Genomic DNA, 57,671 nt, shown 5'->3' with positions numbered 1-57,671 from the left:
AAGCCGTGCCCTTCGGTTGGAAGTGAGTAAGGTGAATCAGTATATGGCCTTGAACGCTGCAGGCATCAAGACACCTAAAACCATTGCGGCCGTTGGAAAAGAGCAAATAATCGAAGCGGCTGAAAAGCTTGATAAACCATCCTTTATCACCAAGCATAATCGTGCTGGAAAAGGATTGGGAGTTCAGCTGTTTCATTCAGTTGATGCTTTGAAAAACTATGTATCCAGCGATACGTTTGAAGAACCGTTAGACGGAACGACGCTTATCCAGGAATACATCGAAGCACCAGACGCTTCGATTACACGGTGTGAGTTCATTGGCGGCAAATTCATTTATGCTGTGAAGGTGGATACGTCAAAAGGATTTGAACTATGTCCGGCTGATGTCTGTCAGGTCGATGATTTATTCTGTCCAGTGGGGGAGCAAGAGGAGAAGCCTAAGTTCCAAATCAGGGAAAACTTTTCCCATGAAATCCTTTCAACCTACGAAGCATTCTTAAAAGGAAACCGGATTGATGTAGCCGGGATAGAATTCATTCAAGACAAAGAAGGCACCATCTACACGTATGATGTGAACACCAATACAAATTACAACAAGGATGCCGAGTCGAAGTACGGACAATACGGGATGCTTGAGCTGGCAAAATATCTTGGTGAACAATTAAAAACTGTGTAAGTTGATAACTCTCCTGTACAGTTACAGGAGAGTTGTCTTATGTAAATGCAAGATTACACATATAATTGTAACGATTCTCGTAGTAGTATGGTAGAATTTCTATGAAGTAGACAATATCTTTGAAAGGTCAAAGGGTAAGTATGATTATCTTTAATCAGGATGTTATTAATAATTTCTTTTATATCATTTTGAGTATTTTTTTAATTTTTTTCCTTGTTGAAAGAAAAATGATACAGGGCTGGTATACAAGGTTTGCAACCCTTATTTCTTTGAGTGTGGCCATTATCCTGTGCATGCTTTCCCCTATCTATCAAAATCCTTACTGCGTTCATGATTTACGGATGATCCCTTTTGTACTCGGGGTTATGTATGGAGGACCCTATACGGGGATTGCACTTTTAGCTGTCTTATTGGTTTCCAGGACAATGATATATGGGTGGAGTATAGTGGCTTTTGTGATTTATGTGGTGATTTACATCTTGACGGTTATCGGGATGAAGTGGTTCGATTTCGACGGGTTAACCAGTCGGAAGAAGATCATTTTCTCAGTGATGCTCTTTACCGTCCATTCCATAGTAGCAGCCCTTATTGCCAATGCCATGACCGTGTTCGTGATTGATGAAAGCTATTTGATTAATTTCATCTTACTCCCTTCATTGGGAATGCTTATCCTGACATACATATGTGAGACATTGCTGAAACAGATCCAAATTAAACAAGCACTCGTGAAAATAGAAAAAATGGAAGTACTGTCTCAGTTGGCAGCCAGCATCTCACATGAGGTGAAGAATCCCTTAACCGTTATTAAAGGGTTTCTGAGACTGCTCAATCAAGAAAATCTTCCGGTAGGTAAAAAAGAACAATACTTAGCGATCGCATCCTCAGAACTGAAACGGGCAGAAGAAATCATCAACGACTATCTTACATTTGCTAAGCCAGACCCTGATCATGTGGAGAACATCTCCATTTCTGAGCAACTCAATAAGCTCGTCGATATGGTCGAACCACTGAGCAACCAGCAGTCGGTGGTAGTGCATAATAGCATCAGCGACGCCACCATCGTCGGCAATACACGAAGCTTTCAGCAAGCATTTCTCAACATCATCAAAAATGCGATTGAATCCATGCCAAAGGGGGGGACCCTCACGATACTTTCGAAGGTTCAAAAGGGGAACGTCAGTATCTCCATTACTGACACTGGAGTCGGAATGACCCCTGAACAACAAGCCAGGCTGGGTGAACCTTATTTTTCTACGAAAGAGAAAGGAACGGGTCTTGGGCTTATGGTTTCCTATCGTATCATTGAAGCGATGAGAGGCGTCATTACAGTTGAAAGTAGAGTCGGCAAGGGGACGAGTTTTCAGATTGTGTTTCCCGTGGATCGTATGAAAGGCCCTTCATCTTTATAGGTAACGGGTTCCGTTTAGGGAGGGAACACCTAAAACACAATCAAATTAGCATCAGAAATAACAGTGTAAATAACATGCAATTAACAGTAAAAACCCAGACCCCTAAATGGTTCTGGGTTTTTTGCGTTTTTATCAACTTCTTATTCAGTAAAAGCACCCTTTTGTTGAATAAGTTCACCATCTTTACTTCATTAACTGTCCCTACTTCTTAAATATCTTCAACCAATTGAATACTTATATCGGTTTTTTTGGGACTGGATATAATTATTTATATTCTTATTAATACTTAGTCCGAAAGAATTACCTCCATCCTAATATCATTAGTCAATTTCCCTCTTTACTTTTTCTTTTTTCTTTTTCCGATGATTACAACAGTTATTAACACAATCATTAGTAAAAACATACCTTCAGCCATACATTTCGCCTCCTAAAATTTTTATATATTCAACAGAATGACTTCAGTGGTCGGTCTCCATTTTAAGATTTCCTTCTCTAAATACATACGAAAAGAAAGATGATTAGTTTCAAAATACAGAAAATTCACACGATGAATCATGTTCAATTTGTTAAGCTAAGCCTTATGCTTGTCGCCGCCTCCGCTTTTCTCTATGTCCAGCTCCAGGGGCTTGGGGCTCGAGGTCATAAGACGAGTAACCCAAAAAGGCAAAGAACGCCTTTCCGGGTTACTCGTCTTATGCTTGTCGCCCCAGGGCAAGCCCCTTCCGCTTTTCTCTATTGAACTTTCCCTAATTATCTGATAATATATATTCCTGCTCCCAAACGCCTACATAATTTATCCAGATTTCGATATGTCTTTCTAAACGTTTCCCCACAGAGAGTCGTTACCTTAGTGGGATTGATGAGACGTTTATTCTCCATTGTGGTTAAAACATTTGGAAGGAGAAATGTATGACGAAGGAATCGACTATTCATCCCGATTTTTCAATTGAATCAGAACGCCTGGAGTTTACGAAGCGCTACATTGATGTAGTCATCAGCACATCCCAGACGAGTAAGGAAAAGTATAAGGAAAACATGGAAAAAGCTTTTGGAGATATTGATTGGGGCGAATCGAGTGCTGCGTACATCGATATCTTGACGAACTCAAGCTTCTTTGAGATGTCTAAAGAAGAACTGGAGTCCCTTACAAAAGCGAAGACGAAACCCTATTTTGCCCGGATTGATTTTCAACATGAGGGTTCTGATAAGGTGGAGAAACATTATATAGGAAAGACTTCCCTTTATCAGAGGGAGAATCAGGAACAAATCATCGTGGATTGGCGTTCTCCCATAGCGAACCTTTACTATGAAGGAAGAATTGGTGACGTTTCGTATGAAGCGGAAGATGAGACCTATGAAGGAGATCTTTCATTAAAGCGTCAGTACATGATTGAGGATGGTTTGTTAGAAGAAATCAGGGATATTGACTTAACAACTACAGATGAACTGCTTCAGGATTCATTAGCCAAAAGCTCCAGCAATCGTTTAACCGAGATCATTTCCACCATTCAAGAAGAACAAAACCGGATCATCCGGGCTGATTTAAACAAGCCCATCATTGTTCAAGGGGCCGCTGGAAGCGGAAAGACCACCATCGCCCTTCACCGGATTTCATACTTTATTTACAACTACAAACAGCATTTTGACCCGAAACAACTGATGATCCTAGCACCAAGTAATTTGTTTATCGACTACATTTCAGAAGCACTGCCGGAACTTGGGGTGGAGCGGGTAAGACAAACGACGTTCACGGACTATGTCATGACCTGCTTAGAGAAAAAGCTGAATTTAGTGGAAGATAACAAGCTCATCCAGTTGATTGAAACCCATGATAGAGACGTAGAGACTGCCTCCTGGATATCAGGGTTTAAAGGCTCCAAAGCCTTCAGGAGAATACTTGATTATTATATAGAAGAAATTGAACAGCGCTTTTATACGTCAAAGGACTTCTATGTGGATAAATACAAACTCTACACGGCAAAAAAATTCACCCACCTTTTCAAAGATGAATATACGTATATGCCCATCTATCGCCGTATGGAAAAACTCAAGGTTCTCTTACAGAGCTATGTTCGGACGAACAAGAAGCAGATGGTGGAGAAGGTAGAGAAGTTTTTCGATGAACGGATCGAAACAGCGCTCTTTCAACGGACCCAGGCAGGAAACCGGAAGGACTATGTATCAAAAGCATTGGACAAAAAAATTGAGCGGGTCGAAGAAATTAAGAAGGCGATCCGAACAAGCGTTACAACTTACATGAGGCAGTTTGAAAAGAAAAACCTGGATCAATACTTCATAGAATTGTTCTCAGATCCTAAACGGCTGGCATCTTACTCGAAAGGTGAGCTAAGCATGCAGCAGGCACAAAAGCTAAGTCAATATACGTTGAAATACGCGAAGAAGAAACAGTATGAGGTAGAAGACTTAGCCATTCTTCTTTACTTGCAAACTCACTTATTTGGAATCGATAAATTTTATAAAGCGAAAAACATTGTCATCGATGAAGCACAGGATTATAGTTATATGCAGCTTTATTCCTTGAAAAGGGCACTTGAAACCGACATGTTTACACTGGTGGGGGATCTTGCCCAGGGGATTCACTCCTATCGTGGGCTTCAGTCATGGGAACCGGTGTATAGAGATGTGTTTCCGAGGGCTACTTATACTGAGCTCCAGAAAAGCTATCGGACCACGATTGAAATCATGGAGGAAGCGAATAAACTGCTGAATCTCTTACCTTATGACTTTCCTAAGGTGAATCCAGTGGTGAGACACGGAGATTCTCCCACCTTTGATGAATATGTGGAATTGGAAGAATTGGCTTCCGGAATCGAGGAGAAGGTGGGTGCAGGACGGGAAGAAGGATTCCAAACCTTCGCTGTGATCGGCAAAAGCATGAAGGATTGTATGAAAATCAGCGAAATCCTTCAAGAACGTCAGCCCGGGAAAGTGAAGTTGTTGGAAGAACAAGAATCGATCCCGAAAGATCAAATTGTCGTCGTCCCATCTTATCTGTCAAAAGGGCTTGAATTTGATGTGGTCATCATCGCAGCGGTGGATGAAGCATTCAACCCGGAAAACGAACTCGACATCAAGCTCCAATACGTGGCCATGACGCGCCCCCTTCATAAGCTCGCGTTTATCGGGAAGAGACGAAAGCAATTTATCGGCCGGTAAATGTACGAAATAGGTCCGTCCCTCATGGAGAGGGACGGACCTAAATTTAGTATATAATCAAATCTTTCAATCATAACATTCGCAAAAAGCTGAATGAATTTGTAAAATAATAAATCAGGAGGGATGCAATATGTTAAAAAACTTAAAGAGTACGAAGACATTACATAATGGAATCGAAATTCCTTATGTTGGTTTAGGAGTTTACCAAATGAAAGATCCGTCTGAAACGGTACAAGCTGTTCGAACAGCGATTGAGTCAGGATACCGTTCCATCGATACAGCGGCGATCTACGACAATGAAGAAAGTGTAGGTCAAGGTGTGAAAGAAGGTGGAGTAGCGAGAGAGGACCTGTTCATTACCTCTAAAGTATGGAATAGTGATCAAGGCTACGATACAACATTGAAAGCATTCGAAACCAGCCTGAAAAAACTTGATATGGACTACTTGGATCTTTATTTAATTCACTGGCCGGTAGAAGGAAAGTATAATGATACATGGAAGGCACTTGAAAGACTGCATAGCGAAGGATTAGTGAAATCCATCGGTGTAAGTAACTTCCATCAGCATCACCTTGAAGACCTGATGAAGAATGGCAATGAAAAACCTGTATTAAATCAAATCGAATTACACCCCCGTCTGAATCAGGAAAAAATAAGAGAATTCTGTGCATCACAAAATATCGCAGTGGAAGCATGGTCACCAATCGCTCAAGGGCGTGTACTGGATGAACCAACCCTGAATCACATTGCTGAAAAGCATGAGAAATCCGCTGCCCAAGTGATTCTGCGCTGGCACCTTCAGAATGATGTCATCATCATCCCTAAATCTGTTCATGAAAGCAGAATCAAAGAAAACGCAGATCTATTCAACTTTGAGCTATCTCTGGAAGAAATGAACCAAATCAACGGATTGAACCTGGACGAACGTTTCGGTCCAGATCCAGACAACTTCGATTTCTAATAGATATATTATAAGAGGTCCGTCCCCCGTCTAGAGGGACGGACCTCTTTTTTCACCGCCTAACTTCCTGCCACCAATTTAAAAATATTTGTAAAAAAGTTATTGACAGAGAAGTGAGGAGTAGTATACAATTATCTCGAAATCAAAATAATTACATTCGAGATAACTTGTACTCTTTTTTTACACATATATCTCAAATTCAAGATAAGTGATTTGAGAATAATTGAATTTGAAATGTTTGAAGCTACATCTCGATGGGAAAACATAAAGGAGGAAGTAAGATGACAGCATTAGCTGCGTTCGGATTATTGGTTATTCGTTTAGTAGTGGGGTTAACATTCGCTGCGCACGGAGCACAAAAATTATTTGGTTGGTTTGGTGGGCACGGGCTACAAGGAACAGGAGGTTTCTTTGAGTCCATTGGAATCAAGCCGGGAAAAACGATGGCATTACTTGCAGGACTTTCTGAAGTTGCAGGGGGATTACTATTCGCAGCAGGTTTCCTAACACCACTGGCTGCCCTGTTCATCATTGGAACGATGATTGTAGCGATCGTGAAAGTTCACGGATCAAATGGTTATTGGGCAACCCAAAATGGTACAGAATATAATGTAATGCTCATTGTCGTTGCTCTTGGAGTAGCACTGGTAGGGGCAGGGTCATTCTCTATAGACGCACTATTATTCTAAAATGAAAAAGTGAAAACGATTATAGCTTTGCAGGTTTTTCTGAATGATTTACCGGCATCCTGATTCTGTGTTTCATCCATTTACTATATACAATCCATATTTAAAGGAGAGATTTCGATTATGTCTAACGTAAAATTGGCAATCATGTATTACAGTTCAACAGGAACAAATTATCAGATGGCGAAATGGGCAGAAGAGGCTGCGAAAGAAGCTGGAGCCGAAGTGAAGGTACTCCGTTTTGAAGAAACAGCACCTGAAGCAGCCATTGCTTCAAACCCGGCATGGGAAAAGCATTATAATGAAACAAAAGATACTGTACCTGTTGCGACACTTGATGATCTTGAATGGGCAGACGCCTACCTTTTCAATATACCGACACGATTCGGAAACGTTCCTTCTCAAGTTAAAGCCTTCCTGGATACCACTGGAGGCCTTTGGTTCAATGGGAAATTGGCAAACAAAGTAGTGAGCGCCACATCATCTGCAAGTAACTCACACGGTGGCCAGGAGCAGACGGTTCTGGCTCTATACACAACCATGATGCACTGGGGTGCAATCATCGCAGCTCCTGGATACACAGACCAATCAAGCTTTACTACTGGTGGAAACCCATACGGAACGAGTGTAACAGTCGATCAAGAGGGCAATATGGTTGAATCCGTAGAACCTGCAGTGAAACACCAAACTCGCCGTACGATCCAAATCGCCGAAGCGGTTAAAAACGGATTGAAATAATTAACCTAATACAAAAACGAGTCGCTCGAGAGCGGCTCGTTTTTGTATTGTGTTCTCACAGCCAAATATCATCATCGCAATCAGCCTCACATTCGATCCACTCGCCCGTCAGCGGATGAGGGAATGAAATTCGTGCCGCATGCAGGGCCTGCCTTCTCAAAATCGGTTTTCCTCCATATAATGTGTCTCCGACCAAAGGGTGACCGATGTGACTCATATGGACGCGAATCTGGTGGGTGCGTCCCGTATCAAGCTGAATTTCCACTAGAGTATAAGTATCTTTGTACTCCAGCACCTTGTAGTGGGTGACTGCATCCTGACCAGAAGGTGAAACTCTTCTTCTTGTATTGTGATGGCGGTCCCTACCTATCGGATCAGAGATGGTGCCTTTTTTCTGCTTCAATCGACCATGAACAAGAGCGTGGTATGTACGCTTGATCTGCCTCTCAGTGAGAAGGCGGTCCAGAATCGCTTTACTTAAAGGGTGCTTGGCGAAGATGATCGCTCCCGATGTATCATGATCCAAACGATGAATATGCAGCACTCGGCAACTCTCTCCCTGCGCCTGGTGATGAAAGGCCACCAGATTCGCAAGGGAATGCGTCTCATTAGGATGATTTGTGTGAGTATCGATCCCGGCAGGTTTGTTGACGACAATCAGATGATCATCTTCAAATAACACATCGATTTCTCCGTAGGTCGGAGGGACATCGTATTCGACTTCTTTGAATAAATGAAGCTGTATCGTATCTCCCGGAGAGAGGGGCTGTGACCAGGAAATCAATACCCCGTTCACTTTAATATCACCCTCCATCCTCATGGAATGAATCAGTTTCTTAGGTGCTTGCCAGTGATTTCTAAGAATTGAATCAATCGTTACATTTTTCCATTTATCTGGAATGACTAGTTCAAATAGTTCTCCTTTTTTCTGTGTATTCATCAAAAAACTCCTTCAAATGACAAAATTCTTATACTTACGTGGGTATTTAAACCTAATTTAACTCCTATTCAACCCAATCCATGGGTATAATTACCACGCTGTTGGTTCTACTTCTATGTTATCCTTAATATATCTATTACAGAGAGATTACAACCATTACAAAGGTGGGTTATGACGGTGAAAGTTTTACTAGCATCAACACATGAACAGGAAGACAAAATTCAAGAGCTCATACAGTACATGTATTGTACTATTTTCCCTGATTATTTCACAGATGATGAAATCGAACAATTCGATGATATGCAAGTACTACATACGACGACGAGAAATTTTGAATACTTTGGTACCCTTAAGGAAGCATTTCAGGTGATTTCAAGCTTACAAACATTGATTTCCATTGTAGAGAGCGGATCAAAAGAAGATGTGTATGAAGAAATGTTTTACCACAATGCTGAAATTCTTCAAGGCTTTGGTATGTTTTTCCCACTGTCGTATGATCAATTCAGCGAAGAATCGGATTGCAAGCATAGTTTAAGTATTTATTCCAGAGCGGATAACCAGCTGCTGGTTTAGAAAAATCCCGCGGGAAAAGTTAGATACTTTAGAAAATTCGCATAAAAATGTTTAGAAGATTCCAGTGAGGGGAAAATAGCTTGTAATAAGTTGATTTTGAAGATACACAGTATCTTCATCTTGAAATTCCTCCTCACTTGAAAGGGGCTGACTCGTGGAAAAGTCAGCCCCTCTTTTTTGCTTTATCATTCTTTCGTAACGTTCTCTTCAAAAAACTTCTTGAATTCTTCTTCAGGTTGTCCTCCTACAATTCTTGCCACTTCTTTGCCATTTTCGAAATGTATCAGTGTTGGTGTAGCTTCGATTCGGTATTGGTCCCATCCTTGTTCGAATTCAAGTAGATTGTACTGAACCATGTCTACTCCCATGTCTTCTGCAAGAGGTGCCAGAGTAGGGGTCGTTCTCTTACAGTGAACACATGTTGAGCTATAGAAATACACAGTCACGTCTTCGTTATTCTTCAGTTTCTCTTCTAATTCTTCTGGCAGGATCACATTCTGATAATTTGGATCGTCCAGCAGTTCGACTGTGGCTGGGTTAAGATTCGCTTTTTTGAACTTATTTCCCTCTGCCTTTTGACTGTTTTGCATGCTTGTTATGAGCGCGATGGCAGCAAATAGTGCGACAATCGCTACTAGAAATATAATGATCTTCTTCAATCTATTTGTCCTCCTTTAATGCTTTTACTATCATTACACTTGCGATAAAGATGGTGATGAAACCGGTCAATGCCAAGAATGGGATGGTGATAAATCCGAACATGTTAATGTATTCGCCTGTACATGGGACACGTCCACAGGCTGGTGCACTCTCTGATAGGAATGATACTTTTTGAATAGAGTAGTGATACAAGGAAACGAGGATACCGATTCCGGAAAAAATAGTAGAATATAATGCCGCTTGAAAATCTTTGCGAACATAAGCCACACCTAATAGAATGACCATCGGATACATTAAAATACGCTGATACCAGCATAATTCACATGGCTCATATTTCATGATTTCCGAGAAGTATAAACTCCCCAGAGATGCCACAAGAGAGGAAGCCCATGCGAGGAATAACAAAGAATCTGCTTTTTTATTCATATAGAATTCCTTTCTTCATATATTCTATCAAATTATAGTATGTTATTATTATAAAAGTAAAATGAGAAATCTTTATGAGGAAATGTGATATTTTTTTAACGATTTGTGCAAGCGGTTGCAGAAACCGCTCTTTTTTTAAAATTGCTTTTACAGGAGGGAAATACACTTGACAAAACAGTGGTGGAAAGAATCGGTGGTCTATCAAATTTATCCCCGCAGCTTCATGGATTCGAACGGTGATGGTATTGGAGATATAAGGGGTATCATTTCAAAATTGGATTATCTGAAAGAACTGGGCATTGATGTGATCTGGTTATCTCCTGTCTATGAATCCCCGAATGATGACAATGGATATGATATCAGCAACTATAAAAAGGTTATGGATGAGTTCGGCACAATGGCTGATTGGGAAGAAATGCTCGCGGAAATGCATAAGCGTGATTTGAAGCTTGTCATGGATCTGGTAGTGAATCACTCTTCCGATGAGCACGGCTGGTTCGTGGAATCAAGGAAATCAAAGGACAATCCTTATCGTGATTATTATATTTGGCGTGAAGGAAAAGACGGGAAAGAGCCGAATAACTGGGAGTCAGTATTTAGCGGTTCTGCTTGGGAATACGATGAAAAGACGGGGGAATATTTCCTGCATCTCTTCTCAAAAAAGCAGCCGGATCTAAACTGGGAAAATAAGAAGCTGCGTGAGGAAATATATGACATGATGAAATTCTGGCTTGATAAAGGAATCAATGGTTTCCGTATGGACGTCATCAACTTTATTTCAAAAGTGCCTACATTGCCTGATGCCCCGAACCCTGAAGGCAAAAAGTATGCTTCCGGTCATGAGTACTTTATGAACGGTCCTCGCATTCATGAATTTCTCCAGGAAATGAATCAAGAGGTCATCTCTCAATATGATGCGATGACGGTTGGTGAAATGCCGGGTGTGACACCGGACGAAGCCGTACTTTACACAGGTGAAGACCGCAATGAAGTGAATATGGTATTTCAGTTTGAGCATATGGATGTGGACTCAGGGCCTGGAGGGAAATGGGACGTCATTCCATTCGACCTCGTAAAATTGAAAACCATTTTAACGAAGTGGCAGACAGAACTTCACGGGAAAGGCTGGAACAGTTTGTACTGGAACAACCACGATCAGCCAAGGATTGTGTCGCGACTGGGTGACGATGGGGGGTACCGCGTGAAATCCGCGAAAATGCTCTCCACCCTCCTTCATCTGATGCAAGGGACACCTTACATTTATCAAGGGGAGGAACTTGGAATGACGAATGTCAGGTTTTCGTCCATTGATGAGTACAAGGATATTGAAACACTGAACATGTATCGTGAAAAAATAGCGGAAGGCATAGATCCGGAAGAAATCATGAAGGCCATCTATGTTAAGGGAAGAGACAACGCGAGAACCCCTATGCAATGGAACAGCGGGGACCATGGTGGATTCACAGAAGGAGATCCATGGATTGCGCTTAACCCGAACTACAAAGATATTAATGCAGAAAAGGCACTGAATGATCCCGGGTCCATTTTTTACTACTATCAAAAACTGATCGCTCTCCGTAAGGAGCATGAAATTATTCCATACGGATCATTCGATCTTCATTACGCAGATCACCCTTCCGTGTATGCTTATACGAGAACGCATGGAAGTGAGAAAATCCTGGTTCTTTGCAATGTGTCAGGAGAAAAGCAAGTCATCGAAAACGTGGCTTCATTTGATATCAAACAGGCTGATGTTCTGATCACCAACGAAGAAAACAATAAAGATGATGCCTTTACATTAAATCCTTGGGAAGCAACAGCTTACTATTTTAAAGGGTAATGGAAGGAGGCAGGGACAAAAGTGTATTAGTCTAAGTAAAACCCGACCAAATCTGCCTTCTAGGAAGCAGATTTGGTCGGGTTTATTATTTATTTCGGTACATTTTATTTTAGCTATTTCCAGCGGTTGATTGGAGTGCAAGACGAAGACTCCTGCGGGAAATGTAGCTTATGTGAGACCCCGCAGGCTTGCCGAGGAGGCTCACGGGCTACCCGCGGAAAGCGTAGTCTTGCACGGAAATCATGAGCGGTATTAAGAACCTACACTTCTAATTGTTCGTCTTTATATCATGGATTTTTAGTTTTGTCCCAGCCTCTTTAAGTTGAAAATTTACAGTCAAATCAAATTTCTTCAAATCATACACCCCCCTTTGCTAAAATAAAAGGGATGGACTGTCATGAACTTCGTTTCAACAGTGCACTATAAGGGTATATAATTCAGGTATTTTATGAAGGAGTAGATCATAGATGGCAGAAAAGCTAGACTTATCACAGTTCGAAAAGAAAATGATCATTCGTCCAATGGAACATAAGGACATTCAAGATATCATTAACATGCAGTCTGTCTGCTTTCCGGGGATGGATCCATGGAAAGTGGAGCACTTGGAAAGTCATTTGGACGTATTTCCCGAGGGGCAGCTGGTAGCAGAACTAGATGGGGAAATCATCGCGTCATGTTCAAGTTTGATCATTAACTTTGACGAGTATGACGACCGCCACACATGGGATGATGTAACGGATAATGGTTACATAACGAATCACAATCCCGATGGCTATAACCTTTACGGAATTGAAGTCATGGTGCACCCTGAATACCGACGTATGAAGGTAGGACACCGTTTATATGAAGCAAGGAAGGATCTTGCGCGGAAGTGGAACTTAAAGAGTATCATCATAGGAGGTCGCATTCCGAATTACCACAAGCACTCAGAGGAGATGACTCCACGGGAGTACGTGGATTCGGTGGGGCGTCATAAGATTTATGACCCTGTACTTTCATTCCAGCTATTGAATGGCTTCACCCTGATGCGGATTAACCCTAATTATTTACCTGATGACAAACGATCCCATAAATATGCCACTTTAATGGAATGGAATAACGTCGATTACCGTCCGTCCAGCAAGCGGCATTTCAAAACAAGTTATCCGGTCCGAATCTGTGTTGTACAATATATGATGCGTAAAATCAATTCCTTTGAAGAGTTTGCGAATCAGGTTGAATATTTCACAGATGTAGCATCAGATGCAAAATCAGATTTCGTAGTGTTCCCTGAAATCTTCACTACACAGCTGATGTCATTCCTGAATATTCAATCACCCAGCCTTGCTGTAAGAAAGCTGACTGATTTTACAGAGGAATACATTGAATTATTCACGGATTTAGCGGTTCGTTACAACGTCAATATCATTGGTGGGTCTCACTTCGTTAAGGAAGAAAACGATGAAATTTACAATATCGCGTATCTCTTCCGCCGTGATGGAACAATAGAGAAGCAGTACAAGGTTCATATCACACCAAATGAACGAAAATGGTGGGGAATCAGCCCTGGAGATTCTGTAAGGGTGTTCGATACGGATTGCGGTAAGATTGCAATTCAAATCTGCTATGATATTGAATTCCCTGAACTTGCCCGAATCGCAACAGACAAAGGGGCGAAAATCATCTTTACCCCATTCTGTACAGAAGATCGCCAAGGCTATCTTCGTGTCAGATACTGTGCACAAGCCCGCGCCGTTGAAAACCAAATCTATACGGTCATTTCCGGTACGGTCGGAAATCTTCCACAAACGGAAAATATGGACATTCAATATGCTCAGTCCGGTATCTTTGCTCCGTCCGACTTTGAATTCGCACGTGACGGAATCGTCGGCGAAACCAATCCCAACATTGAAATGGTCATGATCGGAGACGTCGATCTCGAAGTACTGCGACGCCAGCGTCAATCGGGTACGGTACGCCAGCTCAAAGATCGCAGGCATGATGTGTACGGAGTGAACTATAAAAAATAAAAGTGTAATGAAAACTTACCGGAGAAAAATCCGGTGAGTTTTTTTGATGAAAATTACTTATATTTGTCTAGTAATGCCTGAGTGAAGAAAAAGGGATGTTTAGATGAAAACAATTTGAAAATACTATGACTAATAGTAGGAACTTGAAGGAGTGAAGAGTGTGTCGGTCAAAATGATTCTGTGGTTGATACTCATTATACCCTGGATTACTTTATTTTTCTTGAAGAAGAGAGAAATTAAACGGTTTATGCCTGTAGGGATATTAGCTTCTTTTATAATGGTTTTATATAATTTAGTTGCTTACAACCATCAGCACTGGAAAATAAATGTTTCCATTATACCATCACTAAATCCTGCCTTTGTATCGGGTGTTTTAGGTGCATTTTTAGTAGTGACAATTTGGATCTTTACCTATTCATTCGGCCATTTTTGGAAATATCTCCTGGTTAATATCGTAGCCGATTTTATGTTTGCCGTTTTTCCGTTTCATTATTTACTTCAAGAAAAACTACAGATCTACCAACTTGTGACTATTTCACCTTGGGAAAGGTGGGGATTGTTTGTCGCCATATCTGTTGTGATTTATGGGTATCAAGTGTGGCAGGAAGAGGGTCTTGAACCAATAACTCAAGATGAATATAAGGATTGAGGGAGATGAACTACTTATAAGAGGGGTAGTTCGTTTTTTATTTTCCTATGTGATTTTTCGTCCTTTAACCTTTAAAAATTATGCTAGAATAAAATTGTGAAAATCTTGTCGACATGTGACGGATTGTTTTAGCAGGATTTCTACAATTTGTGATAGAATTTATTATTATACAGCATTAGGAGGGGATCGTTTTGAGTTGGAAAACATCATGGGAAAAATGGAGCGACTACTTGCATCTGGATCAGGAGATCAACGAGCTTTTAGTAGCAATGAAAGACGACGAAAAAACCTTAGAAGACGCATTCTACAAAAACCTTGAATTTGGTACTGGTGGAATGAGAGGAGAAATTGGTCCCGGAACCAATCGAATGAACATTTATACAGTCAGAAAGGCCTCTGAAGGATTAGCGCGATACATAGAAGAACAAGGTGATGAGGCTAAAAAGCGCGGAGTTGTAATCGCTTACGATTCCCGTTATAAATCACCTGAATTTGCCATGGAATCAGCAAAGACATTGGCTACACACGGTATTCAAACATATGTGTTCGACGAACTCAAACCAACTCCGGAGCTTTCATTTGCCCTTAGACAATTAAAGGCATTCTCCGGGATCGTGGTGACGGCAAGCCACAATCCACCTGAATATAATGGATACAAAGTATACGGTGAGGATGGGGCTCAGCTGCCTCCACACGTAGCAGATGCCGTGATCGATAAAGTGAATGAAGTGGAAAATGAGCTTGAAATCGAGGTTAAATCCGAAGAAGAATTGAAATCATCAGGCCTGATTAAAATGATTGGCGAAGAAATTGATCAATCATATCTGGAGCATCTGATTTCGATTTCTGAAAAACCGCAAATCGCCAAGGAAGTCGATTTAAAAATCGTGTTTTCCCCATTACATGGAACTGCTTTAAAGATGGCTGAAAAGGGTCTTAAAGCATTGGGATACGAGTCGGTTCACATTGTAAAGGAACAGGCGATTCCAGATCCTGAGTTTACGACTGTGAAATCCCCGAACCCGGAAGATAAAGCGGCCTTTGAATATGCCATCCGTTACGGGAAGGAAATCGACGCTGATATCCTGATTGCGACAGATCCTGATGCAGACCGATTAGGAGTAGCTGTAAAAGGAGATTCAGGTGAGTATATTCTTCTCACTGGAAACCAAACAGGTGCGATTCTACTAGATTATATCCTGGCGCGTAAACAGGAAAAAAATATGATTCCTGAGAATGGGCGTGTATTTAAGACGATCGTTACATCAGAACTAGGCCGTAAAGTGGCTGAACATTACGGAGCTTCAGTGGAAGATGTACTGACAGGCTTTAAATTCATCGGTGAAAAAATCAAAAAATATGAAGAAACAGGCGAATACTCATTCTTATTCGGATACGAAGAAAGCTATGGTTATTTAATCGGCGACTTTGCCCGGGATAAAGATGCGATTCAAGCCGTACTGATGGCAGCGGAAGCGGCTGCATATTATAAGAAGCAGGGCAAAACTCTCTATAATGTGCTGAATGATTTATTCGAGCAGCATGGCTTCTATCAAGAAGGGCTTAAGAGCTTGACTCTTAAAGGAAAAGAAGGCGCTGAACAAATCCAGGGAATTCTGAAGGATTTCAGAAACGAGCCTTTGAAAGAAGTAGCCGGCTTGAAGGTCGTATCATCGGAAGACTATAAGGTAAGTAAGAAGGTTGAATTACAAACTGGTGTAGAATCAAGTATTCACCTACCGTCATCCAATGTCCTGAAATACCATCTTGAAGACGGATCATGGATCTGCCTGCGTCCTTCAGGAACGGAACCGAAGATCAAATTCTATTTCAGCGTAATTGGTCAGACACAAAGCGATAGCGATAATAAATTACATGTTCTGCAAAAAGCCATCATGGCGAAAGTGGAAACGATGATCAGTTCATCTGTAGGAGAGGCCTAAAGCCTTTCCTTTTTCCCTGGCATTGCAGTGCTGATAAAAACAGGCTAAACCTATGCTGTTTACCAATTTGCCGTGCTATATCCGACCCTAAACAAAAAACAAGAGATGTGCCAACACATCTCTTGTTTTTGTTTAGGGTCGGAACATACGTTTTCAGTCAAAGGTCGTAGAACGTTTCATTCTTTTTGAGAATACCGGTTTTGTGTAAAATCTATATAATAGTAGTGAAGGATGGGAGAGGACGATGAAGATGAATCAAGAATCCCTTTCAAATATCGAGCTTTTGAAAGAGATAGCCGAATTGCTGAACAATGAAACAGAGCTTTCTTCTATGCTTTCAGGGGCATTGAAGAAGCTGATCAGAGGCACAAGCTTCACAACGGGATGGATTTTCTTTATTGAAGAGGAAGGCAGTCACGAGCTTGTCTCCTATGAGAATCTCCCGAAGTCACTATCTGACCGGAAATGTGAACTGATGAAAAAGGGCGGCTGCTGGTGTGTCAATCGTTTTCGAAATGGAAAGCTTACGAAAGCCTCCAATATCATTGAATGTCAGCGGATCGAGCAGGCCATTGAAGAAAAGAGAGGGGATACAGACGAAATCACGTATCATGCAACGGTCCCGTTGCAGTCCGGAAATGAATCCTTCGGGTTATTAAATGTTGCAGCTCCGAATAAAACCCACTTCTCAACCGATGAACTTGCTCTTCTGGAATCAGTTGCGTTTCAAATCGGTTCCGCCATCAAAAGAATTACACTGACGAAGAAGGAACAGGAAGTTGCTCTTATCGGTGAAAGGAACCGATTGGCAAGGGATCTTCATGACTCAGTGAACCAACTGTTGTTTTCGCTTACGTTAACAGCAAGAGGCGGAGCGGAGATGACCGGGGAAGAGGAAGTGAAGGGCACCTTCAAGACCATTCAAAATCTTGCCCAGGAAGCCCTATCGGAAATGAGGGCCCTCATCTGGCAATTAAGACCCCATGGTTTGGAAAATGGAGTAGTTGAAGCCGTTAAAGGATACGCAGAAATGCTGGGGTTGACCCTTGAAACGAAAGTAGAGGGAGTCATCTCCCTTAGTTCCAGGATAGAAGAAGTCCTGTGGCGGGTGAGCCAGGAAGCCCTTAATAATTGTAAAAAGCATTCTGGTGAAAAGAACATTTTTTATACATTAAAAAGTGAATCACATTTCATTCATTTAATGATTGAAGATAGAGGTTACGGGTTTCATTATGACACCAAACATTCACTGCCTTCTGTGGGGATACAGAGTATGGAGGAACGTGTGAAAAGCATTGGTGGAGAACTAACGATAAACAGTCAACTAGGAAAAGGAACGAGTATTTCAGTTCAAATACCCTATTAGGAGGTGCCATGCATGATCAGAGTGTTAATAGCCGATGACCATCATGTCGTACGAAGAGGCCTTGTCTTCTTTTTGAAAACACAAAAGGACCTGGACATCGTGGGCGAAGCGAAGAATGGTGCAGAAGCCGTTCAATTGGCCCAAACATTGAAGCCCGATATCATCTTGATGGATTTAATGATGCCTGTGATGGACGGAATTCAAGCAACTAAGGAAATTAAAAAGAATCATCCCGCTATCCAAATACTCATGCTCACCAGCTTTTCCGATCAGAATCACGTGATTCCCGCCATTGAAGCAGGAGCAGCAGGGTACCAATTAAAGGATATTGAACCCGATGAATTAGTGAATAGCATCCGAAAGCTTTTATCCGGTGAAAACTCTCTGCATCCTAAGGCAACCAATCACTTGCTTACCAGGATCTCCAAAAAGGAGCCGCCCCATAAAATCCATGAGCTCACCAAGCGGGAGAAGGATGTTTTGATTGAGCTAACGAAAGGGAAGAGTAATAAAGAAATTGCTTCCAGCCTTTATATAACGGAAAAAACCGTCAAGACCCACATATCAAACATTTTTTCCAAGCTGGAAGTAACCGATCGAACCCAAGCGGCTTTGTATGCCGTTAAACATCATTTAACATCAAACTAAAACGGAAAGGATTTTCAATCATGAGTACTTTAATTATTAACGGAAGTCCCAGAAAACGCGGGCGTACTGGAATCGCTTCACGATTCATTGCCCGGAAGTATGACTGTGATCTAATTGACTTGAGTGATGGGTCACTACCATTGTACACAGGAGAGCCAGAGCAATCAGGGCTTGAAGCCGTTCAATCACTCAAACAAAAAGTGAAGGAAGCGGACGCCGTCATTTTAGCTTCCCCGGAATATCACGGCGGTATGAGTGGAGCAATGAAAAATGCACTCGATTTCTTAAGCAGCGAGCAATTTGCCCACAAACCAGTGGCCCTGCTTGCATGTGCCGGTGGTGGAAAAGGTGGGATCAACTGCTTAAACAACCTTCGCATCGTAGGCCGTGGTGTGTATGCAAACGTCATTCCAAAGCAGCTCATCCTTGATCCACACTGTTTCGATTATGATGGGGACGCACTTCTGGAAGAACCGGCGCAATTAGTCGATGGGCTGATGAAGGAACTCAAAGTATATGTGAAAGCGGCTGAGCTGGTGAGAAGTGAAATTTCGACTTAATAGGGAAAACTGGCATTATGCCGGTTTTTTTATTTTGTTTGATATATATACCAATTACAGGAAGTGTTACCAGATGAAGAACGAGGGAAATGTATCAGGTACAACCCCGGTAAATGTAACAATACAAGCAACCCGAGGCTCTATACATACAAAATAATAAAAGCTGATCCAATAGCGCATACTAATTGGATCAGCCGTAGGTGGAATTCTCTTGTAGCTACATCTCTGCAAAGGTTTCCTCAAGTGGTTGCTCTACACTATAGGTGAAGTTTGCATGTTCAATATATCGTAAAAGCGTATATAGGTTACGCTCTACAACCGTGTAATCGTTTGAAAAATGGTACGCATGTAGAAAATGTTCAATTCTTTTCGAAAGAAGGTCATCCTTCGTTCTCACCATGAGGATCAACAGGTTATCCCATTCTGATCGGTGAGTGTAATACAAGGCCCGATCGTAATCGACTTTGTTCACTTGGTTTCCCTCCTTTTGAAGGGGTAATCATATTGTATGGAGAAAACCGCTTTTATCTCTCTGTAAAAGTTGGTTATGCTGCAAATGCTGGCTTTCCTACTATTGGGTGAATAAATCAGCGTATTTAATTCATCCTATTAATGAAATGTAAACAGAGGTGATGATAATGAAGAAAGCATTGGTGATTGCATCAACCGTATTTTTTCTTTTGTTTTCAAGTCAAGCATATGCTCAACCAACGGATTATCAAAAATTTGGACGGATTGCCACAGCAGTCATTAAAGAAGACTATCCAGGTCAGCCAGTAAAGGATTATAAATACCAGGGGCGAAAAAAGATGACCGAAAACAAAGTAGCTGATTCATTCGAATTTACTGTTCAAGAGAATGGTGCAGAAAAGAAAGTCTCTGTCGTCGTCGTGCACGATCTTGATAACGAAAAAATACTGAATATTACGGTGCAGGAATAATTTCAGCAGATAAAGTCTTCTTAATAGAAGGCTTTTTTTGTTAGGTTTATGAAATGCAGGTTAAAGCAGGGTATTTTAGCATTAAAACCAGACGTTGTTCACAATTTGGAACAATGTTCTTCAAAACTGGCACAACAAACAGCCAAACTGGCACAACAAAGAGTGAATGTGGCACAACAAACCAGGATTTTGGCACAATAAACCTAGAAATTCACCTAATATACATATTGAGGTATGTTGAGACCCGCGACAATCTACACCCAAACGCCGTATTGATAATAATATAAAGTAAAGTCTCTGCAAAAAGTGAAACCATTTGCTAAAATAAACCTATACATAATCATTTTTGATTTTGAAAGGGGATCTTTGTTCCAATGTGATGCCATCTTTTTTCTCACCCAAATAAAAATTGAATAGAGGGAGGAAAAGATATGCATTCCAATGCATTTAGAAACCTTTGGTTCGGTCAAGCGTTATCCAATATGGGGGATATCTTGTATATCGTAGGGTTAATCTCCCTCGTTTACACTATTACCGGTTCTGCTGTTTATATGACGGCCGTACCTTTGGTCATTACGTTTTCGCGATTCATCAGTAGCATGTCGGCACCTCTTCTGTTGAATCGCATACAAATGAAGAGTTTGATTTCATACTCTCAAATGGCGAAAACATTCTTCCTATGCTTTTTTCTCTTGCTATTGGTACTCAATATTGAAAATGTATGGTTCTTTTTAGGATGTGCGAGTATCATTTCATTCTTAGATGGATGGGCATTGCCTGCCAGGAATTCTTATGTGCCTTTTCTTGTGAAACGGGAAGAGTTGATGGGAGCGAATGGATTTTTATCAACCGTGGATCAAACGATACAATTTTCAAGCTGGGCACTGGGTGGAATTCTTTTATCACTCATAAATGAAACCAATCTTTTTATCGTGATCATTGTTTTGTTCCTCGCCAGTACACTGTTCATGCTGAAGTTGCCTGTTATTCCAACCACTAGCCTGGAAGTTCGAAAGGATTGGTGGCAGGAGTTAGGAGAAGGATGGACAGAAGTAAGAAAGCGAAAAGGATTGGTTCCTATCTTTTGGATTTATGGTTTAGAGTCGATTTCAGGTACTGTTTGGATTGCGGCTGTTTTGTACTTGTATGTTGATTTGCAGCTGCAGCGAGGAGAAGAATGGTGGGGGTTCATCAATTCCAGCTTCTTTATCGGATTGGTTCTTGCCTCGTATTTGATTTTTAAGCTCCACGCCTTGTTTTCAAGACACAGGCAGAAATGGATACCGATTTGCATGGTTTTTACGTCAGTCGTGACACTTGTCTTTGCCTGGAATAAGGTAGCGCTCCTTGCACTTGTTTTATCCTTTGTGTTCGGTTTGTTTGATCAAATTAAAAATGTCGTTCTCCAAACGTATTTGCAGGAAAGTGCACCACCAGAAGAGCTGGGGAAAATCTATGCTGCCCAAGGTGCGTTAACGACATTGCTGTTTGGATTATCATCTGTAGGAGTAGGGGTGCTTCTTGAAGTACTAAGTATTTCAATGATTTTCTCCTTATCGGCCCTTTTGCTGCTAAGTACTCTCATTCCTGTGATGCTTTTGCAAAAGAATATGAAGGTGTAAGTTTGATAAAGAGCCGTTCCCTACAAAGGGGGAACGGCTTTTTAGTATGACTTTATTATGCTTGTCGCCCCAGAGCGAGCCCCTTCCGCTTTTCTTTATGTCCACCTCCAGGGCTTAGAGGCTCGAGGTCATAAGTCAAGCTGTCAAGAAGGTGAAAAGGCAAACCTTCCTGCCACCTCGCCTTATGCTTGTCGCCTCTATCAAAGCCCTTCCGCTTTTCTTTATGTCCAGCTCCGCCGGGTAGTCCCTCGAGGTCATAAGATAAATCGACCAAAAAGGCAAAGTGCGCCTTTCCGGTCGATTTTTCTTATGCTTGTCGGGCCTGCCCAACCCGGCTCCGCTTTTCTTTATGTCCAGCTCCAGGGGCTTGGGGCTCGAGGTCATAAGCCAAGTAACCCAAAAAGGCAAAGGGCGCCTTTCCGGGTTACTCGTCTTATGCTTGTCGCCCCAGAGCGAGCCCCTTCCGCTTTTCTTTATGTCCACCTCCAGGGCTTAGAGGCTCGAGGTCATAAGTCAAGCTGTCAAGAAGGTGAAAAGGCAAACCTTCCTGCCACCTCGCCTTATGCTTGTCGCCTCTATCAAAGCCCTTCCGCTTTTCTTTATGTCCAGCTCCGCCGGGTAGTCCCTCGAGGTCATAAGATAAATCGACCAAAAAGGCAAAGTGCGCCTTTCCGGTCGATTTATCTTATGCTTGTCGGGCCTGCCCAACCCGGCTCCGCTTTTCTTTTCATCAAATGCCTTTTCTCTTCATACATTTAGATAAGAGTATAAAGAGGGGGATGGCGATGAATTTAGAGGAACAAAGGCAGTTACAAAATGCGATAGGGGAAATTACTGAGATTGCAGCCGGGTTTGGTCTTGATTTTTACCCGATGCGATATGAAATATGTCCTGCTGAGATTATTTATACATTTGGAGCTTATGGGATGCCGACACGTTTTTCTCACTGGAGTTTTGGGAAGCAGTTTCATAAGATGAAGCTTCAATATGACTTGGGTTTAAGTAAGATTTATGAGCTCGTGATTAATTCTGATCCTTGTTATGCCTTTTTATTGGATTCAAATTCGCTTATTCAGAATAAGTTGATTGTGGCACATGTGTTGGCCCATTGTGATTTCTTTAAGAATAATGTCCGATTCCAGAATACGAAGCGGGATATGGTAGAGAGCATGGCGGCTACTGCTGAACGGGTTCGAAGATATGAAATCGAGCATGGGAAGCAGGAGGTTGAAAACTTCCTGGATGCGGTGCTTGCTGTGGATGAGCATATTGATCCTTCATTAATGCGTCCTAAGTTGTCGTGGACGATGGATGATGTGGAGTGGGTTGAGGAAGAAGTGAGTAATGCGACACCTTATGACGATTTGTGGTCATTGGATGAGAAGCCGAAGAGCCGGGAGAAGAAAAGGGTGAAGAAGAAGTTCCCTCCTCAGCCCGAGAAAGATATCCTACTCTTTATCGAGCAGTACAGCAGGGAGCTGTCTGACTGGCAGCGGGATATATTGACGATGATGAGGGAAGAGATGCTGTATTTCTGGCCTCAGCTGGAAACGAAGATCATGAATGAAGGATGGGCTTCGTATTGGCATCAGCGCATCATCCGTGAAATGGATTTGACGAGTGGAGAGTCCATTGAGTTTGCTAAACTGAATGCAGGTGTTGTACAGCCTTCCCGTACGCAGATCAATCCGTATTATTTAGGTTTGAAGATTTTTGAGGATATTGAAGATCGTTTTGATAACCCTACGGATGAGATGAAAAAGCGTGGGGTGAAACCGAATTCAGGTCGTGAAAAAATGTTTGAGGTTCGTGAGATTGAATCTGATATTTCCTTCTTGCGCAACTATCTAACGAAGGACCTTGTTACTAGGGAAGATATGTATCTGTTCCAGAAGCAGGGGAAGGATTACAAAATCGTCGATAAAGAATGGACTCATGTACGGGATCAGCTCGTTGGCATGAGGGTCAATGGCGGGTTCCCTTACATTACCGTAAATGATGGGGATTATATGAAGAGTGGGGAGCTATATCTGAAGCACTGGTTCGAAGACGTTGAGCTTGATATTAAGTATTTAGAAAAGGTTTTACCGTATCTCCATCAGCTGTGGGGAAGACCGGTCCATATCGAAACCCATGTAGAGAACCGTGATATGTTATTTACCTATGACGGTAGAAGTGTTCAACGAAAATATTTGTGAAAAGTTGGAGTCGTTTTCAGGTGAAACCCTGAAGCGGCTCCTTTCTATAGCATCGTTTTTAAATAAGTTTTGACTGAATACTAACGAATCAGTTCTAAATAACGGGACGGGCTTATACATAATAATAAAGGATATTTTTTATCTATAGGAGGAGATGGCGTGGCAGATGTAGAGGTCTTTATCGGTGATTTAACGGACCAGACATTTCATTATGAAGGGGGAGACTGGAATCATAATTACCCAAAAAGGATCAGTCCGTTTTTTCCGAAAGGGTATGAACTCTTTTTCTCCCTATTGGATGGCATTTACTATAAGAAAATAGAAGGCAGGCAAACGGACTGGGGAAGTCATACCTGTTTGATGTACCCTGATGAAATGCTTGCGGTCTTGGAAGATTACTATAAGCGGGATATGGATAATGAACAGGTGCAGCAACTATTTCAATTTATCAAGCAATTAAATCCCCATCAGCAATACGGATTAGTGGCATGCGAGATGTCATGACATAGAAAAGGACAAACTGCCTCAGGCATTTGTCCTTTTTACATACTTACATTATTTCGACTGGTAAACCGGGTATTGAGTCTATCGGTGAAAAATAGAAAGGATTTTTGGAAGATGGGACTTTGAATAAACGTATAAATGAAAGTGAAAACGAAGACTGGACCGGATAGAAGCAGTCCGATTAGTAACACTGCACACTCACACATGATCCGGACTCTGCTGATTGAAAGATTCGTTAAATCCGAAATGGTAAGCATAAAACCGTCCCGCGGACCCGTACCAAGGTGAGCCGCTGAATACAGTCCCCCACCAACCCCCATTAAAATAATCGCCGATAATAAAATCAGGATATCTGCGACTATGTTCGTTTGAGGCGGAAGTAAATCGTAAAATAGGAAGAAGTCGACCAGCATGCCAACCATCACTCCGTTAAGGATCGTCCCGATCCGAACATATTTCCCTTTTAAAAACAGGGTGCCTGCAATCAGGGTGGCACCGACAATAATATTCCACGTGCCGATCGTTAAGCCAAATTTCTCAAATAGGGCAATGTTTAATACATCCCATGGATGGATTCCTAAGTATTGCACTTTGATGGACATACTGATCCCATAGCTGAAGATAAGTAACCCTATTACAAAATAGCTTATTTGCCAATAGATTTTCATAGTGTCTCCTTTGAAATGACAGTCATCACTCTATAACAATATTTTACAACGAAAAGGTTTATGAAGATATGGTCTGTTTTTCGTTTTATAGGGAGAGGACGAAGGTCCTGAAGAAAATGTACGTCCTTTGAAGGAGAATACATAAGTTGAATAGGGATAAAGAAGTGAATATTCAGATTCTTACATTATTTGGAGGTGTTATAATTGACAGCGCTTTCTATGGTCGATAGAGTTTTAGTAAGACGAGTAATGGGGGAATGAGTAGATGCTAACTGTGAAAAACGCATGGGGGACACTTTGGAAATGGCACGGAGATGTGATGGAGACTTTGCAATTCTTCACTACCGGAAGCACGCCTGCTGCTTCCCGTCAAGTGGATACAACTCGCGTTCCGGAGCCTACTTCGAATCCAAGACAGAAAATCGGCTTTTTCTTGGGACCACTCCTGTTTATTCTTATCATGTTATTTTTCTCTCCCGAAGGTTTGGCAAAAGAGGCTGTTGCTGTCCTTGCCGGTACCACATGGATAGCGGTATGGTGGATAACAGAAGCAATACCTATTCCGGCAACTGCTTTGTTGCCGATCATTTTGTTTCCGCTTACGGGAGCCCTGCAATCCGGAGATGTCACGTCTGCCTATGGTGATAGTACGATTTTTCTTTTTATGGGCGGGTTTATCATTGCGATTGCCATGGAAAAGTGGAACTTACATAAGAGGATTGCCATGAACATCATTTTGTTGATTGGTACTGGCACTGAGAGGATCGTCCTTGGATTTATGCTGGCTACAGGTTTTTTATCTATGTGGATCTCGAATACGGCAACGGCTATGATGATGCTTCCGATTGGAACAGCCGTGATTTATCAAGTTAATGAAAGTCTAAAAAAGGAAGGGACGAATAGAACGGGGCACTTCAGTAAAGTGATTATGCTTGGGATTGCTTATAGTGCATCGATCGGAGGCTTGGGAACGTTGATCGGAACGCCTCCTAACACAATATTTGCCGCCGTTGTGAAACAGTTATATGGTATTGATTTCTCGTTTGCGAAGTGGATGCTTTTCGGTGTTCCACTTGCCGCTATTCTGCTATTTGTTACTTGGTGGTATTTAATCAAGGTGGCTTTTCCATTAAAGATTAAAGAGTTGCCGGGGGGAAGGGAGATTGTGGAGAAAGAGAACCGGTCTCTTGGTCGCATTTCATTTGAAGAAAAGCTTGTTCTTACGGTCTTTGTCGCTACAGCTCTATGCTGGATCACCCGGTCGTTTCTATTGAACCAATGGATTCCGTCATTAGACGACACAATCATAGCCATTACAGGAGCACTCGTTTTATTCCTTCTTCCAGGAAGGAAAGAATCCCGATTGATCAACTGGGACGATGCGAAGAAGCTTCCATGGGGGATTCTGCTCTTATTCGGTGGAGGTCTTGCCATTGCCAAGGGTTTCAAAGAAACCGGGTTGGCAGAGTGGATCGGACAGCGATTAACGATCCTTGAAGGAATATCCTTCATTATAATCTTGCTTGCAGTGACGACCTTTGTCATTTTCTTAACGGAAATTACGTCCAATACGGCGACAGCCACGATGATGTTTCCGATAATGGCTGCTCTTGCAGCTGCCTTGAATGTTCACCCTTATAGTCTGATGGTGGCGGCGGGCTTAGCTGCTTCATGTGCTTTCATGCTGCCGGTGGCTACCCCGCCGAATGCCGTCGTATTTGGATCAGGTTATATTAAAATGGGGGACATGGTCAAGGCAGGTATATGGTTAAATCTGATTAGTATCGTGTTTATTACACTTTTGATTTATTTTTTCATGCCGCTTGTATGGGGAATCGATCTAGGTGTTTTACCTGAAAATATGAACTAAAGAAAAATCGGATCAGTTTCCTGATCCGATTTTTCTGTGCTTATTATTGAGCAGTATATCCGCCGTCCAACACAACGGCCTGACCAGTTACACCTTTTGCTTTATCACTGGATAGAAAAATGGTGTAATCTGCAATTTCTTCTACTGATAATAATCTCTTTTGTGGAACAAGAGGGTAAATGACATCCTCCAATACTTTTTCAAGCTCCACACCACGAGTCGTTGAAATATCCTTTAACTGGTTACGGACAAGGGGGGTATCCACGTATCCGGGACATAGGGCATTGACCGTGATCCCGTGCTCGGCACCTTCTAAAGCTGATACCTTTGTCAGACCGATAACACCATGCTTGGCGCTGTTGTATGCGGCTTTACCGGCGAACCCGATCAGTCCATTAATGGATGCCATATTTATGATACGGCCGAATTTTTGCTTCTTCATATGAGGGAAAGCAAATTTTGTTGCGATAAAGGGTGCGGTCAGCATAATTTTTATCAGGAGCTCAAATTTTTCGATAGGGAATTCTTCAATTGGAGCTACGTGTTGAATACCTGCGTTATTAATTAAGACGTCTATGCGGCCATAGTGTTCAACTGTCTTATCAATCCCTGATTTCACTTCTTTTTCACTGGTAACGTCACATTTAATGCCAATTGCGTCAAATCCTCTGTCTTTAAGTTCTTCAACCGCTTCATCCAGTCCTTCTTGATTGATATCAGACAGAACGACCTTTGCTCCGTTTTGGGCAAAATGTTCACCGATTTCAAAACCGATTCCCCTTGCAGCACCTGTAATGAATACAACTTTATCATTTACCATCTTCATTTCCTCCTAAAAATTAATAAATTCCCATATTGGCCAGGATGATTGATACAATTTCGGCGATTGTCGGGATCAGCAGTCCGACAACAGCAACATCCAAATACGAATCTTTGTGGGTGAGACCGGTTACTGCAAATAAGGTCAGGAGTGCGCCGTTATGAGGCAGAATGGAGGCTCCCGATGAAATGGAAGCAATTCTGTGGAAGGCTTCAGCACTGATTCCACTCGTTTGAGAAAGCTCATAATATTTATCTCCTAAAGCTTCAAGGGCAATTCCCATTCCTCCTGATGCAGACCCGGTGATGGCAGCCAACGTTTGTACAGCGATCGCTTCTGAAATGACGGGATTTCCTTTAATCCCAAGTATCAGTTTCGTTAACGTCTTGAAACCGGGTGCCGCTGTGACAACCGCTCCGAAACCTACGGCAGCGCTTGTGTTTATGACTGCCATGACTGAGCCCTTTGCTCCACCATTGACAGCAGGGATGAACTTCTTATAATGTTTGAAATTAATTAATAATATCGAAAGTATCCCTACCAGGAGGGCAGTCAGGATGTTCCACTTAAAGACATTCAACGTAACGACGACAATGACAAGAGGAAGAAAAGATAAGTAGAAATTCGGAAGCTCTGATTCTTTAATCTCTTTCACATCATTTCCACCCTTAGGCTCCGTAAAGGTATCCCCTTTGCTTGTAAATTGCTTCTGACGCCATCTTAAATAAAAATACCCTCCTGCAGCCATAATTAATCCGCCAACGATACCGATAATCGGAGCGGCAGTGGGTGAGGTTTTGAAATAATCGATCGGTATCAAGTTTTGAATCTGGGGGGTACCCGGAATGGCTGTCATCGTAAAGGTGAAAGCCCCTAATACAAACGTTGGAGGCAATAGTTTCCTCGTAATGTCAGCTTCTCTGAACATGGCAATAGCCAGTGGATATATCGCAAATACCACAACGAATAAACTCACACCGCCATATGTTAAAACGGCAGCTGCAATCAACACGCCAAGTATGGCCCTGTCTTTGCCGATAATGTTGGTGATTTTGAATGCGACAGATTGTGCAGCCCCAACATCCTCCATCAGTTTTCCAAAAATGGCCCCAAAAAGGAATACAGGAAACCATTCTTTAGCAAAATCCACAAACCCGGTCATATACGTTTCTGTATACGCAGGAAGCAGGTCAAGTCCACTCATTAATGCCACTAAACCTGCTACCAGTGGAGCGATCCAAATGATTGACCAGCCTAAATACGCCAAGACCATAAGCAGGATTAATCCAACAATGATGCTAGTCATAACTCACCTCTCATAAATATTTTGTTGTTATCTTTCCATTATTGAAAGGATTATATTCTTTGGGGGAATCTGTTTTAACGCGATATACGATATGAAAATAGAAAAAGACAGTCACCGTGAATAGGCGACTGCCACTTCTGATATTCAGGATCAAACAAACTTTTCCGACTGCCTCATTTCCTTGAATACCAAACCTCCCTTTGAAAGGGAAATGACAGTGTCCGATACTTGGGCAAGTCCTTGATCATGGGTCACAACAATGACACATTTGTTTTCTTTATGAGCAAGTTCCCTGAATAAATCAACGATTCCACCTGCGGTATCTTCGTCTAAGTTTCCTGTAGGTTCATCTGCCAGAATGAGTTCCGACTGACAAGAGAGCGCCCTGGCAATGGAAACCCTTTGTTGTTGTCCCCCGCTGAGAGTTAATACTCTTTGCCGCGATTGTTCTTCTGAAATGCCAACCTTCTGAAGCATCTCAAGGGCGAATGCTTTTTTATTTTTAATCGTTGATTTCGTGATCTCCATGGCAGTGATGACATTTTGCAGCGCTGTCATATATGGCAGGAGGTTATAGGATTGAAAGACAATGGAAACATGCCGATTTCGAAATGTTGATAATCCGATTTTCTTGATATCTTTTCCTTCAAATAAGATTTGTCCGGAAGTGGGTGAGTCAAGTGCACTTGCCAGGGAGAGGAAAGTGGTTTTACCCGAGCCGGATGGGCCGACGCAAGTATAGAAAGTTCCCCTCTTAAATTCGGCCGTAACATGACTTAAAATAGGCTGTACCTTGGATTCTTGCTTATAGCTGTAACTCACATTTTCAAAGTGTAATAATGTACTCATTCTTCAGCCTCCTTTAATCCTGTTTTGTTAATATTGCTTTAGGATTTAATCTCAACACGGTTAATGATGGAATCAATGTGGATAGTAGAACCACCATCAGTCCGATGCCAAACAATTTCATCAAGTCTTCTCCTGTCGTATGGATGGATAATTCATTCACCGTTTCTACATCCTGGACGTTTGGTGATTGAAATGGCATACGGCGTGAATTAAAGGATGCTGGTGTATTTGCTGTTTCTTCAGATTGAGTGATTTCCTGCTGGAGAAGTTGTTTCCCCATTTTGTTTGCAACCAGATTGCCGGATAATGTTGATATACCCATTGCCAAAACAGCCACAATCAAAATCTCAACCAGAAATTGACTGACGAGCTTAGCTTTCTTCTCTCCGATGGAAAGGAGTACGCCCATTTCATATTTTCTTTCCCGAATCGTCATCATAACAATCAGGGCCAAAATGATGGCTCCCGCTATTGCCACAAGAAATACTACATTATTAGAAAAAGAGGCTACATTCTCAATTGGTCCCATCATTTGCTGGTACAATTGATCATTTGCATCCAGTTTAAATTGATCAAAATCAATGGATGAGCCACTTTCTGCATTTGAAATAAAGGTCTGGATATCTGCCGGGTCCTTCATATAATAGACAGCTCGATCAATCGTTTCGGACGTTCCTTTTAGTTCATTTGCAACAGTATATGGAACGAACAGCTGATTATAGGGATTCAGAAAAGCAAAATTTTGAGCTCTTTCATCCATATCAGCAGTCGATTCATAAATACCTACGATTTCAAGTGTCGACTCTGTATTCTCCGTATTTGCTATGGTTATCGAGTCTCCAATCTTTAAATCATTTTCTGCAGCAAGGTTCTTTTCAACAAGAGTCACTTCATTGTTAATGTCTTCTTCCGTCAAATGACGCCCTTCCACTATGGACGCATCCCCATTCAAAAATGAGCTCGTTGAATCTGAGAATAAGATACCTTCGACGGAAACATCACCGGCCATCATTCTACCACCGCCGCCTTCCTGCTCTGTACCTTCTGTTGTTTCTTCACTTCCGACAGAAGTAAAGTCCTTGGCAAGGGCAGAAGTGGTTGAGTAGTAGTTGTAGCCCTTTACGTAAGAGGAATCGCTGAGTTCCTCAGCAGAATCCAAAGGGATGGGGACAGGCTGAAAACGGGCTCTTCCGCCACTTTCCACGTTCTGTTGGCCGGAAATCAATTTTTCCCGGTCAACCGTTAAAGAAACTTCACCGCCTAATTTCTCACGAGCCAAAATGCTGGATTGATCAGCGGCGGTTTGAATCGTCAATCCCGACAGAACGAGAACGGATATGACGGTCAAAACAAACAGTAATAGTATGCTTTTCCCCTTGCGAACTTTTACGCTCCAAAAGGCACGTTTCATAAAATTCATATTCCTCTCCTCCTGGTCAAAATAATGGGACTTAAGTTCTTTTATATCCCTGTCTTGCCTCAGTAAAAGCTTATCCATCAGATATGTCCAAACTATGAACGAATAATGTCCGATTGATTAAAAGTAGTGAAAAAGAAATCAAGTCACATCGACCTTGAACTAATCCTGTTAAACATCATAAAAGAAAAAGAACGAGCCATTAATCGGACTCGTTCTTTTCATCATGGCTGCTATGCCATTTTGGTAACCTCTAAATATTGAATATGATGCCCATCGATTTCTTTCACCCTGAAGCAATAGCCCTGTTCCTCGATCCTGTCATTCGGCTTGACTTCGTACTTCTGAGTCAGGAACCAGCCTCCGATTGTGTCGACCTCTTCTTCTTCAATGGATATCCCAAGGAGATCATTCACATCTTCAATGAGCATAACTGCATCAAAAATATAATGGTCTTCTTTCACCTTCTGCACTTCAGGAATTTCATCGATATCAAATTCATCCCGAATCTCCCCAACGATCTCTTCAATGATATCTTCTACAGTAACAAGACCGGCAGTCCCACCGTATTCATCCAGGAGTACGGCCATTGGGGACCGTTCTTTTTGAAGCTTGACGAGTAAAGCTTGAATAGGGATGGTTTCAATGACGCGAATCACAGGTTTGATAAAGAAAGTTAAGTCTTCGTGTTCAGCCTTATGATCCACAAGTGTTGTCAACAATTCCTTCACATTAACTATACCGAGGATATTGTCTTTATCACCCTCCACGACAGGATATCTCGTATAGCGTTCTTCTTTAATGGTGGCTAATACTTCATCGATGGTGGAATCTGAGGATAGAGTCACGATATTCGTTCTTGGAACCATGATTTCTTTTGCGATCCGTTCGTCGAATTCAAATATTTTGTTTACGTACTTGAATTCGGATGAATTGATTTCCCCACTCTTGTAGCTGTCGGAAAGAATGATTCTAAGTTCTTCTTCTGAATGGGCAATTTCATGTTCAGAAGCGGGTTTTAAGCCAAATAACCCCGTGAACACCCGGGCTGAGCCGTTTAATGTCCAAATGAATGGATATGCGAGCCGATAAAACCATATCAATGGTCGTGCAAATAAAAGAGTGACTTTCTCCGCTTTTTGAATGGCGAAGGTTTTCGGTGCCAATTCTCCAATCACCACATGTAAAAAAGTAATGACGGAAAATGCGAGTCCGAACGAAATGATACTTGTAATGGAAGCATTTAGATCAAGTTTCTCGAATAAGGGGTGAAGCAAGGTTTCAATGGTCGGCTCACCTAACCATCCAAGACCAAGGGCCGTGATGGTTATGCCTAACTGGCAGGCAGAAAGGTATTCGTCTAAATGGGAAGTGACCCTTTTAGCGGCAATGGCCGTTTGATTTCCTTCAGATATCAACTGATCGATCCGGGAGCTTCTCACCTTGACGATGGCAAACTCTGATGCAACGAAGAAAGCAGTCAGTGCAATTAAGATGGCTACAAGAAATAAATTAAGTAAAATATCCAATGAGCGGAAGCTGAAGAATGAAAGTGACTCCCACCACTCTTCGCTTCGAACACCTCCTGTATATAAAAGTCATGACTCCGTAAAAAATACAAGCGATACAACACTTGAAATCCGTTTCCATTGAGTATATCCTTTTAAAAGTATCACATTCTTATCCATGCCCAAATTTCGTTGCAATGTGTACATAATTGGTTTATTCTAAGAAATAACCATTTACCAGAATATATGGCTAAATCATAGAGAATTGTACTGGACAAAACAACCAATGGGTTTCAAATAGTGGATAGATGGAGAGGAGAACGATTATGGCGGACGTGTTTAATCAAGAGCTTGTTGTAGCCCTTATCATTGCCTTTTCGGTTTATGTCATCTTAAGAGGAATAGCTATTTTCTTTGGCAAAGCAGGAAAAGGCTATCTGGAAAATAATCAGTCCCAAACTGGACGATTATACCTGCAATTAATTGGAGGCTACTATATATTATCAGGCGTACTTGGCCTGCTTATTCCAAGATTAGACTGGAAAACAGAAGACATCTATTTTGCAATCGCAATCTTTGCAATTTCTTCTGTGGTTTTCTGGGTAACACTGGATCTCTTTATGAAACGGGATCGAAAAAAGCTTCAACAAAATTAATAAGTTTCTTTATAAGCCCAGGAATCATTCCGGGGCTTTTTTTTATTGCGGAATTGAAGAGGGCACCACTCCTGCCAGCTTTTGCTCATCCGTTTTTTACAAATGGGGGAATAACCTAATCAATTTCCTGGTATATTGAATACCAATATTTAGAAATAATAAATGTTCAAACATTCAAAAGAACGTTTGAACATTTTGGTTCTTTCTTCTATACTATATTCAAAAGGGCATTTGAATGTTAGAGAGGGTGTAGAGATGAAAGAGACGGATATATGTGAAATAGCGTGTGTGGAAGATGAAAAGGTCAATCGCTTAAAATCAATGATTTTAACACAAAATACCTCTAAGGTAGCCGAAATCTTTAAAGCACTATCTGATCAAACAAGAATGAAAATCGCGTATGCACTTACCATCGAGGATGAACTATGTGTATGCGATGTGGCAAATATTGCAGGTTCTTCAACGGCAACCGCATCCCATCATTTACGCTTATTAAAAAAGCAGGGGTTAGCCAAATTCAGAAAAAAAGGCAAGCTCGTTTATTATTCCTTAGATGATCATCATGTAAAACAATTAATCGAAATTGCTGTAACGCATCAAATGGAGGTGGAGGAACGTGACCGGTAAACCTGCCCATAAACAAACCTACCGGGTCGAGGGGTTTACGTGTGCCGGGTGCGCGGCGAAGTTCGAAAAGAACGTTCAGCATCTCGACGGAGTAGTAGATGCGAAGGTGAACTTTGGAGCGGCGAAGATTACTGTATACGGAGAAACCACTCAGGAAGCGGTAGAAAAAGCAGGGGCATTTGAAGGGCTCCGCATAAAAGAAGACGGAATCAGAAGGAGAGAGGAAAAAAAAGAACCTTACTATATGAAATATGGGCATTTACTTTTTTCTGTTCTTTTTATCCTTCTTGCTTACTCTTTTCCACTTATGAAAATTGATAACAGTCAAATTTTTTCGACTGTCTCATTTGCAACAGCAATTGTTGTAGGCGGGTATCGATTATTTCAAACAGGATTCAAAAACTTACTTAAATTAGAGTTTGATATGAGAACCTTAATGACCATTGCAATTATTGGGGCTGCGTTTATTGGTGAATGGGGTGAAGGAGCGATCGTCGTTCTCCTTTTTGCCATCAGTGAAGTTCTGGAATCGTACTCTATGGATAAGGCTCGTGAGTCCATTCGTTCACTCATGGACATTGCCCCTCCTCAAGCCATCATCATACGAAATGGGATGGAGCTTGCCGTTGATGCCGAGGATATTGAAATCGGGGACATCATGGTGGTGAAACCTGGTCAAAAATTTGCCATGGATGGTGACATTCTCGAGGGCTCTTCATTTGTCAATCAGGCAGCGATCACAGGTGAATCGGTACCAGTGGAGAAACACCAGGGTGATGCAGTATTTGCAGGTACGTTGAACGAAGAAGGGTATCTAAAAGTAAAAGTCACGAAGCGAATTGAGGACACCACTCTCGCCAAGATTATTCATCTAGTGGAAGAAGCACAGGGAGAAAGGGCGCCTTCTCAAGCATTTGTGGATGTATTCGCTAAGTATTATACGCCTATTATTATGGTCATCGCTTTCCTTGTTGCGATCATCCCACCCCTATTTTTTGGAGCAGAATGGTCAACCTGGGTATATCAGGGACTATCCGTCCTGGTAGTGGGGTGTCCTTGTGCACTGGTCATTTCAACTCCCGTAGCCATTGTTACGGCCATCGGGAACGCAGCCAAGAATGGCATCCTCATTAAAGGCGGCGTGTATTTAGAAGAATTAGGGCGTTTAAAGGCCATAGCCTTTGATAAAACAGGGACTCTTACAAAAGGAGAGCCTGTAGTAACGGATCTCATACGATTAGGGGATGTAGAAGAAGAAGAGCTGTGGGTGAAGATGTCTGCACTTGAATATCACTCCCAGCATCCCCTCGCACATGCTTTTATCAAAAGGGCGAAGGAGCTGAATATTGAGTATGGGGACTGTGAAGTGTTTGAGTTTCAATCTCTTACGGGTAAAGGAATCAGTGGCCGGATAGGTGACAATAAATACTTCCTGGGATCCGAAAGCCTCTTTGTAAATACTCCTTCTTCAGAAATAGAAAACCTTCAAAGGGAAGGGAAAACCGTCATGGTATTCGGAATAGGTGACACTCCATTGGCTCTTGTAGCCGTCGCGGATGAAGTGCGTGAAACAAGTCGCGAAATCATCGACACCTTGCATCAACTGGGTATTGAGCAAACAATGATGCTTACTGGAGATCATGAAAATACGGCAATGTCGATCGGAAAAAGGGTAGGAGTCAAAGAAATCAAAGCAGGCCTGCTTCCCCAGCATAAATTAGACTTTGTTAAGCAATACATGAACACTTATGGGAAAGTTTCAATGGTTGGGGATGGAATCAATGATGCCCCTGCACTTGCTGCTTCAAATGTAGGAATCGCCATGGGTGGGGCAGGAACCGATACAGCACTGGAAACGGCCGATATCGCTCTAATGAATGATGACCTTACAAAACTGCCATATATCATTCGCTTAAGTCGAAAAACACTTACCATCATCAAGCAAAATATCTCATTTGCGATTGGTATCAAGCTCCTTGCATTATTACTTGTCATTCCTGGTTGGCTTACTTTATGGATTGCGATTTTTGCCGATATGGGGGCCACATTACTCGTTACATTGAATGGTCTTAGATTATTGAGAGTAAGAGACCGAAAGTGAGGGATGTCATGTGGGTCACGACCACAGTCATGGACACAAACAGAATAAAAAAGCATTATTAATCAGTTTCCTATTTATCTTTACCTTTATGATCGTGGAAGTCATCGGAGGAATCATCACGAATAGTCTTGCTCTTCTTTCAGATGCTGGACACATGCTTAGTGATGCAGCCGCTTTAGGTCTTAGTTTGGCAGCTTTTTATATAGGGGAAAAGGCGTCGGATAAAGGAAAGACATATGGTTACAAGCGATTTGAAATTTTGGCGGCTTTCATTAATGGTATCACGTTGATTCTCGTTTCCCTTTATATTTTCTGGGAAGCGTATCACCGTTTTTTAGATACTCCTATGGTTTCACCGGGTATGATGGTAATTGCCGTCATAGGTCTGGTTGTAAACATTATCGTGGCTTGGATTTTAATGAGAGGGGATACAGAACATAACTTGAATGTTCGAAGTGCCTTCCTTCATGTCCTTGGTGATTTGTTGGGTTCGGTAGGGGCCATCGCAGCCGGACTCTTGATTTATTTCTTTAATTGGAACTTGGCTGATCCTATTGCATCTGTCATGGTTGCCATCCTGATCGTCGTTTCCGGATGGAGAGTAACGAAGGATTCCATTCATATCTTAATGGAGGGATCTCCAAAAGGGATCGATACGGAAGACGTGAAGAATAGCCTGGCTGTTATCCCTGGAGTCATTGAAGTACATGATCTCCATGTATGGTGCATCACGTCGGAATTCACAGCCCTGAGCTGCCACGTGGTGGTTGAAAACGAAGTGAATCGAGATACGATGTTATTACGACTCTCATCCTTTCTTGAAGAGGTATATGGCATCCATCACTCTACTATTCAAGTTGAGGGTAAAAGTGTCACAGAGGGCCATCATCACGTTTGTACGTAACAGCTATCACTTTCTCCTACTATTTCCAATGTGTAAGAGGATGTTTAGTTCAGTCCCGAATTGGGGTATATCCTCAACTGGAGGGATGACCATGTTACATCAAGAAAATATATCACAGAAGCAAAAGACACCTGAATTTAAAAAGGATTTCTATATTCAACAATTATTAAGGATTGGCGTGTATAAATATTTTGGTAAGCAGCTTTATGAGCTCTCCATGAATGAACTGCAAGATGTCTATCTGGAATATTATGTTGGTGACGATATAGGGAATTAAAAAAGACGAACCTTTTAGAAAAAGGATCGTCTTTTTTGCTTTACTGAGTCTTATTATGGCACATCATGTCCCATAGAAGTTTGCAGGATTTCAAACCATTGATCGTGGCTTAAAGAAATGGAAAGAGAGTCGATTGCATTCTGAATGCGTTCTTTTTTACCTGAACCTACGATAGGCATAATGTTTGCAGGGTGATTAAGAAGCCATGCATATAGAACTTCATCCATTCCCTTTGCGCCTGTTTCTTCTTGTACCTTCTTCAATGTATGTTGAAGACGAATGGCTTTCTCATCCTCTCCTTTGAAGATCACCCCGCCTGCGAGTGGAGACCAGGCCATCGGCGCGACACGTTTCTCCTGACAAAGGTTCAATGTACCGTCTTCAAAGTTTTCTAAGTTATAGGCAGACAATTCAATCTGGTTTGTGATCAACGGAAACGGCAAATAAGATTGGAGCATATTCCATTGATGATCTTTAAAGTTTGATACTCCGAAATGCCGTACCTTTCCTTCTTCCTTCAACTGAGTGAAGGCTTCAGCCACTTCTTCTCCATTCATGAATGGATCTGGCCTGTGAATCAATAATAGATCGATGTAGTCCGTTTTCAGATTCTGCAGGGAGTTTTCAACAGATGCCAAAATATGCTTTTTACTCGTGTTGTAATGATGAGTTTTATGTTCCGGGCGATTGTCGGAAGGCAGGACAATACCGCATTTCGTTACAATCTCCATTTTCTCACGTAAGGATGGCTGAAGGGCAAGGGCTTCACCAAATAAGGCTTCACACGTATATGAGCCATAAATATCTGCATGATCAAAAGTCGTGATTCCGTTTTCAAGATTGTGTTCAATGAGAGAAAGCGTATCTTCATTCGATTGATCCCAGTCTGCAAGTCTCCACAACCCATGAATGATTCTTGAGAATGATAGGTCTTCCGTCAATTGTATTCTTTGCATTGTTATAACCTCTTTTCATATGGTATGTAGATATTCTTTATAGTCATACTAAACGTATATTACTATGTTTGGAAAGGAATTAAAAATGATTGAACCTCTTCATGATCTATTATTGAACTGGAAGATCCATCCTTCCTCCATAGAGAACGTGGAAAGTCATCCGAATGTTTATAAGTTGAGGAGTCGGGAGAAGACATTTTATTTAAAAAAGAGATTGAACTCTTCAGTGGAGAAGCGAATGGAAGAGCTGCTCTTAACTTCTTTTTTATTAGAAAAGGGAATTACTGTTGAGAGGCCGATGTTAACTGTCTCACACCAGCCTTTTGTAAAGCAGCTTCAGGTTTTCTACTCCCTGTACCAAGCTCTGGAAGGTCTGCCAGTACAATTCTATTCCTTTACTTCCCTGGAAGGGGTCGGAACGTATCTCTCTCAACTCCATAGCAGGCTAAAACAATACACCTGTAAATACGAGGTGGAAGAATGGAAAGTAGAAACACATTTGAGAGAGTGGATAAGCGGACAGGATTCTAAAATGATAGAAAGGTGGGGCGAGGGGTTTCTTGGCAGGCTGAATGAATGGTCTTTCTCCTATAGAAAATTATCCCATCAACTCGTCCATAGCGACTGTCATCCCCGTAATATCCTCATGAAAGAAGGAAGAGTGACAGGGGTCATAGACTTCGAGAGGATACGAAAAGCACCCCGAATAGCAGATGTCTGTTACTTTCTTGCAGGGATGCTCAAAGACCAGGTCAAGCAAAGGGAGGATGAGCAATTTGAAAGTATCCATGCCTTTATGGAGGGCTATCAGTCCGATGGTACTTTAACTCAGGAAGAAAAGGAACTGATGCCATTCTTAGTCATTATCTTTCTTCTTCAATACACCTTTTATTACAATCAAAAAGGGTATTCACACGTTGTATCAACATACATCCCATTCATTAACAGGCTGGTGAAATCCGGTGTTTATGAACGGGCCTTTCAAAAGTGAATCTATTTAAGAGGAAATGCTTGAATATCCACCTTTTCTGTGGCAAAGTAGGAAAGAAGATAACGTTTAATTTCATACTACAAGTGTAGGGGGACCGGTGTGGCCGGTTGAGATTGTATCCTGACAGATACTGACCCTTTGAACCTGAACTGGCTGATACCAGCGTAGGAAACATTCTCTTAAACATTACATGATCATGTTTAACGATGCGTCCCACGCTGAAGCTTGGGGCGCTTTTTGTTTTTGTGAGCTAAGTGCTCTAAGGTGCTTTACATTCATTCTCTCTACTAAGTGAAGAATAGTGAATAAACGTTACAACTACATACAAGGAAACTGAGGAGGAATTCAAGATGAAAAAATGGATGGTCATCATCTGTGCTGTCTTTCTTTTAACGGCCTGCAGCAGTGAAGGAAATACGGCAGATGAACAAAAGGACGGTCTAAAAAAGGTTTCAGTCGTACTGGACTGGACCCCGAATACCAACCACACTGGATTATACGTTGCGAAAGAAAAAGGATACTTTAAAGAACAGGGGCTGGATGTTGATATCATCTTACCTGGAGAGGCAGGGGCAGATCAACTTGTTGCCTCGGGTAAATCGGAGTTTGGAGTGGGATATCAGGAGAGTGTCACACAAGCCAGGGTGCAGGATGTTCCCCTCGTATCTATCGCTGCTGTCATACAGCATAATACATCCGGGTTTGCTTCACCTAAGGATAAGGGTATAACGACTCCAAAGGATTTTGAAGGGAAAAGTTATGGAGGATGGGGATCACCCGTAGAAGAAGCCGTCATGACATCGATTATGAAACAAGAAAATGCCAATGTAGGGAAAGTGGATTTCGTAAACATGGGAGATACAGATTTCTTTACTGCCGTGAAAAGGGATGTTGACTTTGCGTGGATCTACTATGGATGGACAGGCATTGAGGCAGAGCTTCGCGGTGAGGAATTGAATATGATGTACGTAAAGGATTACTCTGAAAAACTGGATTATTACACCCCTGTTTTGACGACGAATGAAAAGATGATTAATAAGGACCCTGAAACGGTCAAAGCATTTTTATCAGCTTCTTCAAAAGGCTATGAGTTTGCCATCGACAATCCGGAAGAGGCTGGTGAGATCCTTTTAGATGCAGCTCCGGATCTTGATAAAGAGTTAGTCATGAAGAGTCAGGAATGGCTTGCTCCTAAATACAAGGATGACGCTGACAGATGGGGAGAGCAGAAGCTGGAGGTTTGGGAAAACTATGCTTCATGGATGTATGATAACGATTTACTAGATAAGGAACTGGACAGTAAAAAAGCATTCACAAACGAATTTTTACCAAAATAAGAGGTGAACAAAATGGGGAACGCACTAGTAAGCATACAAATAATTCCTAAGACGAAAAATGGTGAAGACGTCATACCGTACGTCGATGAAGCCATCGCGATCATTGACAAATCAGGTGTCCGTTATGAAGTCCATCCATTAGAAACGACAATGGAAGGAAATCTATCTGACTTATTTAAGGTGATTGAACAAATGAATGAACGAATGATTGAAATGGGAAGCTCAAACGTCATTTCTCAAATCAAGGTTTTATATCAGCCGGCGGGGATTGAAATGGATCAATTAACGGAGAAGTATAAAGGATGAAAGCTTGGATATCGAAAGGATGGAGACCCTTCTTGGTCATCATCCTTTTATTCATCATTTGGGAATCCACCATTAGAGTATTCGAGGTGCCGGCATGGCTAATGCCATCACCTTCAGAAATATGGGCTGAAGGGGTTGCCTCATGGTCCACGTTTACGGGACATCTTGCTTCGACAACTCTCCTTACGATCGGAGGGTTTGTGATTGGATGTACGATTGGGATCGGGACTGCAGTTGGTCTGCATCTTCTCCCTAAAGTAAGAGAAGCAGTATATCCACTCATGATTTTGTCACAAAATATCCCGATCATCGTCTTGGCTCCCTTACTTGTTATCTGGTTTGGATTTGGACTATTGCCAAAAATCATTGTTATTACCCTGATTTGTTTTTTTCCTGTAGCGGTCTCTGCATTAGATGGATTCAGGCAGACGAATTCCGAGTACATTCTTTATATGAAAATGTCAGGAGCATCAAAAGGACAAATCTTTCGAAAAGTTGAATGGCCGCATGCACTACCGTCCATCTTCTCAGGACTGAAAATTTCAGCTACCTATAGTGTGATGGGGGCAGTCATTTCGGAATGGTTAGGAGCTCAGGAAGGGATCGGGGTCTACATGACACTTGCCTCTTCTTCCTTCAGGACAGACAGGGTATTTGTAGCCATCTTCATGATTATGCTGCTCAGCCTGGTTTTCTTTGGCATCATCTTGTTATTGGAAAAAATCATGATTAAGTGGAACCGGAAGGAGGATAAATAGCATGACAACCTTATCCATTCAAAATATGTCCAAATACTTTGACGGGGAACTGATACTGGATAACCTTTCCATCCATGTGGAAGAAGGTGAGTTCGTCTCGATCCTTGGTCCTTCTGGAAGCGGGAAGAGCACTCTGTTCCATGTCATCGGTGGATTATTTACCCCTGATTCAGGAGATATTCAATTAGATGGAAGGTCGATTAATGGCCAGAGAGGAACCATCAGTTATATGCCTCAAAGTCCGTCCCTGCTACCTTGGAGAACGGTGATTGAGAATGTGATGCTGGGTCAGGAGCTGCACGGAAAAAGAGATAGGGTAAAGGCACTGAGGATGATTGAACGGGCAGGATTGAAGGGATATGAGGATGCTTATCCCGATGATCTTTCGGGAGGGATGAAGCAGAGAGTAGCCTTTATTCGTGCCCTTGTCAGTCCTCAATCCTTTTTATGCCTGGATGAGCCCTTTTCTGCCCTGGATGAATTCACGCGATTGGACATGCAGAAATGGCTCCTTTCCATTTGGGAGGAAGATTTGAGTTCCGTTCTATTCGTCACTCATAATATCGACGAAGCCCTTTTCTTGTCAGACCGGATCATTGTATTATCGACTCGGCCAGCCAGGGTGCAGAAGGAGTTCAAAGTACCATTTCCACGCCCCCGCGACAAGGGAATCCTCTTAACTGAGGAGTTTTTGAAATGGAAAACAAGCATTTTTGAGGAGCTTTCTCAATATGTGTAAACCTTCATTGATTGATTCCCATATTCACTTGGATTTATACGAAGGATACGAGCGTGATAAGATTCTGCAGGAACTTGATCTGTATTCTGTAGAAGCGCTCATATCTGTATCGTCCTGCCTACAATCGACCAGGACGAATATCGATCTCTCAAGGAGAGATGCAAGGGTCAAACCGGCTGCAGGATTCCATCCTGAGCAGGATCTGCCTTCTGATGGAGAAGTCGAGGAACTTCTATTATTCATTGAGCTGCATCAACAGGAAATAGTGGCGATTGGAGAAGTAGGATTGCCTTATTACAAAATCAAAGAAGATCCTGATATTGAAGTTGAACCGTATATCGATCTGTTGGAACGGTTCATGATCGAATCAGAGAAGATGAACAAACCGATTATCCTTCATGCGGTGTATGAGCATGCACCCATCGTTTGTACCTTGTTAGAAAAGCACTCCATAGAAAAAGCTCATTTCCATTGGTTTAAAGGAGATGATGAGACCATTGATAGAATGACTGAAAATGGCTATTCAATCTCAATTACACCTGATGTCCTTTATGAAGTTGAGATACAGAAGCTTGTAAGGAAGTATCCTATTGAAGGAATAATGGTTGAAACGGATGGTCCTTGGCGTTTTGAAGGAGAATTCCAAGGAAGGTTGACCCATCCGGGTATGATGCATCGAACCATTGAAAAAATAGCAGAGTTAAAAGGCATTCCAGAAGCAGATGTATATAAACAACTATTTAAAAATACGAGTGATTTTTATGGTATATAAAAGGAACGAATTCTCTTGCATCATAGACGCAGGAGAATTTTTTTTATAAACATCTTTTACCATCATATTTATCAGGAAGTTAACAAAAAATGATAGTAATGACGTTTAGAAAAAGGTGAAAAGAATGGAACTGAATGATCAATATATGCCCTATCAAGCAGGGGATGTCGTATATGTGATTTATCGAAATCCCCACACACAAAGTGTAGCCAACGTGCAGGAAGCAGCCGTAGTACATGATCCGGAAAATCCGAACGAACTGGCGTTATTTTTATATGAAACCTATTATCCGTTAACACATGAAATTGCGGTTTATTCTTCAGAAGCAGAAGCGGAGCAAGCCTATACTCAATCATTTGGAGACCTGTAGGAGGGATAAATCATGGTTAAACCGTTCGTGCCACAATTGGTCTACTTTGAACCGAATGCCTTGGAATATCCCCTCGGTAAAGAGCTCAAAGAAAAGTTTGAAAAAATGGATGTGGAAATCCGGTACACAACATCCCATAACCAGGTTCGCAATCTGCCCGGGGACAACCACTTTCAGAAATATCGCATTGCAAAATCCACATTAGTAGTCGGAGTAAGAAAAACGTTGAAATTTGATACATCAAAGCCGTCTGCTGAATACGCCATCCCTTTTGCAACAGGGTGCATGGGGCACTGTCACTACTGCTATCTCCAAACAACGATGGGGAGTAAACCGTATATCAGAACCTATGTCAATGTGGATGAAATATTTGAGTCGGCGGACAAGTATATTGCTGAAAGAGCTCCTGAATTCACACGATTTGAAGCTGCATGTACGTCCGATATCGTAGGGATTGATCATCTTACTCATACACTTAAACGAGCCATCGAACATTTTGGTGAATCCGAGCATGGCAAGCTTCGTTTTGTAACGAAATTCCATCACGTCGACCATCTGCTTGATGCAAAGCATAACGGGAAAACAAGGTTCCGGTTCAGCATCAACGCAGATTATGTGATCAAGAATTTTGAGCCTGGTACATCCCCACTGGATAAGCGACTTGAGGCAGCGGGAAAGGTAGCGAGAGCAGGGTATCCTTTAGGGTTTATAGTGGCACCTATCTATATCCATGAAGGATGGCAGGAAGGGTATAAGCAAATGTTTGAACATTTGGAAGCTCACCTGCCGGAAGAAGCGAAAAAGGATCTGACCTTTGAATTTATTCAACATCGTTTTACAAAACCGGCTAAAAGGGTCATAGAGAAAAATTACCCGATGACTAAACTTGAACTAAACGAGGAAGAACGGCGGTATAAGTGGGGTAAGTACGGGATTGGCAAGTATATTTATCAGAAGGATGAAGAAGAGGATATTAAAGATCATCTTTATGCTTATATGGAAAAGCATTTTCCGAAAGGCAAGCTTGAGTATTTCACATAAAAAAAGGGACTGATTACAGTGGGAATAAGCGTTGTAATCAGTCCTCTTAATGTAATTGCGGAAGAATGTTTTCTAGTTCTTTCACTCGCATGGCAATTTCGTCGCAGATCTCCTGATAGTGTACCCATTCTTCAATCGGTGTTGTAGAACGTTTACGGGGATTAGGCAGATTCCAATAGATGACTTTCTCTTTTAATTCTGATGGAAGCTCCATCTCATCATCATATTCTCTATCCTGAATCGCAACGATAACTGAAGCATCACCAAGTTCTTTCATCTCAATGCGTGAAAGAGGGAATGAACTAATATCAATACATAATTCTCTCATTGCTAAAATACTGAATTCTGCACGACTATCAGCTGTCCATCCGGCACTTTTGAAAGACCAGTCCGACACATCGAGTTTCTCGGCCCAGCCTTCAGCTATCAAGCTGCGCTGCTGACTACTTGAAAGAAAATAGACTGTTTTATTCATAATAGGTAAGTTCCTTTCTATTTTCATGCTGTTATTACTATTTACCCAATCACGTATCATTTAATCCCTAAATGTAAAAAAGAAAAGATTGGCATTCAATCCGTAGTAAGATGGAATCATGTTTCTCCCTGTTATTGTGGGTGTAATGGGTTGAAATATAGTAAATATGTTTTAAATCTCCCATAAACTTCTTCAATTATTAAAAAAATCAGTATAATAGGAGAGGGAGAATGAAGAAGCTAAAGGAATGGAATCTGAATGGGAAGGCAGCTCAGCACGATTTATCGAATCTTTTTTTGCAAAACAGAAATTAGAATGGTTTTGCGAATGTAAATCTAGGGTAAACATCTTTTAATTATTTTGTATTTTTATGGGGAGGTACATCTATGAAGTTTAATTTAACAACGAAGATTATCATCGCCTTGATCCTGGGGGCGATTGTGGGATTACTGCTCAATATTTTTGCTAAAGATATATTTGATATATTAGATCCTTATTTATTTACTCCGTTAGGAAAGATCTTCCTAAACCTCATCAGTATGCTTGTCGTTCCAATTGTGTTTCTATCCATCGTCCTTGGGTCTGCAGGTCTGGGTGACCCCAAGAAACTCGGGAGAATAGGTTTGAAGACCATTGTATTCTTCTTAGTGACTACCTGTATTGCCATTGTGATCGGTCTATCTCTGGCTTATGTCATTGATCCCGGCCTGGTAGAGGGAATCGACAAAACACAATCGGAAGGTTTTGAAACCGAAGAAGCTCCTCCTGTGGGAGAGACTCTCATGAACATTATTCCAAAAAATCCACTGACTGCGATGACAGAAGGAAATATGCTGCAAATCATTGCATTTGCCATCTTTATTGGATTTGGATTAACGGCATTAGGGGATAAAACAAAAGGGATATTAAAGCTGGTTGAACAAGGTAATGAACTGATGATGTACCTTGTGACACTCGTTATGAAATTTGCTCCTTACGGAACATTCGGATTAATCGCTTCAGCAATAGGAAGCCAGGGGTTCAGTGCTTTGAAGGCGATGTGGCTGTATTTTGTCGTCGTTCTTGCAGCATTGATCATTCACGCCATCGTTACTTATGGTGGAACGATCCTCCTTCTGGCAAAGAAGAATCCATTATGGTTCTTCAAGAATTTCAGTCCTGCGATGAGCGTAGGATTCAGTACGTCCAGCAGTAACGCCACGCTTCCCATTTCAATGGATGTTGCACAGCAGCGTTTAGGGGTTTCGAAATCAGTAAGCTCTTTCGTCCAACCATTGGGAGCTACCATTAACATGGATGGTACCGCGATCATGCAAGGGGTTGCGACTGTCTTCATTGCACAGGTATATGGTATTGACTTATCGATGGAACAGCTGATTACAGTTGTACTGACGGCTGTTTTAGCGAGCATCGGTACGGCAGGGGTTCCTGGAGTTGGATTGATTCTTCTTGCCATGGTATTAAGCAGTGTAAACCTGCCGGTAGAAGGGATTGGATTGATTCTGGGGATTGACCGTTTACTTGATATGGCCAGAACCTCCATCAACATCTCAGGAGATGCAGCATGTGCGTTGTTTGTATCTGAATCTGAGAAGAAGCGTACCATTAAGGAGCAAAGAGGAGAAGCATAATCTCTCAATAAAAAAATCTAAGCAAAAAACGAGTCTATACTCCAATGGAGGTAATAGACTCGTTTTTTAATTTCAGCTTTTCTATATTCATTTTATCTGGTCATAGCGTTCTAATGCTCTTTTCCTGGCAGCTTTATGATCGACGATTGGATAGGGGTAATCTTCACCCAATACGACACCTGCATGTTCAAGAATATGCTCGGGAGCATCTGAGGGCATGTGGATATATTGGCTTGGTACCTCACGTAATTCTGGAACCCACATCCGGATATAGGCACCTTCCCCATCAATTTTTTCACTTTGCAAAGTTGGATTGAAAATTCGGAAGTAGGGGGCCGGATCCACCCCTGAGCCTGCAACCCATTGCCAGCCCATTGAATTATTGGCAAGGTCTGCATCAATCAGAGTTTCCAGAAACCACCGGGCTCCCTTTTGCCAAGGAATGAGCAAATGTTTAGTCAGGAAAGAGGCGACAATCATCCTGACACGGTTGTGCATGAATCCTGTTGCCCATAATTCTCTCATTCCTGCATCAACGATCGGGTAACCAGTCTCCCCTCTTGTCCAACGTTCCCAATGAACCTTTTCCTGCTGCCACGGGAAATTCTCGAATTTCCCGTTAAGAGGGTGCGTTGGAGACTTAGGAAAATGAAGAAGGACAGAATAGGAGAAGTCCCTCCAGATTAATTGTTTAATGAAGGCTTCAATCAGCCTGTCTTCCTTCTCCAAGAGTGTGTGATACATACTTCTCACAGATATGATGCCAAGTGCTAAATAAGGGGATAAAGTGGAATGATGGCCTTCAGCAGGAAAGTCTCTTCCTTCAGAATAGTCATCCAAGCTTTTCCCCATAAATGCATTAAACCTCTTAATTGCAGCCTTTTCACCCGGCTCCCAAATGCTGGACATAATGCGAAACCATGGAATGGGAGGGAGGAGGCCCAGTTCGTTGAGTGATTTGCCCAGGTCAAGAGCTGGAACTTTCAACTCATTCACAGACGGTACAGGTTTTGGTATTTCTTCTTTCCTGATTGACCTGTAAAAAGCCGAGTACACTTTATAAGGCGTATCATCGTCTTTTTTTATTTCCCATGGTGGGAGTAAAAGTGTGCCTTCAAATGTTTGTACTTCAATCCCTTGAGAGGATAAGGAATGAGCCAATTTGAGATCTCGTTCATACACTTGAGGGTCATATACCCGATTCCAGTAAACTGCCTGTGCACCGGTTTTCTTAACCCACTGGGGGAGAACACTTTCTACTTTTCCTTTATCCATCCATAGTCGTCCGTTGATTGACTGAAGAGATGATTGAAAGGCTTCTAAATTTGAATGCAGCCACCATTTCTTGGCTTCTCCGGTTGGGAATGGAGAAGTTTCCTCATCCAGGATATAGAGAGGGATCACTTTTCCTTCTTGAGAAGCTTTGTAGAGAGCTGGGTGATCGTGAAGGCGAAGGTCCTGCCTGATAAGGACAATGATGCATTTTGACATGGTATTCCCTCCGTTTAATCGAATACGTCTATTCTTAACTTAAAGTATAGTAAAATGGACAGGGGGATACAAAAATCAATGGGTTGAATCAAGGTTGTTTTATTAATTTTTAGATTGGTGTAGTATTACACTAGAACGGAAATAAGGTGTGAATCGATGACAAAAGAAGAAATCGTTTTAATCATTTCAGATAAATTAAGGCTAATACGAACAGAAGCAGGGTATACACAAGACAAGATGGCGAATATCATCGGATTATCCAAAAAAACCCTCGTCCAAATAGAAAAAGGCAGAGTCATGGCAAGCTGGACAGCCGTCATTGCCATCTGTGCATTGTTTAAAGATAGTGAAACCTTAACCACGAGTCTTGGGGGGGAACCTCTTGAAATCATAGAGACCATTGCACGGGAAGGTATTGATTATCGAAAGGAAAAAACGTTAGGAGGCAAGGTCTGGTGGAAGGATTTGAAGAAGGATGATGAATACATACTTCAACAGAACCTTTTCAGTAAGCACTATCGAATATTGGATCATGAAGATTACCGAATCTATAGCAGCTTTGACGAAGAAAATGCCCATAAACGTTTTGACGAGTTAACAGGTGAATGAAGAAAGGGAGGGACGGACCTTGCAAGGTCCGTCCCTCCCTTTCTGATATTTATTTTACAACCAATACACTGGATTCACAGTTTTGGGTGACTTTTTCACTGACGCTTCCAAGTACCCATTTTTTCATGCCGGATTTTCGGCTGCTCCCGACCACTACCAGATCTGCCTGGATTTCTTTGGCATATTCACATATGCGTTTTGCTTCTGAACCGGAAAGGTGAATATAGTTTGCCTCAATTCCGTATGGAGACAGTTTTTCTTTCGCATTTTTCAGATAGTGATGCGTAGAGGAGGGTGTCTTAATTTCATGACGTTCTTCCTCCGAAGTATGAACCTTGTTGTCGGGTGAGACCGACAGATTTCCCATATAATTGTTATCAAAACCAGGTGATGTATCTGCTATTGCATGGGTAGGGGTATAATTGTCGTGACTTTCATTCGCTACCTTTTCATCTGATATATGGAGTACGGTTAATTGTGTATCTATAGAGCCTTTTATTAATTTTTGCACTTCATCCAATGCTTTATTGCTTCCATCTGTTTCATCGTAAGCTAACAAAATGTGTTTATACATCAAAATCACCTCAATATTGGGATATCTACTATTTACCCCAATTTCTGAATAATAATCTTTTTCTCCAATATCCCTCAAAAAGCGAGACCATGATACGTAATAATATGGTAAATCATTTCTACTAAGGAGAGAAACGAATATGGATAGAATGCATCCGATCATCAGAAAGTGTATTGAACATTTAACCAAAATCAATACTGATGAGAAAACACGGCAAATCGTGTATATGTATTTGAAATCTCTTCAAACCTTAAACGAAGAAGAGTCCCAAGGGAACTACGATCCAACCATTCGAAAATGTATTCAGCATTTAAGAGTACTAAGCGCTGATGATGAAACCTGTCAGGTTGTATTTACCTATATGAAAGCTATTCAGGAAAACGATGCATGGAATGCAGAATATATAGAAGCTGATTCAACATTTGCTTAATGGCGAAAAGAAAGAGCAGAACGGGGGAAGATCCGTTCTGCTCTTTCTTTTTGATTAAAATCATATAATTGCAGGAATAATGTTTAGTTTGAATGACTCGGATTACAGCATGCTGATAATCCAACCAATGACAACAATTGCTCCAACGACCATTAAGATTGTACGTATCATTAAAATCACCTCGACTTATCGTATCAATGAAATATGTTTCTAACCGGTTAATGTAAAGTTACCCTGTTAACGAATAGTTAAAACCTTCTCCATCTGATTATTTAGCCAGGCTACTCCTTCAGGGGTTATTTCTGTTCCGATTCTACCTCTCTGGATAAAAACATATCCTAAATCCTGGAGTTCGTTTAATCTCGTCCTGATTTGTTGAACAGAAAGAGGGGTGGAGCTTCGTTGCAGAGAAGAATAAATCTTTTGTCTGCTGGCCCGCTTTCCTTCTTCGAAAAATTCAACTAATGCGGTAAGGATATTTACATACTCCCCGGATTTTGACATGGTGATGGCCGGAGGAGATAGGGTATCCTTAGTATGCTCTTTTCCTTTGAAATTATTATCATTTTTCGGTAATTGATGAACGGTTAGTCGATTTTGCCCTGCAACGGTGATCATGTAAAGCAACGTGTTTTTAAGTTCGCGTATATTCCCGCTCCAACGTGCTTTTTTCAATGCATCTATTACAGCAACGTCAATTGTTGTGATGTTGCATTGTTCCATCCGAATGAAATTCTCGATGAGGAGGGGAATATCTTCGCTTCTATCCCTCAGGCTCGGCAGCTGCAAGGATAAGACTTTCAGACGGTGATAGAGATCTTCCCGGAATGTTCCCTCTATTATCAGCTTCTGAAGATCTCTGTTCGTGGCGGCGATGATCCTGACATCTACAGGAATGTTTTTATTTCCCCCAATCCGCCTGATCTCCATCTCCTGAAGGACCCTTAGGAGCCTTGCTTGAAGCTTTAAGCTAATATCACCGATTTCATCGAGAAACAGGGTCCCGCCATCGGCTTGTTCAAATAGCCCCTTTTTTCCTCCTTTTTTTGCTCCCGTGAAGGCGCCGTCCTCATAACCGAATAATTCACTTTCTAATAGATCCTCGGGCAGCGCGCTGCAGTTCACTGCAAGATATGGACTGTTCTTTCGGGAGGAATCATTGTGCATAGCGCTTGAGAACAGCTCTTTCCCTGTGCCTGTTTCCCCATAGATTAGGACGGGAAGCTCACTTTGTGCGAGTTTTTTTGCTATCATTTTTGTTTCTTTAATGATGGCACTTTTACCAAGGATGCTGTCAAATGTATATTTCGCAATATATCCTCTCCGCTGAAGCTCCCGTTTACGGACCTTTTCCATCTCAATGGTCTCTTCCATATCTTTAAACGTTGCCACGATGACTCCTTCTGCCTTCAAACGGAAACGATAGACCATTACATTCTGCTGACGGAGAGTGAAATATTGTTGATCTTCATCTTGCTGCGATGTCAAGAAGTGATTGAGCTCGATATTCTTGAAAACCCTGTTTAGTTTTTTACCTTTCGCATGGGAAGATGTAATCCCAACCATTCTTTCAAGCACTTCATTGAATACGGTAATTTCTCCGTCTTCTTGAAAGGCGAGAATGCCATCATTTACACCATCCACTACTTTATTTAAAAATTTATTTAACGTTTTCGCCCGTCGATTGATGGCGCCTAGTTTTTGACTGAGCTCGATGATCTTTCTCGTATAGCGGTCGGTAATATCAAAGGTTAACTGCTCTGACAACTGAAAGTGGTAGATGATTTTCATAATGGTGTTCAAGTCGATCAGTCGTACACCGATATCGATCTTGCTGGGAATGGAAGGTGGAATGCTTGCCGTTTCTCCCGGTGAGATGGCGATATCTACTTGTCTTGGGTAGTCTCCGGTCGGGGAGTACGGAATGTAATCGACATGATCTATTCCTAATCGTTTCAATGTAGAGACAGCTTCCTGAGCCGTCTCGATAAAATCATTCACATATAGAATCTTCTTTCCCGGAGGTAATTCGAAAATACGATCTATGTATTCATAATTGACGGTTCGACGGGCTTTAATGATGGTGCATGAATCGAAATCGATATATTCCTTCACTTCTGGTGCGATAAGTGCAGAGGAATAAACAATCAATTTATTGGTGAAATACGTAGGAATTCCTTCATCACAGGCATAACTCGTGATATTGATCAGTACTCCGAAAACGGATTGTAATTGTTCCTTAAGAGCTCTTTCCGTTTCCTTTGTTCCGGCTAATAGAATTAACTCACGTTTCATATGTCTCCCCCTTATGGTTTAATTGGTTGATAAATGGTTTAATGGTTAAGTACATTTTAACCGATAATAACCATTAATGCACCCGAAGTTTGTATTTTCAGATAATTATAGATTGGCACGGAACTTGCATGTACATATGTGAAGTACATCATATCGTCAAACGGGGGGAAAGAAATGGAGAAAGAACAAAAAGCCTGGAAGGTGCCGCATACATTTATTATTGTTTTTTTCGTTGTATTGGCAGCTGCAATTTTAACGTATATGGTACCAAAGGGGCAATTCACGACAGAAGAAATCACGTTCATGCAGGATGGGGAAGAACAAACCAAAACGGTATTAGATCCTGATTCGTTCAGTTATTTAAAGGATGAAGATGGAAATCTAATTAGAGAAGGAACCGGCCTTTTCGAGCCTGGTGGAGGAATTGGATTCCTTAATTATGTATTTGAAGGTCTTGTATCAGGGGATAAATGGGGGTCCGCTGTAGGTGTAGTAGCCTTTATCTTAATCATTGGTGGAGCCTTTGGTATTATCATGAAGACAAGGGCCATTGAAGAAGGAATCCTAAAGGTCATCGAGAGGACCAAAGGAAAAGAATCTTTGATCATCCCTATTATGTTCTTCTTGTTCTCATTAGGGGGAGCCGTGTTCGGGATGGGGGAAGAGGCCATTGCCTTTGCCATGATTCTCGTACCAATCATGATTGCGATTGGTTATGATGCCATCACTGGAATCATGGTCACCTATGTGGCGACTCAAATCGGTTTTGCCACTTCATGGATGAATCCATTCGGCGTGGCTATCGCACAGGGTGTTTCAGGTGTACCGGTTCTTTCGGGAGCAGGTTTCCGTATTGTTATGTGGGTTGTATTCACTCTTGTGGGAATCATCTATACATGGAGATATGCTCAAGCGATTCGGAAAGAACCTAAACGAAGTCTTTCATATGCTTCAGATGAATACTTCCGTAAAGAAGGCAGAGTACAAGACTTAAATACCAAATTTACTTTGGGTCATTCACTGGTCATATTAACCGTTGCTGTAGGTATTGCCTGGATCATTTGGGGAGTGGTGGAACACGCCTACTATATTCCTGAGATTGCGAGCCAATTCTTTACGATTGGATTAGTTGCAGGTATAATTGGCGTTCTGTTTAAATTGAATGGAATGTCATGGGATGATATAGCAGATGGATTCATAGACGGAGCGAAGGATTTATTGCCGGCTGCATTAGTTGTAGGTATGGCAAAAGGAATCGTCATAATCCTTGGTGGAGATTCACCTGACGCACCATCTGTATTAAACACGATGTTATATGGAGCAGGGCAAGTGGTGGGGGATTTCCCTGAAGCCATTTCTGCCTGGTGTATGTATTTATTCCAATCTGTATTCAACTTCTTTGTTGTATCTGGTTCCGGTCAAGCCGCTTTAACAATGCCTCTAATGGCTCCACTTGCAGATATTGCCGGAGTCTCCCGTCAGGTAGCGGTCCTTGCCTTCCAATTGGGAGATGGATTAACCAATATCCTTGTTCCGACCTCTGCTGCTTTACTTGGTACACTTGGAGCAGCACGTGTTGATTGGGGAATATGGGCTAAATTCATTATTAAGTTCATGCTCATCCTATTCGTTCTGTCATCGATCTTTGTGATAACGGCAACACTCATCGGTTTCTGATTTGATTTATAGTGCCGAACCTTCGCTGTAAGGTTCGGCGCGATTATATGAGTAAAAAAAGAAGGGAGCAAACATCATGCTGACATTAATTCAAAACGGAGAAGTTTATGCTCCAGAATATTTAGGGAAAAAAGATATATTAATAGTAGATAATAAAATAGGTTTTATTGAAGATAAAATTGAACCTCCTCATCAATTTGTGGATATAAAGGTGGTGGATGCCTCTGGAAAGTATGTTGTTCCTGGATTTATAGACTCCCACGTACATATTATGGGCGGAGGAGGCGAGGGCAGCTTCCGTACAAGAACACCGGAAATTCAACTGACTCAGGCCACACTTGCCGGTATCACGACCCTTGTTGGTGTGATTGGAACAGATGGAACGACGAGAACGATGGCGAGCCTTGTGGCAAAAGCGAAGGGTCTTGAAGAAGAGGGGATTACCTGCTACGTGCAAACCGGTTCTTATCAAGTACCATTGAAAACGCTTACCGGTAAAATCGAAGACGATATTATTTTAGTAGATCGCATCATCGGAGTAGGTGAAGTGGCGATTGCTGACCATCGCTCATCTCAACCCACCGTAAACGAATTAACGAAAATTGCTTCTTCTGCCCGAATTGGCGGCATGCTGTCCGGCAAATCGGGAATTGTCAATGTTCATGTAGGAGATAGCCATGACCACTTAAAGCTTCTTGAAGAAATAGTCGATACAACGGACATACCGATTAAACAATTCTACCCAACCCATATCAATCGGAATGCCCATCTATTTGAAGCAGGTATTCAATATGCTCAAAGAGGTGGTTATGTAGACTTTACGACCAGTACCATTCCTCAATTTCTCGAAGATGGCGAAGTGAAATGCAGTAAAGCGCTAAAACGCATGCTCGATGCCGGTGTACCGGTTGAACAAATCACATACACTTCGGATGGACAAGCGAGCCTGCCTGATTTTGATGGGGACGGGGAGCTGATAGGATTACAGATTGGTCAGGTGTCGAGTTTATTTAGTGAAGTGAAAGATGCTGTTCTGGAAGAAGGAATTCCTTTAGAAACGGCCATTAAAGTCATTACATCAAATCCTGCCAAAATCCTGAAATTAAAGCAAAAAGGTCACGTGGAGGCAGAAAAGGACGCTGATCTGGTGCTATTGGATAAGAATACACTTGAAGTAAACACGGTGTTTGCCAAAGGTAAGTTGATGGTAGAGAATGGGGAAGCGATCGTGAAGGGGACATTTGAATAATTGTTTGGTTATAGAATAGCTTGGAGCCTTGGGGCTTTGGGCTATTTTTTTGTTTATGGAATGAATACGTGTGGATTTTGTGTGCTTGTTTGGCGTTTAGATGGTAAAGTGGCAGGGTATTTTTGGCTGAAATCAGATAGATGTTCACAATTTGGCACAACAAAGGGGGAAAATGGCACAACAAATGCCAAAAATGGCTCAATAAACAGCAAAACTGGCACAACACTACCCGATTTTGGCACAAGTGGGTTACTGAAATAATCATAATACATAATGGTGTATGGGGATTCCTGCGCGTTTCTTGCTAGACTTCCGGCTTTCACTTCCACATCCGACCACAGACGGAGGAAAAAACCACCAGTAGACCCTCATGTTCTTCGGGTATTCCCTATACTATAAAGGTAGTTAATCATTGATAGGAGACGGTTATTCATGAAAAAAATGATTGAAATTTTTAAAAATCCAATTTTTCTAAAGTTATTTTTTGCTAATTTCACTTCGCATATGGGAAGTGTGATTGGTTTGACTGCCTTTATGTTTTATCTACTGGATCGGTTTTCCGAGCAGCCCATGTATGCTTCCCTGACTGAAATGATGTACTCCTTACCCACTCTTCTAGTCTTCTTTCTTGTTGGAGTATTCGCCGACAGAATGGACCGGCAGAAAATTGCCTACCACTGTGATACGATTAGCGCGTTCCTTACCCTTTTATTATTTGGGGCCATCTACATTGGCTGGCTGCCCCTCATATTTACGATCTTGTTTTTACGAAGCGGCGTTCAGAAGTTTTTCTTTCCTGCTGAACAGGGGATACTCCAAGGTGTGCTTTCAAAAGATGATTATTCAACGGCCGCCGGCTTGAATCAGATGGTGATGAGCTTGTTTATGTTACTTGGAAATGCTGTCGCCATCTTTGTATATTGGACGGCGGGGATCTACGGTGCCATAGCGGTCGATTTTGTTACATTCGTTATTTCGGCCATCTTAATCAAGAGATGCGTCATCCCTGAAGAAGTTCGTCTTCCTAACGGAAAGCACACGTGGAAGGACTTGAACATTGAGTCGGTGACAAAAGACTTTAAAGCAGGGATGAAGTATATCCTGAATCACAAACTGCTATTATCTTTAATTGGCGGATTTGTCGTATTTGGAATTGTGAACGGCGGCTTCTCGGTCATTCCTATTTTTATATTGAAATATAAGTTAGCCCCGGAGTCTTATGAAGAATATTCGATTCTATTAGGTGTCGCATTCGGTGCCGGTGTATTGATCGGGAGTATATTCTCTTCGATGCTTGCTCAAAAGTACAAGTTTCATGTGTTGATTGTAGCAGGACTGGTTATTTCCGGTACGTTCATCATCGCGGCATCTTTTGCACCTGAGACTTGGATATTCCTCACGATCATCTTTTTCGCTGCGCTGGGCTTACCCCTCGTGAATATTGCTATAGGGGGATGGATGCCGAGCATCATTGATCCGAAAATGATGGGCAGGGTGCAAGGATGGATCAATCCCCTAATGATGATGTCACAATCGATTACCCTGGGAGTGATTGCTTTGACATTTCCGACCGTCGTAACCGTTGAAATGCTCTACTGGCTCGTTGGAGGATGTCTCATCATAGTGGGTATCTTCTACACCATCATTCTTCCTAAATATGTGAAAGAAGAAAATGAAGCTCAGCCTGCTGCTCTGAATGGCTAAGTGAGATTCCCTCTATGGATAGGAAAGGACTATTTATAGAGGGATATTTTTATTTCAAAAAAACTATAATGATTTTATGAACGATTTTTCTTCTTGTGCGTCTTATGAATGAACTCTGCAGGCTGGAGTGGAAAGAAAGGACAGTAAAGGATGGAAGAGAGAGATCTGATCAAACGGGCGAAAAAAGGGAATCACGAAGCCTTTGCCATTCTTTTTCGAGAACATTATCCTTTTTTAGTGAAATACTTAATGAAAGTGACAATGAATCGGGATCAGGCAGAAGAGCTTGCACAGGATACAATGGCAAAATGTGTAGAGAAGATTCATCAATACAATGGGAAATCAAAGTTCTCATCATGGCTGATTTCCATTGCAACCAATCGGTATATTGATCTGCAGCGTAAAAAGAAAAGAGAACAGAATTGGCAGAATGAAGAAGTCTATGGTAGAAAATTAAAGTGGGAGATGGAGTCAAGGAATGAAGAATGGAATGATGTGCTGGCAGCCTTGTCCACACTATCAGAAGATATCAGGCTTCCTATCATCCTGAAACATTACTACGGTTATTCCTATGAGGAGATTGGTCAAATGACGGAAGTGGCGCCTGGGACAGTGAAATCACGGGTTCATCATGGGATCATCCGGCTGAGGAAGGAGTTGAAAATAGATGAACAACCATCAGGAACATAACGATGAATTAAAGAAATTACTGGAGGACGGATTTCAGTCAATTGATG

At 41.8% G+C, this 57,671-nt stretch carries 56 protein-coding genes and 1 riboswitch (2 of these 57 running past the window's edge); of the genes, 41 read left to right on the top strand and 15 right to left on the bottom strand.

Going from position 1 to position 57,671, the window contains the following annotated elements; translation table 11 throughout:
• From TV75_RS06905 to wrbA, 6 genes are all read left to right on the top strand, one after another.
• Nucleotides 1-676 carry the 3' portion of an ATP-grasp domain-containing protein gene (locus TV75_RS06905; RefSeq protein WP_044337877.1) on the top strand. It extends 257 nt beyond the left edge of the window, so the window shows 676 of its 933 coding nt (coding positions 258-933); its start codon lies off the left edge, out of view; the stop codon is at nt 674-676.
• A gap of 140 nt (nt 677-816) precedes the next feature.
• Complete coding sequence (locus TV75_RS06900) at nt 817-2,085, top strand: ATP-binding protein (RefSeq protein WP_044337876.1); 1,269 nt, start codon at nt 817-819, stop codon at nt 2,083-2,085.
• Nucleotides 2,086-2,994: 909 nt separating this feature from the next.
• Complete coding sequence (gene helD / locus TV75_RS06895; protein ID WP_044337875.1) at nt 2,995-5,262, top strand: RNA polymerase recycling motor HelD; 2,268 nt, start codon at nt 2,995-2,997, stop codon at nt 5,260-5,262.
• Nucleotides 5,263-5,392: 130 nt separating this feature from the next.
• Nucleotides 5,393-6,223 carry an aldo/keto reductase gene (locus tag TV75_RS06890; RefSeq protein ID WP_044337874.1) on the top strand — a complete coding sequence of 277 codons (831 nt, stop codon included), beginning with the start codon at nt 5,393-5,395 and terminating at the stop codon, nt 6,221-6,223.
• A gap of 281 nt (nt 6,224-6,504) precedes the next feature.
• Nucleotides 6,505-6,912 carry a DoxX family protein gene (locus TV75_RS06885; protein ID WP_044337873.1) on the top strand — a complete coding sequence of 136 codons (408 nt, stop codon included), beginning with the start codon at nt 6,505-6,507 and terminating at the stop codon, nt 6,910-6,912.
• 120 nt (nt 6,913-7,032) lie between these two features.
• The gene (wrbA, locus tag TV75_RS06880) at nt 7,033-7,647 is read left to right on the top strand and encodes an NAD(P)H:quinone oxidoreductase (protein ID WP_044337872.1); all 615 of its coding nucleotides are present in this window, start codon (nt 7,033-7,035) and stop codon (nt 7,645-7,647) included.
• A gap of 55 nt (nt 7,648-7,702) precedes the next feature.
• On the opposite strand, the gene TV75_RS06875 is transcribed toward wrbA, so the two are convergent.
• On the bottom strand, nt 7,703-8,587 hold the full coding sequence (locus TV75_RS06875) for an RluA family pseudouridine synthase (RefSeq protein ID WP_044337871.1): 885 nt from the start codon (nt 8,585-8,587) through the stop codon (nt 7,703-7,705).
• Between the two features lie 177 nt (nt 8,588-8,764).
• On the opposite strand from TV75_RS06875, the gene TV75_RS06870 reads away from it, so the two are divergent.
• A complete protein-coding gene (locus TV75_RS06870; protein WP_044338055.1) occupies nt 8,765-9,160 on the top strand; it encodes a YhcU family protein in 396 nt (131 codons plus the stop codon).
• Between the two features lie 185 nt (nt 9,161-9,345).
• On the opposite strand, the gene TV75_RS06865 is transcribed toward TV75_RS06870, so the two are convergent.
• Both TV75_RS06865 and TV75_RS06860 read right to left on the bottom strand, forming a co-directional pair.
• Entirely contained in the window at nt 9,346-9,819 is a 474-nt protein-coding gene (locus TV75_RS06865) for a thioredoxin family protein (RefSeq protein ID WP_044337870.1), read from the bottom strand.
• 1 nt (nt 9,820) lies between these two features.
• On the bottom strand, nt 9,821-10,246 hold the full coding sequence (locus TV75_RS06860) for a disulfide oxidoreductase (protein WP_044337869.1): 426 nt from the start codon (nt 10,244-10,246) through the stop codon (nt 9,821-9,823).
• Between the two features lie 166 nt (nt 10,247-10,412).
• Here TV75_RS06860 and TV75_RS06855 point away from each other — a divergent pair, with 166 nt between their 5' ends.
• From TV75_RS06855 to TV75_RS06825, 7 genes are all read left to right on the top strand, one after another.
• The gene (locus TV75_RS06855) at nt 10,413-12,086 is read left to right on the top strand and encodes a glycoside hydrolase family 13 protein (protein WP_044337868.1); all 1,674 of its coding nucleotides are present in this window, start codon (nt 10,413-10,415) and stop codon (nt 12,084-12,086) included.
• A 467-nt stretch (nt 12,087-12,553) separates the two neighbouring features.
• A complete protein-coding gene (locus tag TV75_RS06850; RefSeq protein WP_044337867.1) occupies nt 12,554-14,095 on the top strand; it encodes a bifunctional GNAT family N-acetyltransferase/carbon-nitrogen hydrolase family protein in 1,542 nt (513 codons plus the stop codon).
• 160 nt (nt 14,096-14,255) lie between these two features.
• Nucleotides 14,256-14,744: a hypothetical protein gene (locus tag TV75_RS06845; protein ID WP_156142330.1), complete on the top strand. Its 489-nt coding sequence runs from the start codon at nt 14,256-14,258 to the stop codon at nt 14,742-14,744.
• Between the two features lie 191 nt (nt 14,745-14,935).
• Nucleotides 14,936-16,687, top strand: coding sequence for a phospho-sugar mutase (locus TV75_RS06840; protein ID WP_044337866.1), 1,752 nt, complete (start codon nt 14,936-14,938; stop codon nt 16,685-16,687).
• A gap of 250 nt (nt 16,688-16,937) precedes the next feature.
• Nucleotides 16,938-18,053: a GAF domain-containing sensor histidine kinase gene (locus TV75_RS06835; protein WP_044338053.1), complete on the top strand. Its 1,116-nt coding sequence runs from the start codon at nt 16,938-16,940 to the stop codon at nt 18,051-18,053.
• 12 nt (nt 18,054-18,065) lie between these two features.
• Nucleotides 18,066-18,701, top strand: coding sequence for a response regulator transcription factor (locus tag TV75_RS06830; protein WP_044337865.1), 636 nt, complete (start codon nt 18,066-18,068; stop codon nt 18,699-18,701).
• A 20-nt stretch (nt 18,702-18,721) separates the two neighbouring features.
• Nucleotides 18,722-19,261, top strand: coding sequence for an NADPH-dependent FMN reductase (locus tag TV75_RS06825; RefSeq protein ID WP_044337864.1), 540 nt, complete (start codon nt 18,722-18,724; stop codon nt 19,259-19,261).
• Nucleotides 19,262-19,478: 217 nt separating this feature from the next.
• Here TV75_RS06825 and TV75_RS06820 read toward each other — a convergent pair whose 3' ends face one another.
• Nucleotides 19,479-19,733 carry a YhdB family protein gene (locus TV75_RS06820; protein ID WP_044337863.1) on the bottom strand — a complete coding sequence of 85 codons (255 nt, stop codon included), beginning with the start codon at nt 19,731-19,733 and terminating at the stop codon, nt 19,479-19,481.
• Between the two features lie 166 nt (nt 19,734-19,899).
• Between TV75_RS06820 and TV75_RS06815 the strand changes: the two genes are divergently transcribed.
• The 4 genes from TV75_RS06815 (at nt 19,900) to TV75_RS06795 (ending at nt 24,526) form a co-directional block, all read left to right on the top strand.
• Nucleotides 19,900-20,202, top strand: a complete 303-nt coding sequence (locus TV75_RS06815; RefSeq protein WP_052504440.1) for a DUF3889 domain-containing protein — start codon at nt 19,900-19,902, stop codon at nt 20,200-20,202.
• Between the two features lie 431 nt (nt 20,203-20,633).
• On the top strand, nt 20,634-21,824 hold the full coding sequence (locus TV75_RS06810; protein WP_044337862.1) for an MFS transporter: 1,191 nt from the start codon (nt 20,634-20,636) through the stop codon (nt 21,822-21,824).
• A gap of 785 nt (nt 21,825-22,609) precedes the next feature.
• On the top strand, nt 22,610-24,022 hold the full coding sequence (locus tag TV75_RS06800; protein WP_044337860.1) for a SpoVR family protein: 1,413 nt from the start codon (nt 22,610-22,612) through the stop codon (nt 24,020-24,022).
• Between the two features lie 159 nt (nt 24,023-24,181).
• Entirely contained in the window at nt 24,182-24,526 is a 345-nt protein-coding gene (locus TV75_RS06795; RefSeq protein ID WP_044337859.1) for a hypothetical protein, read from the top strand.
• Between the two features lie 38 nt (nt 24,527-24,564).
• Here TV75_RS06795 and TV75_RS06790 read toward each other — a convergent pair whose 3' ends face one another.
• Nucleotides 24,565-25,194: a YczE/YyaS/YitT family protein gene (locus tag TV75_RS06790; protein ID WP_044337858.1), complete on the bottom strand. Its 630-nt coding sequence runs from the start codon at nt 25,192-25,194 to the stop codon at nt 24,565-24,567.
• Nucleotides 25,195-25,459: 265 nt separating this feature from the next.
• On the opposite strand from TV75_RS06790, the gene TV75_RS06785 reads away from it, so the two are divergent.
• Nucleotides 25,460-27,064, top strand: coding sequence for an SLC13 family permease (locus TV75_RS06785; RefSeq protein WP_156142329.1), 1,605 nt, complete (start codon nt 25,460-25,462; stop codon nt 27,062-27,064).
• Nucleotides 27,065-27,107: 43 nt separating this feature from the next.
• Here the strand turns inward: TV75_RS06785 and TV75_RS06780 are convergent, their stop codons facing one another.
• The 5 genes from TV75_RS06780 to TV75_RS06760 form a co-directional block, all read right to left on the bottom strand.
• Nucleotides 27,108-27,884 (bottom strand): 3-hydroxybutyrate dehydrogenase, encoded by a 777-nt coding sequence (locus TV75_RS06780; protein WP_044337857.1) that lies wholly within the window; start codon nt 27,882-27,884, stop codon nt 27,108-27,110.
• 19 nt (nt 27,885-27,903) lie between these two features.
• Nucleotides 27,904-29,190 (bottom strand): GntP family permease, encoded by a 1,287-nt coding sequence (locus TV75_RS06775; protein WP_044337856.1) that lies wholly within the window; start codon nt 29,188-29,190, stop codon nt 27,904-27,906.
• Nucleotides 29,191-29,340: 150 nt separating this feature from the next.
• The gene (locus TV75_RS06770; RefSeq protein ID WP_044337855.1) at nt 29,341-30,039 is read right to left on the bottom strand and encodes an ABC transporter ATP-binding protein; all 699 of its coding nucleotides are present in this window, start codon (nt 30,037-30,039) and stop codon (nt 29,341-29,343) included.
• Between the two features lie 13 nt (nt 30,040-30,052).
• A complete protein-coding gene (locus TV75_RS06765; protein WP_044337854.1) occupies nt 30,053-31,459 on the bottom strand; it encodes an ABC transporter permease in 1,407 nt (468 codons plus the stop codon).
• A 230-nt stretch (nt 31,460-31,689) separates the two neighbouring features.
• Entirely contained in the window at nt 31,690-32,985 is a 1,296-nt protein-coding gene (locus TV75_RS06760) for a hemolysin family protein (protein ID WP_044337853.1), read from the bottom strand.
• A 305-nt stretch (nt 32,986-33,290) separates the two neighbouring features.
• On the opposite strand from TV75_RS06760, the gene TV75_RS06755 reads away from it, so the two are divergent.
• The 5 genes from TV75_RS06755 to TV75_RS22080 all read left to right on the top strand — a co-directional run bounded on the left by TV75_RS06755 (nt 33,291) and on the right by TV75_RS22080 (nt 37,529).
• The gene (locus tag TV75_RS06755) at nt 33,291-33,620 is read left to right on the top strand and encodes a hypothetical protein (RefSeq protein ID WP_044337852.1); all 330 of its coding nucleotides are present in this window, start codon (nt 33,291-33,293) and stop codon (nt 33,618-33,620) included.
• A gap of 255 nt (nt 33,621-33,875) precedes the next feature.
• Nucleotides 33,876-34,247, top strand: coding sequence for an ArsR/SmtB family transcription factor (locus TV75_RS06750; RefSeq protein WP_044337851.1), 372 nt, complete (start codon nt 33,876-33,878; stop codon nt 34,245-34,247).
• On the top strand, nt 34,237-36,348 hold the full coding sequence (locus TV75_RS06745; protein WP_044337850.1) for a heavy metal translocating P-type ATPase: 2,112 nt from the start codon (nt 34,237-34,239) through the stop codon (nt 36,346-36,348). Before TV75_RS06750 ends, TV75_RS06745 begins: the two co-directional genes overlap by 11 nt.
• A gap of 10 nt (nt 36,349-36,358) precedes the next feature.
• On the top strand, nt 36,359-37,252 hold the full coding sequence (locus TV75_RS06740; RefSeq protein WP_044337849.1) for a cation diffusion facilitator family transporter: 894 nt from the start codon (nt 36,359-36,361) through the stop codon (nt 37,250-37,252).
• Nucleotides 37,253-37,343: 91 nt separating this feature from the next.
• A complete protein-coding gene (locus TV75_RS22080) occupies nt 37,344-37,529 on the top strand; it encodes a Fur-regulated basic protein FbpA (RefSeq protein ID WP_044337848.1) in 186 nt (61 codons plus the stop codon).
• Between the two features lie 53 nt (nt 37,530-37,582).
• Here the strand turns inward: TV75_RS22080 and TV75_RS06730 are convergent, their stop codons facing one another.
• Nucleotides 37,583-38,485 carry an aldo/keto reductase gene (locus TV75_RS06730; protein ID WP_044337847.1) on the bottom strand — a complete coding sequence of 301 codons (903 nt, stop codon included), beginning with the start codon at nt 38,483-38,485 and terminating at the stop codon, nt 37,583-37,585.
• Nucleotides 38,486-38,570: 85 nt separating this feature from the next.
• Here TV75_RS06730 and TV75_RS06725 point away from each other — a divergent pair, with 85 nt between their 5' ends.
• The 8 genes from TV75_RS06725 to splB all read left to right on the top strand — a co-directional run bounded on the left by TV75_RS06725 (nt 38,571) and on the right by splB (nt 44,799).
• Nucleotides 38,571-39,476 carry a phosphotransferase enzyme family protein gene (locus TV75_RS06725; protein ID WP_044337846.1) on the top strand — a complete coding sequence of 302 codons (906 nt, stop codon included), beginning with the start codon at nt 38,571-38,573 and terminating at the stop codon, nt 39,474-39,476.
• A 77-nt stretch (nt 39,477-39,553) separates the two neighbouring features.
• A riboswitch (TPP riboswitch) is annotated at nt 39,554-39,664 on the top strand.
• Between the two features lie 162 nt (nt 39,665-39,826).
• Nucleotides 39,827-40,813: an ABC transporter substrate-binding protein gene (locus tag TV75_RS06720; RefSeq protein ID WP_044337845.1), complete on the top strand. Its 987-nt coding sequence runs from the start codon at nt 39,827-39,829 to the stop codon at nt 40,811-40,813.
• 12 nt (nt 40,814-40,825) lie between these two features.
• A complete protein-coding gene (locus TV75_RS06715; protein WP_044337844.1) occupies nt 40,826-41,119 on the top strand; it encodes a thiamine-binding protein in 294 nt (97 codons plus the stop codon).
• The gene (locus tag TV75_RS06710; protein ID WP_044337843.1) at nt 41,116-41,877 is read left to right on the top strand and encodes an ABC transporter permease; all 762 of its coding nucleotides are present in this window, start codon (nt 41,116-41,118) and stop codon (nt 41,875-41,877) included. Before TV75_RS06715 ends, TV75_RS06710 begins: the two co-directional genes overlap by 4 nt.
• A 1-nt stretch (nt 41,878) precedes the next feature.
• The gene (locus TV75_RS06705) at nt 41,879-42,616 is read left to right on the top strand and encodes an ABC transporter ATP-binding protein (protein WP_044337842.1); all 738 of its coding nucleotides are present in this window, start codon (nt 41,879-41,881) and stop codon (nt 42,614-42,616) included.
• Nucleotides 42,609-43,388 carry a TatD family hydrolase gene (locus tag TV75_RS06700; RefSeq protein ID WP_044337841.1) on the top strand — a complete coding sequence of 260 codons (780 nt, stop codon included), beginning with the start codon at nt 42,609-42,611 and terminating at the stop codon, nt 43,386-43,388. Before TV75_RS06705 ends, TV75_RS06700 begins: the two co-directional genes overlap by 8 nt.
• Before the next feature lie 124 nt (nt 43,389-43,512).
• Complete coding sequence (locus tag TV75_RS06695) at nt 43,513-43,758, top strand: transcriptional regulator SplA domain-containing protein (RefSeq protein ID WP_044337840.1); 246 nt, start codon at nt 43,513-43,515, stop codon at nt 43,756-43,758.
• 12 nt (nt 43,759-43,770) lie between these two features.
• Nucleotides 43,771-44,799, top strand: coding sequence for a spore photoproduct lyase (gene splB / locus TV75_RS06690; RefSeq protein WP_044337839.1), 1,029 nt, complete (start codon nt 43,771-43,773; stop codon nt 44,797-44,799).
• A 46-nt stretch (nt 44,800-44,845) separates the two neighbouring features.
• Here the strand turns inward: splB and TV75_RS06685 are convergent, their stop codons facing one another.
• Complete coding sequence (locus TV75_RS06685; protein WP_044337838.1) at nt 44,846-45,274, bottom strand: hypothetical protein; 429 nt, start codon at nt 45,272-45,274, stop codon at nt 44,846-44,848.
• Nucleotides 45,275-45,660: 386 nt separating this feature from the next.
• On the opposite strand from TV75_RS06685, the gene TV75_RS06680 reads away from it, so the two are divergent.
• A complete protein-coding gene (locus TV75_RS06680; RefSeq protein WP_044337837.1) occupies nt 45,661-46,905 on the top strand; it encodes a dicarboxylate/amino acid:cation symporter in 1,245 nt (414 codons plus the stop codon).
• An 87-nt stretch (nt 46,906-46,992) separates the two neighbouring features.
• Here TV75_RS06680 and TV75_RS06675 read toward each other — a convergent pair whose 3' ends face one another.
• A complete protein-coding gene (locus TV75_RS06675; RefSeq protein WP_044337836.1) occupies nt 46,993-48,396 on the bottom strand; it encodes a cryptochrome/photolyase family protein in 1,404 nt (467 codons plus the stop codon).
• A 156-nt stretch (nt 48,397-48,552) separates the two neighbouring features.
• Here TV75_RS06675 and TV75_RS06670 point away from each other — a divergent pair, with 156 nt between their 5' ends.
• Nucleotides 48,553-49,005: a helix-turn-helix transcriptional regulator gene (locus TV75_RS06670; RefSeq protein ID WP_044337835.1), complete on the top strand. Its 453-nt coding sequence runs from the start codon at nt 48,553-48,555 to the stop codon at nt 49,003-49,005.
• A 49-nt stretch (nt 49,006-49,054) separates the two neighbouring features.
• Here the strand turns inward: TV75_RS06670 and TV75_RS06665 are convergent, their stop codons facing one another.
• Nucleotides 49,055-49,579, bottom strand: a complete 525-nt coding sequence (locus TV75_RS06665; RefSeq protein WP_044337834.1) for a universal stress protein — start codon at nt 49,577-49,579, stop codon at nt 49,055-49,057.
• A 139-nt stretch (nt 49,580-49,718) separates the two neighbouring features.
• Between TV75_RS06665 and TV75_RS06660 the strand changes: the two genes are divergently transcribed.
• The gene (locus TV75_RS06660; RefSeq protein ID WP_044337833.1) at nt 49,719-50,009 is read left to right on the top strand and encodes a hypothetical protein; all 291 of its coding nucleotides are present in this window, start codon (nt 49,719-49,721) and stop codon (nt 50,007-50,009) included.
• A 237-nt stretch (nt 50,010-50,246) separates the two neighbouring features.
• Here the strand turns inward: TV75_RS06660 and TV75_RS06655 are convergent, their stop codons facing one another.
• Entirely contained in the window at nt 50,247-52,304 is a 2,058-nt protein-coding gene (locus tag TV75_RS06655) for a sigma-54 interaction domain-containing protein (protein ID WP_044337832.1), read from the bottom strand.
• A 174-nt stretch (nt 52,305-52,478) separates the two neighbouring features.
• On the opposite strand from TV75_RS06655, the gene yfcC reads away from it, so the two are divergent.
• The 6 genes from yfcC to TV75_RS06625 form a co-directional block, all read left to right on the top strand.
• The gene (gene yfcC, locus TV75_RS06650; RefSeq protein ID WP_044337831.1) at nt 52,479-53,981 is read left to right on the top strand and encodes a putative basic amino acid antiporter YfcC; all 1,503 of its coding nucleotides are present in this window, start codon (nt 52,479-52,481) and stop codon (nt 53,979-53,981) included.
• 76 nt (nt 53,982-54,057) lie between these two features.
• Nucleotides 54,058-55,230 carry a beta-aspartyl-peptidase gene (iadA, locus tag TV75_RS06645; protein WP_044337830.1) on the top strand — a complete coding sequence of 391 codons (1,173 nt, stop codon included), beginning with the start codon at nt 54,058-54,060 and terminating at the stop codon, nt 55,228-55,230.
• Complete coding sequence (locus TV75_RS06640) at nt 55,231-55,491, top strand: hypothetical protein (RefSeq protein ID WP_044337829.1); 261 nt, start codon at nt 55,231-55,233, stop codon at nt 55,489-55,491.
• Between the two features lie 171 nt (nt 55,492-55,662).
• On the top strand, nt 55,663-56,934 hold the full coding sequence (locus TV75_RS06635) for an MFS transporter (RefSeq protein ID WP_044337828.1): 1,272 nt from the start codon (nt 55,663-55,665) through the stop codon (nt 56,932-56,934).
• 150 nt (nt 56,935-57,084) lie between these two features.
• Nucleotides 57,085-57,624, top strand: a complete 540-nt coding sequence (gene sigY / locus TV75_RS06630; protein ID WP_044337827.1) for an RNA polymerase sigma factor SigY — start codon at nt 57,085-57,087, stop codon at nt 57,622-57,624.
• Nucleotides 57,602-57,671, top strand: partial view of a YxlC family protein gene (locus TV75_RS06625; protein ID WP_044337826.1) — the start only. It continues 251 nt past the right edge of the window; only the first 70 of its 321 coding nucleotides appear in the window; its start codon is at nt 57,602-57,604; its stop codon lies beyond the right edge, outside the window. The genes sigY and TV75_RS06625 overlap by 23 nt, the downstream gene beginning before the upstream one ends.

The organism is Rossellomorea aquimaris (assembly GCF_000935355.1).
Classification (GTDB): Bacteria; Bacillota; Bacilli; order Bacillales; family Bacillaceae_B; genus Rossellomorea; species Rossellomorea aquimaris_B.
Note: the sequence above shows the minus strand (reverse complement) of the source record. Positions and strands in the feature narration are given on the sequence as shown.

What these genes read in the sequence shown, in the direction of transcription:
- TV75_RS06900 (WP_044337876.1), top strand. Translation starts at nt 817, where the DNA reads ATGATTATCTTTAATCAGGATGTTATTAATAATTTCTTTTATATCATT.
- helD (WP_044337875.1), top strand. Translation starts at nt 2,995, where the DNA reads ATGACGAAGGAATCGACTATTCATCCCGATTTTTCAATTGAATCAGAA.
- TV75_RS06890 (WP_044337874.1), top strand. Translation starts at nt 5,393, where the DNA reads ATGTTAAAAAACTTAAAGAGTACGAAGACATTACATAATGGAATCGAA.
- TV75_RS06885 (WP_044337873.1), top strand. Translation starts at nt 6,505, where the DNA reads ATGACAGCATTAGCTGCGTTCGGATTATTGGTTATTCGTTTAGTAGTG.
- wrbA (WP_044337872.1), top strand. Translation starts at nt 7,033, where the DNA reads ATGTCTAACGTAAAATTGGCAATCATGTATTACAGTTCAACAGGAACA.
- TV75_RS06875 (WP_044337871.1), bottom strand. Translation starts at nt 8,587, where the DNA reads ATGAATACACAGAAAAAAGGAGAACTATTTGAACTAGTCATTCCAGAT.
- TV75_RS06860 (WP_044337869.1), bottom strand. Translation starts at nt 10,246, where the DNA reads ATGAATAAAAAAGCAGATTCTTTGTTATTCCTCGCATGGGCTTCCTCT.
- TV75_RS06850 (WP_044337867.1), top strand. Translation starts at nt 12,554, where the DNA reads ATGGCAGAAAAGCTAGACTTATCACAGTTCGAAAAGAAAATGATCATT.
- TV75_RS06835 (WP_044338053.1), top strand. Translation starts at nt 16,938, where the DNA reads ATGAATCAAGAATCCCTTTCAAATATCGAGCTTTTGAAAGAGATAGCC.
- TV75_RS06830 (WP_044337865.1), top strand. Translation starts at nt 18,066, where the DNA reads ATGATCAGAGTGTTAATAGCCGATGACCATCATGTCGTACGAAGAGGC.
- TV75_RS06825 (WP_044337864.1), top strand. Translation starts at nt 18,722, where the DNA reads ATGAGTACTTTAATTATTAACGGAAGTCCCAGAAAACGCGGGCGTACT.
- TV75_RS06815 (WP_052504440.1), top strand. Translation starts at nt 19,900, where the DNA reads ATGAAGAAAGCATTGGTGATTGCATCAACCGTATTTTTTCTTTTGTTT.
- TV75_RS06810 (WP_044337862.1), top strand. Translation starts at nt 20,634, where the DNA reads ATGCATTCCAATGCATTTAGAAACCTTTGGTTCGGTCAAGCGTTATCC.
- TV75_RS06800 (WP_044337860.1), top strand. Translation starts at nt 22,610, where the DNA reads ATGAATTTAGAGGAACAAAGGCAGTTACAAAATGCGATAGGGGAAATT.
- TV75_RS06790 (WP_044337858.1), bottom strand. Translation starts at nt 25,194, where the DNA reads ATGAAAATCTATTGGCAAATAAGCTATTTTGTAATAGGGTTACTTATC.
- TV75_RS06785 (WP_156142329.1), top strand. Translation starts at nt 25,460, where the DNA reads ATGCTAACTGTGAAAAACGCATGGGGGACACTTTGGAAATGGCACGGA.
- TV75_RS06780 (WP_044337857.1), bottom strand. Translation starts at nt 27,884, where the DNA reads ATGGTAAATGATAAAGTTGTATTCATTACAGGTGCTGCAAGGGGAATC.
- TV75_RS06775 (WP_044337856.1), bottom strand. Translation starts at nt 29,190, where the DNA reads ATGACTAGCATCATTGTTGGATTAATCCTGCTTATGGTCTTGGCGTAT.
- TV75_RS06770 (WP_044337855.1), bottom strand. Translation starts at nt 30,039, where the DNA reads ATGAGTACATTATTACACTTTGAAAATGTGAGTTACAGCTATAAGCAA.
- TV75_RS06765 (WP_044337854.1), bottom strand. Translation starts at nt 31,459, where the DNA reads ATGAATTTTATGAAACGTGCCTTTTGGAGCGTAAAAGTTCGCAAGGGG.
- TV75_RS06755 (WP_044337852.1), top strand. Translation starts at nt 33,291, where the DNA reads ATGGCGGACGTGTTTAATCAAGAGCTTGTTGTAGCCCTTATCATTGCC.
- TV75_RS06750 (WP_044337851.1), top strand. Translation starts at nt 33,876, where the DNA reads ATGAAAGAGACGGATATATGTGAAATAGCGTGTGTGGAAGATGAAAAG.
- TV75_RS22080 (WP_044337848.1), top strand. Translation starts at nt 37,344, where the DNA reads ATGTTACATCAAGAAAATATATCACAGAAGCAAAAGACACCTGAATTT.
- TV75_RS06730 (WP_044337847.1), bottom strand. Translation starts at nt 38,485, where the DNA reads ATGCAAAGAATACAATTGACGGAAGACCTATCATTCTCAAGAATCATT.
- TV75_RS06725 (WP_044337846.1), top strand. Translation starts at nt 38,571, where the DNA reads ATGATTGAACCTCTTCATGATCTATTATTGAACTGGAAGATCCATCCT.
- TV75_RS06720 (WP_044337845.1), top strand. Translation starts at nt 39,827, where the DNA reads ATGAAAAAATGGATGGTCATCATCTGTGCTGTCTTTCTTTTAACGGCC.
- TV75_RS06715 (WP_044337844.1), top strand. Translation starts at nt 40,826, where the DNA reads ATGGGGAACGCACTAGTAAGCATACAAATAATTCCTAAGACGAAAAAT.
- TV75_RS06710 (WP_044337843.1), top strand. Translation starts at nt 41,116, where the DNA reads ATGAAAGCTTGGATATCGAAAGGATGGAGACCCTTCTTGGTCATCATC.
- TV75_RS06705 (WP_044337842.1), top strand. Translation starts at nt 41,879, where the DNA reads ATGACAACCTTATCCATTCAAAATATGTCCAAATACTTTGACGGGGAA.
- TV75_RS06700 (WP_044337841.1), top strand. Translation starts at nt 42,609, where the DNA reads ATGTGTAAACCTTCATTGATTGATTCCCATATTCACTTGGATTTATAC.
- TV75_RS06695 (WP_044337840.1), top strand. Translation starts at nt 43,513, where the DNA reads ATGGAACTGAATGATCAATATATGCCCTATCAAGCAGGGGATGTCGTA.
- splB (WP_044337839.1), top strand. Translation starts at nt 43,771, where the DNA reads ATGGTTAAACCGTTCGTGCCACAATTGGTCTACTTTGAACCGAATGCC.
- TV75_RS06685 (WP_044337838.1), bottom strand. Translation starts at nt 45,274, where the DNA reads ATGAATAAAACAGTCTATTTTCTTTCAAGTAGTCAGCAGCGCAGCTTG.
- TV75_RS06680 (WP_044337837.1), top strand. Translation starts at nt 45,661, where the DNA reads ATGAAGTTTAATTTAACAACGAAGATTATCATCGCCTTGATCCTGGGG.
- TV75_RS06675 (WP_044337836.1), bottom strand. Translation starts at nt 48,396, where the DNA reads ATGTCAAAATGCATCATTGTCCTTATCAGGCAGGACCTTCGCCTTCAC.
- TV75_RS06670 (WP_044337835.1), top strand. Translation starts at nt 48,553, where the DNA reads ATGACAAAAGAAGAAATCGTTTTAATCATTTCAGATAAATTAAGGCTA.
- TV75_RS06665 (WP_044337834.1), bottom strand. Translation starts at nt 49,579, where the DNA reads ATGTATAAACACATTTTGTTAGCTTACGATGAAACAGATGGAAGCAAT.
- TV75_RS06660 (WP_044337833.1), top strand. Translation starts at nt 49,719, where the DNA reads ATGGATAGAATGCATCCGATCATCAGAAAGTGTATTGAACATTTAACC.
- TV75_RS06655 (WP_044337832.1), bottom strand. Translation starts at nt 52,304, where the DNA reads ATGAAACGTGAGTTAATTCTATTAGCCGGAACAAAGGAAACGGAAAGA.
- yfcC (WP_044337831.1), top strand. Translation starts at nt 52,479, where the DNA reads ATGGAGAAAGAACAAAAAGCCTGGAAGGTGCCGCATACATTTATTATT.
- iadA (WP_044337830.1), top strand. Translation starts at nt 54,058, where the DNA reads ATGCTGACATTAATTCAAAACGGAGAAGTTTATGCTCCAGAATATTTA.
- TV75_RS06635 (WP_044337828.1), top strand. Translation starts at nt 55,663, where the DNA reads ATGAAAAAAATGATTGAAATTTTTAAAAATCCAATTTTTCTAAAGTTA.
- sigY (WP_044337827.1), top strand. Translation starts at nt 57,085, where the DNA reads ATGGAAGAGAGAGATCTGATCAAACGGGCGAAAAAAGGGAATCACGAA.